The sequence below is a fragment of the Solihabitans fulvus genome, from assembly GCF_008386585.1.
Taxonomy (GTDB): Bacteria; Actinomycetota; Actinomycetes; order Mycobacteriales; family Pseudonocardiaceae; genus Solihabitans; species Solihabitans fulvus.
Genome location: NZ_VUOB01000064.1, coordinates 136,891 through 182,617, shown reverse-complemented (window position 1 = coordinate 182,617; position 45,727 = coordinate 136,891). Strand labels below are relative to the sequence as shown.

Here is a 45,727-nt window from a genome sequence, read left to right as displayed (position 1 = left end):
AGTTGTTGGCGTTGGCTGGCAACCCGCACCTGGTGCGGGTGGTGGGGGACCTGCGCAAGCGGTCCCGGTTGTACGCGTTGCCGGCACTGGCCGACCGGGGGGAGCTGGAGGCCTCGGCCGCCGAGCACGTCGAGCTGCTCGACCTGTTGCTGGCCGGCGACGCGGAGGGTGCCGAGCGGCTGATGCGGCAGCACCTCGGTCACGTCCGGTCCTTGTGGGCCGCCTCGTCCCGCTAGGTCAGCGCGCGGAGGCGAGGATGGCCCTGGCGATCTCCTTGGCGCGCAGGGCGGCGTCGGGCGTGCCCTCGCGCAGCGCGGTGACGATCGCGCCGTCCACCAGCAGCGCGAGCTGGCGCGCGGTCGCCTCGTGGTCGGCGTGGCCCGCCGCCGCCAGGATGGTGTCCAGGTAGTCGATCACCTTCTGCTTGTGCTGCGCGGCGACGCCGTGCGCCGCGCTGGTCCGGTCGGCCAGTTCGACCATCGTGTTGATGAAGGCGCAGCCGCGGAAGTCGTCCCTGGAGAACCGTTCGGCGAGCGCGTCGAAGACGGCGAGCGGACGCTGTCCGGGTGGTAGGTGCCAGCCATCGATGGTGCCGGACAGCCAGGCGCGCCACTGTCGGTCGCGGATCTGGAGCACTTCGACAAGGAGGTCGTCCTTGCTGGTGAAGTGGCGGTAGAACGACGCCCTGCCCACGCCGGAGACGTCCAGGATGCGCTCGACGCCGACGGCGCGCACGCCCTCCGCGTAGAACAGCTCCTCTGCCGCGTCCAACAGGCGCTCGCGTGCTCGGGTGGCCATACGGACAGATGGTACCACTCTGTCTCGTTTATTCGTAAACATGGTGCGGGACTTGACGTTGACACGGACGGTACCGATCAGTACCGTCTGAACGGTACCGACCGGTACCAAAGTTCTTTGGTGCCACACTTCGAGGAGGCTTCCGATGTCCCGCATGCCCCAGCTCACCGCGGAAACCGCGAACGATGAGCAGCGTGCCCTGTTGGAGGACACCAACCGGCAGCTCGGCAGGGTGCCGAATCTCTACGCCGCGATGGCAAACGGTCCGGCAGCGCTGAAGGGGTACCTGGCGATGCGCGACGCGCTGGTGGCCGGCAGCTTCCGGGCCCGCGTCCGCGAGCAGCTCGCGCTGCTGATCGCGCAGGAGAACGAGTGCGGCTACTGCGTTGCCGCGCACACCATGCGGGGCGGCAAGGTCGGCCTCAGCGAGGAGCAGCTGCTGGCCACCCGCCGCGCCGAGAGCGACGACCCGCACACCACGGCCGTCCTCCAGGTCGCCAGGGAGGCCATGCGCTCGGGCGGCCGGCTCACCGACGACGTCGTCGAGCAGGCGCGCGCGGCCGGCGTCACCGACGCCGAGCTGGCCGAGATCATCGGCCACATCGCGCTGAACGTGTTCTCCAACTACTTCAACCACCTCGCGCAGCCCGACCTCGACTTCCCGGCCGTGGACGTCGCGGTGACGGCTTCTCATTAGTTGGTTTGCCGGCAAAGCCGGACGCGCCACCGCTGCGGACCACGATGATCGGTGGTGGCCCGCGGCGGCGGACGTGGTGTGGCGGGAAGGTTCTCGCCGGGGTGGCACTCCCGGCGGGATGAGTCAACTGGCGATGGGGGGCACACGGTGGACTTTGGCCTGCACCAACTCAGGACGTTCCGGGAGGTTGCCCGGACGGGCTCCTTCACCAAGGCAGCCAGGAGCCTCGGCTACTCGCAGTCCAGCGTGACCTGCCACGTGCGGGCGCTGGAGTCGAAGTTCGGCACGCCGTTCTTCGAGCGGCTGCCCAACGGCGTCCGGCTCACCCAGGCCGGCGAGACCTTCCACACCTACGTCATGCAGATGTTCTCGGTGGTCGACGACATGGTCGCCGCCGTCAGCCCGGAGGGCGACGCGGCCGGCCGCGTGACGGTCGGGGTGTCCCCGGCCCTGGTTGACCACCACCTCGGTCACCTCGTGCGGCAGAACCGCCGCATCCGGCCGGGACTTCGCGTCGCGCCGAGGACGCTGAGCTCCGCCGACGTGATCGCCGCGGTGCGCGCCGAGGAGATCGACCTCGGGTTCGTGCTGACCTCGGCGCACCGCGACGACCGCGGCGGCGGCACCCCGGACCTGGCCGCCAGTGTGTTGTGCGAGCTGGACTTCGTGCCCGTCGTCGGGGCGAGGTCCGACGACGGCCGCCCGTTCGGCCAACCCAGGGTCGGCCTCGAAACCGGTTGGGCGCAACAGGTTCTGGTGTTCGACCCGACCTGCGTCTCGCAGCGCGGCCTGCCCGAGCTGCTGCGCGCCCGTTTCGAGGCGCCGCCGGACGTCGTGGAGGCAGGCTCCGTCGAGGGTGTCCGCGAGTCGGTCAGCCTCGGGTTCGGCGTCGGCATGCTGCCGGCGCACGTGGTCGCCGCCCGACCGGATCCGAACCTGGTCGTGGTGTCCAGCCTGCCGAAGGCCCGCTGGTCGGTGACCATGCTGTGGTCCAAGAAGACCCGCATGACGCCCGCCGTCGAGGCGCTGCTGGACGTCGCCCAGTTCGCCTTCGTCCCGGAGGTCGACATTCCCGCTCCGCCCGGTCCGTCGTTACCTGCTCTCCTGTGACTGCGCGCACCACGTGAGGGGTTGGGCAGGTTCCCATTGAGCAGAACAGGAACCAGCGCATGAACGTGAACCAGTCGTCAGGTGGCCCGAGATCGCGCCCCGCCAGACTCGCCGATTGGTGCTGTTCGCACAGCGTGACGTTGTTGCGGCTGAGTCTGGGGATCGTGTTCGTGTGGTTCGGCCTGTTGAAGTTCTTCGAGGGTATGAGCCCCGCGGCCGAGCTCGCCACCCGCACCATGTCGATCATCACCTTCGACCTGGTCCCACCCGCCGTGTCCCGTCCGCTCCTCGCGCTGATGGAGACCCTGATCGGAGTCGGGTTCCTCACCGGCCGCTGGCCGCGCACCACGCTGGCGGTGTTCTTCGTCCAGATGGCCGGCGCGATGTCCCCGCTGGTGCTGCTGCCCGGCGTGATCTGGGCGCACCCCATGGGACCGACGCTGACCGGCCAGTACGTCATCAAGGACGTCGTGCTCGTCGTCGCGGGCCTGGTCGTGGCGTCCGCCCTCCGCGCCGCGCCCGCGCAGCGCGCCCAGCCCCGGCTGCGCCAGGTGCTGCCACTGCGCAAGGCGGCCCCAGCCGATCAGCCCAAGGCGGTCAGCGAGGTCGGCTGACCCCGGACGGTCCAACGGGTTGCGCCGTTCGCGGGACCCCGCCGAGGCATGTTTCGCCCGGCCCGCAACGATTCGTGCCCTCCGCGTCAGCCGCAGGGGTGGTCGGCGGCCCTCCGGAGTGAGGTGTCCTCCGCGCGACCGATGACCGGATGATCCGGTTGTAGTGTCGAGTGGGCGAACCGAATCGGTGCGTGCGGACCAGCTCCGCTGAACCGGGTGGGCGAGTCGATGACGGAGATCGTGATCTGGTGTCTCGTCGTCGCGGCAGCGGCGGCCGTGCTGATCCTCTCGGTCGCCATGGCGCTGAAGGGCGCGACCGTCGGTGAGCGCCGGGAGCGATGGCAGGATCAGACCACGGCTCCGGTCGGCGCGATGCTGAACGCCATGTTCCTAGCCGCGTTCGGGTTGTCGCTGGTGATCGCGTGGCAGTCCTACGACCGGGCCAGGACCCATCTCCGGGACGAGAGCGCCGCCCTGACCCGGCTCTACGACGTGGTCGGCGCGCTGCCGGCGCACGACGACCTGCGCGGCGGAATCCGCGACTACACCAGGCGGTTGGTCGACCGCGAATGGCCGGAGCTGCAACTACAGCGGTCCGACGAGGCGGCCGACGCGCTGGCCGGCCGCCTCACCACCCAGGTCCTCGCGCTCCAGGCGACGACTCCGGCCGAGCAGTCGGCGCGTGCCCTCGCGGTGGGTCAGTGGAACACCGCGGCCGACGCGCGGCAGAGCCGGATCGGCGACACCCTCACCGGACTGCCGTGGGGACTGCTGCTCGCCGTGGTGGTGACCGCGTTCACGGCGATCGGCCACGCCATGATCGTCGGGCTGCCGCACACCTCGTCCTCGCTCATCTCGCTGCTCGCCGAGGGCGTCGTGATCGCCGTCGCCGTGTATGTGCTGTTCCTGATCAGGAGCCCGTACCACGGCGCGCTCGACCTGCCGCCTGACCAGCTTCGCCTTGTCCTGGCCCGGTTCGGGTCGGCGCACTGACACCCTCAGCGCTGACGGTGCCGGCCGGACCGACTGGTGAAGGCCGCGGCCAGTACGGCCGCCAGCACGACGAACACGACCTTCGGATCGTCCGACACGGTGCTCGCGTCCACGGCGGGCCGGTACGGCGCGTACGCCTCGGTGAGCGGCGGCAGATCGGTCGGGCCGGTCGTGGCCGGCGGGCTCGCCGCCGCGGTCGGGCTCGGCGTGCCGGTGACCGGAGCCGGCGCGCCCGGCGTGGCCTGGCCGGTCGGCTGCGGCCCGCGCGGCTGCCCCGCGGACGGTTGCTCTGCGGGCGGTTGCGGCAGCTGGGGAAACGGCGGCAGGACGATCGTCGGCGCGGGCGGGATCGGCGGGATGGTGATCACCGGCGCCGGCGGGATGGGCGGGATCTCCACCGTCGGCAGCGGCGGGATGATCACCGGCGGGATCGGCGGGATGATCGGCGGCGGCGGGGGAGCCGGCTGGGCGGCGAAGGGCAGCGCGGCCAACAGCGTCACCGCCACCGCGGTCGAGCGTGTCAGGGCTGCCCACATGTCCGTGCCGTTCGACGCACCAGGTCCTGCCGTCGAGCGTACGGAGAACCCACGCCACGATCGGGTTGTTGTGCCGCGAAGAAGGTGAGCACGCCGTGCGGCCCCCTGGCCGAGGACCGCACGGCGCGCTCGGACGGTGGAACGCGGGACGTCAGGTGGTGACGAACTTGCCGGGGTCGGCGACCGGGGACTCGACGAAGAGGCTTCGGTACTCGTCCTGGATGCCGCTGTTGTGCACCTGGATGGCGAGCGGCCCGACCCGGCCTGCCGTGGCGTCCTTGAAGTCGAGCACTTCGACGGCCTTGCAGGTGGTCGCGCCGGTCGGCAGCGGACAGCAGGCCATCCGCGCGACACCGGTCGCCTGGTTGCCGAGGATCTCGCACTGGCTCCACTGGTGGATGTCCCACTTGGTGTGCGGGAACGAGGTGGACTCCTTGCCGCCGCCGTTGTTGTGCCCCGGCCGGTAGTCCCAGTGGCCGCCGTTGGGCGGCTGGAACTGGATGGCGCTCAGCGCGTCCCGGATCGGTGTGATGGTGCCCCAGATGAGGACGGTGGGGGCGTGGTTGCCGGACACCTGCCGGACGTTGAAGATCCAGCGGAAGTTGCCGACCTGGGTGTTGTAGCGGAGCCAGCCTCGGCCCGCCGTGCCGGTGCCGTGGATGACGCCGTTGGCGACGGTCCAGCCGCCGGGTTTCGCCGAGGTCCAGTTGTTGAGGGTCTTGCCGTCGAACATCGACACGAGGTTCGGGTCGCCCCAGGGATTGGGGTCGCCTGCGGTCGACGCGACGGCGGCGGGACCGGCCGTCGCGGCCGCGGCGAACAACGCGGCCCCGACGGCAAGTATCCGCAGATGACGCATAATCATCCGATTTCTCCGTCCTGAAAACCTTTTCAGACGGCGGTGTTGTTCAGGTTAGGAGGGAGTCATCCGATGAGTCAAGCGCCCGTCCGGCGACCAGGTCGGCGCGGTCGGCCCGCAGCACGCCCACGGCCGGGTGTATGCCGGGAGTGGCGGGTGGGCGCCGGTAGGAACAGCCGTGTCGGATGCGGTAGCGGACTCACCAGGGAGCACACTCGATGCGGATGCGCGTGATCGGACTGGCGACGGCACTGGCGATCGGGCTGTTGACCACCGCCCAGACGGGCGCGGTCGCCGCCAGCGGCGACCCGGAGCCGGTCGGCCAGGAGACCAAGCCGCCGCCAGCCCACACCCCGGACAGGATCCTGGACACGACGCGGCCGACCACCATGACCTACCAGACGCCCACCGACGGCTATCTCCTGTCGAAGCTCACCGCGCCCAACCCCGTCCGGCCGGCCACCCTCACCTTCGCCATGCACACTTCGGGTGCGGTCGCGACGCTGAAGTCCGCCGGCAGCGGCGAGATGCTGGCGATGCCGGTGCACAAGGGAGAGACCGTGAAGATCACCGTGGAGGGCAAGGGAGAGCTGACCGCGGTCGTGATGTGGTCGCAGGTAGCGAGGTAGCGCCACGAGCGTCGTCTTGGCATGACGGGATGACTGGAGTCTGAGCGGCCTTGCGATAGGCGATCCGGCACGCCTCACCGGAGTTCCGCGCGTCGGATCTTCCCGGACGTGGTGCGCGGCAACCGATCCGCGAACTCGACCGACCGGGGCCGCAGGTCCGGCGCGAGGTGCAGCGCCGCGTGCGCGAGCAGCGCCTCGCCGAGCGCGGGCCCAGGGGCGTGCCCGCGCCCGGCGACCACGACGGCGTGCGGCACCGCGCCGCCGATCGGGTGGGCGCGCGGCACCACGGCGACCTCCGAGACGGCCGGGTGCCGACCGAGCACGGCCTCCAGCTCGTACGGGGAAATGCGGTGGTCAAAGGACTTGAACACGTCGTCCCGCCGGCCGAGCACCCGGATCCAGCCGGTCGCGTCGCGCTCGCCGAGGTCGCCGGTGTGGTAGACGCCGTCGGCGAGCGCCCGGCCGGTCGCCTCGGCGTCGTCCAGGTAGCCGACCAACACACCCACCGGCCCGTCGGTCAGGTCGACGCAGATCTCTCCGGTGTCGCCGAACCGCCCGGTGGCCGGATCGCGCAGCACGATCCGGTAGCCCGGCAACGGCAGGCCGGCCCAGCCCGCGCGCGGCGTGAGCCCCGGCGTGGTGCCGATCAGCCCGGTCGTCTCGGTCTGCCCGTAGCCGTCCCGCACGGCCACACCCCAGGACCGCCCGATCTCGGCGGACAGATCGCCGGCGAGCGGCTCGCCCGCGCTCATCGCCTCGCGCAGCGGCGGCCGGGCCGAGCGGAGGTGCGGGCGCATCGCCTGCCAGGTGCTCGGCGGGGCACAGAACGTGGTCGCCGCCGCGTCCATCAGCAGCCTTGGCAACAACTCTGGCCGCGCGGGGCCGTCCGGCGGCACCAGGATCGTGGCCTCGGCGGACCACGGCACGAACAGGCTGCTCCACGAGTGCTTCGCCCAGCCCGGCGCGGACACGTTGAGGTGCCGGTCGCCCGGAGTGAGGCCGTTCCAGAACAGGCTGGACAGGTGCCCGACCGGGTAGCTCGCGTGGGTGTGCCCCACCAGCTTCGGCGCGGCGGTGGTGCCGGAGGTGAAGTAGCAGAACGCCAGCTCGTCCGAGCGCGTCGGGCCGGTCGGCAGGAACGGTCGGTCGTCCAGCGCCGCGGCCGAGTAGTCCGACCAGCCAGGCACGGAGCCCGGCACGGCGATCCGACCGCCGGGCACCGGTATGTCGTCGAACAGCGCGGTCAGGTCGGCCCGGCACACCACGTGCCGCACGCCGCCCCGGCGCACCCGGTCGGCCGCCTCGGTGCGGGTCAGGCTCGGATAGCTGGGGATCACCACCGCGCCGATCTTCAGGCACGCCAGCACGCATTCCCACAGCTCGTGCTGCGCTCCGAGCACGATCAGCACCCGGTCGCCCCGGCGGATCCCGAGGCCGGTCAACCAGTTCGCCACCGAGTCCGACCCGGCGGACAGGTCGGCGAACGACACGCGCCGCGCGGTCCCGTCGTTGGCGAGCAGCTCCAACGCCGACGCCGCGTTGTCCTCGGCGATGACGTCGAACCACTCCAGCGCCCAGTTGAACGTCGTCGACCGGGGCCAGCGGAACTCGGCGTAGGCGGCGCGATGGTCCGCGCGGTGCCTGAGCAACAGGTCCCGCGCGGCACGGAACCGTTGGTGTGCCTCGGTCCTGCGGCCCGCCCAGTACTGCGTGGGACGCGACGGGGTCACCGGCCCGGCCTCGCCGACGTCAGCGGCCGGTCCGCCGCGATGGGTGCGAGGACGCTGCCGGCGATCGCATCGGCGTCGCGCATGAACGACCCCCACGCGCCGGGTCGGCTGCTGCCGACCTGGGTGAACCACCTGGTGTGCTCCGACGGGATGCCGAGCACGTGCAGCCCGGGATCCGGTCGGCCGTCCGCGCCGATCGGGTGGAACGGCGCGTCGGTCACCGCCACCCCGCCCGTGTCGAAGTCCGTGTCCCCGCCCGTGTTCCGGAAGCTGGTGAGCACGCCGGAGTCGCGCAGCCCGCGAATCAGCGGTGCCGGGTCGCGGCGCACATCCGGCGTCGGGATGCGGGCGTCGATGAGCACGTCCAGGCGCACCAACGATCCCTCGACGTTCGGCGAGCATGCGGTGAACCGGTCTCGGTCGGCGTCCATGCCGAACGACGCGTCGGGGCCGACCACGCGCAGCACGCCGCTGTTGAGCAGCGCGAGGAACTGCCGCATCCGGTGCAGCGGCGGACCCGTGGACACGAACCCGGCCAGCGGCACGAACCAGTCGAGGAAGTCGCGGCGGTGCGACTCCGGGGTCAGCCCGCCGAAGTCGACGGCCGTGCGGATCACCTGGCGCACATCGCGAAGCGCGTCAAGGGCGGCCTTGACCGGTCCGTCCACGTTGCCGAGCGCGGCCTGGACCAGGTCCTCGCGCACCAGCTCGGCGAGCGACTTCTCGAAGTCCCCCGGATCGGCGAACCTTGACCCGGCGAAGGGCCTGCCCCGCCGCAACAGCCCGAGCGGCGGCTGGTCGGCGAGCCCGAACTCGGCGGCCAATCCAGCCAACCCGCCCGACTCTGGCGTCCCTGAGGGCCCGACCAGCTCGGCCGTCGCCGTCAGGCCGGCCGGGTCGGCCAGCCCGGGGGAGTGCTCGGCCAGCGCGACGGCGCGAGCCGTGAACGCGGTCGCCGCGCCGGCGCCGAACCGTTGGCGCAGCGCGGTTTCGTAGTAGACGAGGTCCACCTCGGCGGTGATCCACGGCAGCACGTCGGCGCGGAAGTCCAGCTTCCGTTCCGCGCGCGCCGCGCGCACCCGCTGAGTGGTGAACAGCCTCGGCCGGTAGGAGTGGTCGGCCGCCTTCTGGTTGCGGCCCCTGGCGGGCAGCGGCGCGCCGCCGCGCGAGCCCGCCACGATGCGCGGCTCCCACCCGCTGGCCACGTACTCCAGCTCGCCGGTGTCGTTCTCGGCGAAGTGCCCGCTGCGGCCGGCCGTCAGCGCCGCCATCACGTCGAAGAACGACAGGCCCATGCCGATGATGCCCACGGTCGCGCCGGACGGAATCTCGTCGAGCGGCATGTCCGCTGGCGAATCGCCCCGCAAGTACCGCAGCCTCGGCCGGGCCTCGGCGAACGCGGCCAGCGCGCGCTGGCCTGGAGTCAGCTCGGTCCTCGGATGGCCGGTGGCCAGCACGACCCGGTCCGCCTCGATGACCCGGCCGTCGAACAACATCAGCTGGTAGTGCCCTTGCGGCGTGCGGTCGAGCGCGTGCACCATGGCCCGCACCCGCTCCAGAGTGACGGTCTCCGGCAGGCTCGCCTCGATGGTGTCGAGCACGAACCGCAGGTACCGCCCGTAGAGGCCGCGTTCGGCGTACCCGTTGGGCTCCGCGGTGTCCGGCATGACCCGCTGCCACCACTGCGCGAGGCTCGGCCCCGCACTCGGCCTGGCCGGGCCGTCGTCCGGGGGCCCGGAGAACATGGTGACCTCGCAGGCCGGCGTGTTCATCAGGAACCACGGGGCCTGGTCGGTGCGCCAGATCCGGCCGGCGCCGATCTCCACGGCGTCGATCGCGTACAGCTCGACCCTGCGGCCACTGGTGTCCTCGGCGAGTCGGGCGGCCAGCCGCTCCAGCACGGCGAGCCCGCGCGAACCGGTGCCGAGCACGGCGATCCGGTGCGGCGCGGCAGACCAGTCGGTGGCGGCCTGCGGCGGCGATGCCGGGATCGTTGTTGTCGCGGTCACCGAGGCCTCCATGGTGGTCGCCGAAGATCTGCTTGCAGGATCGAGAATGGGTGCCGAAGATCTGCTTGCAGGATCGAGAATGGGTGCCGAAGAGCTGGTTGCAGGGGTGAGAGCAGGATCGAGAGTGGGTGCCGAAGATCTGGTGAGGGCGGCCTGTTCGTAGCGGGCCGGCACGGCGCGCAGCATGCCGAGCAGCTGGGCGGAGGTCAGCCGCCGGCCGCTGCTGCGCGGGCCGCCGGGCAGCGGGAGGTTGCCCGATTCCGCCCAGTACAGGCGGCCGTTGTCGTCGATGGCGCCCTGGGTGCGGCCGAGGTTGTCCGGGTGCACGCAGAACGGCACGTCCAGCAGTCCAGTGGCGAACGCGCGCAGCAGGGCGGTGCCGACGTCGTCGGAGAGCGCCAGCACCGCCTCGACGAGGCCGGTCGCCTCGCGCAGCACGTCCGTCGGGTCGACCAGCTCGGCCGTCGGCAGCGCGGCGGCCCGCCGCGCGGTGCTGTCGGCGTCCACGAGCGCGGCGACGTTCTCGGCGATCGTGGGGATGCGGAACGCCTCCGCGGTGGTCTTGACGATCAGGCGTTCCGCGCCGCCGCGCACCGCGAGCTCGGCGCTGTCCCGCAGCAGCAGTCGCGCGCCGTCCCTGGTCCTCGGGTACACGCCCATGTAGGTGTAGAGCACGAGGTGCCAGTCGACCGAGGCCGGCAGCAGCGCGCCGGCGAGCCGCCGCATCGCCGCCAGCGCCTCGATGTCCTGGGTGGCGTCGGTCTGTTGCGCGTAGCTCAGCGACAGGCTGGTCACCCCGTGCTGCGCGAAGAACAGCGACTCGAGCACGCTCGTCGCGACCAGCAGCGACGGCGGGCACAGCTGCCCGAGCAGGCAGCCGCCGAAGGTCTCCAGGTGCGCCCTGGATCCGTTGTCCCGGCAGGACTCCACGAGTTCGGCGGTGGCGTCGCGCCAGGACGCCACGGACTCGGCGAGCGGGACGCGGCCGTAGGGCAGGCAGTAGGACACCGGGCCGCCCTCGCTGGCCGACAGGCCGGCCTCGGTCATCACCCGGAACAGCGTCGATGGGGTGGCCGAGCCGTGCCGCACCTGCACCGGGATGGCGGGGCCGGCCGTGGCGGCGACCCGCGCGGTCACCTCGGGTCCGTGCACGACGATGGGAAAGCCGTTGAGGTCGCGGCCGTCCCGCAGCGCGGCCCGCGCGCCGTCGTGGTCGGCGACCCTGGTGTAGCTGTCCAGCGTGATGGTGCCGGCGGTGCGGGCCGGGGCGGCCGCGACGGCGCGCAGGCCCTCGGCCATCAGGTCAGGGTCGGCCATGCCCATGCGGGGCTGCACGACCAGTTCGCCTCGTTCGGCCGCGGCGCGGACGTAGTCGCCGAGGTCGGCGCCCGGCCCGCGCCCGGTCGCGCCGGGTCTCACCGTGCCCCCGTCACCTGTAAGCGGTCCCGGGCGGGCAGCATCGCCAGGTAGCCGGTGAGCGCGTCGAGCTCGCCGGCGTCGATGAACACCCGGTCGAACCCGGCGGCGATCAGCTCGGCGGCCATCGCGCCGTCGTCGGCGCCGGCGACGCCGAGCTTGCCGCCGATCACGGCCGGCACGTCCCTGGTGTCGGGATGCGCGCGCAGCGCGCGGGCCAGCCGAACGCCGTCCAGGTGCCCGTGCCCGTTGACGGAGCTGATCACCACCGCGTGCGGCCGGTGTTCGCGGACCGCCGCGACCACCAGGTCGTCCGGCACGCACGGCCCGAGGTTCACCACCTCGTGGCCCAGTTCCTGCAACAGCAGTTGGAGAAAAACGAGGTTCCAGGTGTGCGAGTCCGACGACACCGTGGACAGGACGACGCGTCTGCGTTGCGGCACAGGCGAATGCATGCGAGTAACCCCAGTCTGCGGGCCCGGCGAACGGGCGCGCGGCGCAACAGATGAAGGGCGCGCTGCGGGCACGCCGGAGCACCGCAGGGCGCCGGCCTGACCCGGCTGGCACCCTGCGATGCGGGGCTGAAAGGGTTGCGGTGACTACACTTCGACGGTGATCTCGCCGGGTTTCGGTTCGCGCGCAGCCGCCGGCCTTGTGCGGATGGCGAGCACCGTGCAGCCCTTGGCGCTGGACATCTGGTGCCGGGTGCCCGGCCCCTCGACCACGAGGTCACCCTGCTCGAAGACCGTGCCGTCGCTGTGGTCGAGCGAGCCTTCGAGCACCAGCATAAGCTCGAAGCCCAGGTGCTCGTGGAAGTCGCCGTGCGCGCCGGGGGGAAAACGCAGCAGCAGGCCGATCGACTCCTCGCCGGTCTCCGGGTTCGGCGTCCACAGCGGGTAGTGGTCCACGCCGGCCCTGCCCGGCTCGACCCACGGCACCCAGGACAGCTCGTCGAGCTCGAACCCGCTGCGCAGCACGTTGGTGATCACTTCTACCTTGGACATCCGTCCCCCAGGGGTTGTCGGTGCGGTGTCGGAACGATCAGGCCTCGTTGCCCTTCGCGATGGGCGCCGCGACGAGCGCGCCGTACTCGACCCAGGCGCCGTCGTAGTTGGCGATGCCGCGCCTGCCGAGCAGCTCGTGCAGCACGAACCAGGTGTGCGAGGAGCGCCACCCCATCCGGCAGTAGACGATCGTCTCCCGGTCGAAGTCCACGTCGGCGTAGACCTTCGCCAGCTCGTCGTTTGGCAGGAACGTCTCGTCCTGGTTGGTGGCCTTCTCCCAGGGGATGTTGCGCGCGGACGGCACGTGACCCCGCTTCAGCGAGGGGTCCTGCGGCACGCCGGCCGGCGCGACGAGCTCGCCGGTGTACTCGGGCACGGACCGGACGTCCAGCAGGTTCCGCGTGCCGATGGCGGAGAGCACGTCGTCGCGCGTCGCCCTGGTCGTGAGGTCCCTCGGCGCGGCGACGTAGCTGGTCGCCTGCCGGACGGGCTCCTCCTCGACGAGCGGCCGGGAGTCGAGTTCCCACTTGGCCCGGCCGCCGTCGAGCAGGCGCACGTCGTTGTGCCCGTAGACCTTGAGGTACCAGTAGAGCGAGGCCGCCCACCAGTTGTGGTTGCCGCTGTAGAGCACCACGGTGTGGTCGTTGCCGATGCCCTTGGCGGACAACAGCTTCTCGAAGGCGGCCTGGTCGAGGAAGTCGCGGCACACCGGGTCCTGCAACTCGGTGGTCCACTCGATGCGGACCGCGCCGGCGATGCGGCCCCGGTCCCTCGCGCCGTTCTGGTCCATCACCTCGACCAGCACGACGTTGGGGTCGTCAGCGTGCGCCGTGACCCAGTCGGCGTCGACGAGTAAGTCGGTGCGGTCCATCGGATACCTCAGCTCTTTCCGGTGGTTCGAGGCCAGGGTTCGTGCGATGTCACCCGGCTGGGCGGGGCGGCGACGTCGGGGTCACCACCAGTAGGCGGGGTAGTTGGCGCCGACGCGGAGCCTGGCGGCGATCACGCCGAACAGGACCAGCAGCACGCTGGCCGCGACGACGAGGACCAGGGCGTGCACCGGCTCGGGGTGCTGGGCGACCACGAGGGCGGCCAGTGCCGCGGCAGGCGCGTGCACGACCCTGAGCACGATCATCACGCCGAGCGAGACGCCGCCGGCGATGGCCGCGGTCCAGATGGACGCGCCGAACAGCGCGTAGACGAGGAGGCCGAGGACGGCCGAGGCGAGCTGGCCGCCGATCACGCTGCGCGGTTGCGCCGGGGGCAACGCCGGGCTGCCGGCGATGATCACGGCGCTGGCAGCGAAGGGCGGCGTCAGCAGGATCTGGTGGGTCACGTCGCCGATCAGCGCGAGCAGCAGCAGCATCACCGTGCCGACGACCGTGGCCATGACGGCCTTGCTGAGCTTGGGGCTCGCGGGCGCCTTGCTCTTCCACCACACGGGCCTGGTCGCCGGCTCCGTCTGAGGCGCCACCGTGGGCGGGGGCGTGTCAGTCACTTCAGTCACCTTTCGGTGTGGGGTCGAGGTTTCGGGGCGCGGACGGCTCTTCAGGCCCGATTGGTCGGGATTGTGCAGGTCACGAGTGGTCCGCGCGGCTCCCACCATTCCAGGGCGACTGCCCCGGAATGGTGGGAGCGCGGTTTTCCGCGGACCGTTATTCGAATCTTGGATGGGTCACCGTTACGCCGGGATCACGCGCAGCCGTGGAAGTACTGCTGCGCGCGGTTCCAGACGTCGTGACCGACCTGGCGACCGAGGGTGATGCCGGGCTGGTTGTCGAAGTCCCAGTGCATCCCGCCGTACAGGCGCGAGATGCCCGCCTGCTCGGCGGCCGAGCTGAAGGTCGGCCAGCTGAGCGTCACGTCGCTTGCTGGCGTGATGCCCGGCTCGATCTTGGAGGTGCCGGCCTTGAACACGAACGAGTCACCGAACGTGTCGCTGCCGGTGAAGTCCTTGAGGACCTCGGAGGCCGCGCCGGAGAACGTGCTGTGCCCGGAGACGGTGGCAGGGAAGGCCGGGGTCGACACGTACGGCTTCCAGTTGCTGCCGTCCATGGTGACCGTGCCCTTGCCCGGACCGCCGTAGGCCTGGATCTGCTGGCCCGCCTTGTCGTAGCGGATCAGCGTGCTGGGCCTGGCGTAGTTGTACTCCAGCTTGACCTTCCACGACACGATGGCCGCGTCGTCCTCGGCCATGTTGAGCGCGAAGAACATCTTCACGTCCTGGTCGAGGCTGTGGTGGTCGCGCCGGGCGACGAAACGGGCCCACGCCTGCTGCCCGCCCGGCGGTGTGACGTCGGCGTTGAGCCAGTACTCGGCGATGACCTTGCGCTCGTCGGTCAGGTTCGCGCTGTAGTCCAGCACGTTGTTGATCGACGAGGTGATGGCCGCCGAGGGGTAGGCGGGCGGCGCTGGAACGCTGTAGCCGTCTGCCGACCCGATCGCGAAGGGCTTCGTTTGGCCCCACTGGGGGTTGAGGAAGTGCTGGGTCTTGCCGTTGACGATCAGCGGCGTCCACTTCGACGGGTCCACCACGGTGGACTTGTCGAAGGAGTCGACCGGCTGCGGCGGGTTGACCGGCTGGTAGCCGGTCACGGTGTCCGCGTAGGCCGGCGTGCCGAGCTGGTTGGACCCGTCCTGGTGACGGAAGTTCAGCTCCGCCGCGCAGGCCACGTTGCCGATGCCGGCGGCGGTGCCGGTGTCGGTGCTCGTGTTGTTCGGGTCATAGCCGAGGCTCTGCATGAACGCCGTGGTGGTGGCGGTCTGCGCGGGGAACAGGTCGAGCAGCGCGCGGTAGGCCGCGTAGCTGATCGCCGTCTCCTTGTTGCGCTGGGTCCGCTCCCACCACGGGCGACGGAGCTGGTCGCCCAGCTGCGTGCCCACCGCGCGGCCGTCGTAGGCGACCCACGCGTCGAACATGCAGGTGTGCGTGATGGCCAACGCCCGCGCGTCCACCGTCGGCGGGCCGAACGGTGAGTTGGCCGTCTCGTAGACGCTCAGAATGTTGTTCTCGGTCTGCTGGTTCCACTTCACCACGATCGAATCGCCGGAATACCGGGGCGAGGCCTCGGAGACCGCCGGGCTGACCGTCGCGAATGCGGCACCGACCAGCACCAGCGTCGCTCCGCTCGCAATTCGACGACGCAGGCGGGAAACGGGTCTGTGCCGCTGGGTTGTTGACAACGTCATACTTGACTTTTCCTTTGCGCGAGCAGGAAGTCCGGGTGCACCGGTCGAACGGTCTCCCCGGCGTCGACGGCAAGCACGCTAGTTAGCCGGCGTGACTGCGCCGTGACAGCGCCGTGGCAGCCTGCCCGAAGGTTCAGAATCGGTTGCGCGAACAGTTCGTGACCTTCGCTAAATGTCGTTGAATGGCAACGGAGTTGCTCCACTGGACTGTGAATTTTATGTCGGCCACAGAGCTTCTTGGGCTGGTCAACGGCCTGGCGTCGGCGCGGCGCGGAAGTCTGGTGTTTTCCCCAGTCGGCAGGTGCTTGCGGCGTTGCTGCCGATGGCCCAATCGAAATCCCGCGCCGCGCGCATCGATAACGCTGATGGGTGGTCGTGTGCCCAGGTGATGTGGGTAGCGTGTCGCCCCGTACCCGGGCTCTGGGGTGACTGGGGGATATCGCATGAAAACTCGTACGCGACAAACACAGGAGCACGATGCCGACGGCCTGATAGTGGGGCCCCGGAACGAGGACGGCGCGCTGCCGGCCGGCCGGTTGGCCGCCGCCGACGCCGGGGCCCTGCGCAGGATCGGCAACGGGGAACTGACCGACCTTCCGACGGCCGTCGGCGCGGAGAACCTGCGGCTGCGGCTGATCGGCACCTGCCAGCTCTCGCGCGGCCAACGTCAACTGTCGGTCGGGCCGAGCGGCCAACGGCTGCTGGCGCTGCTCGCCTTGCACGACAGGGTGATCGCGCGGGGCACGGCGGCGCAGCTGCTGTGGCCCGACGTCACCGAGAGCGGCGCCCGCTCCAACCTGCGCACCACGCTGTACCGGCTGGCCAGGAGCTGCCCGACCGCGATCGAGGCGACCAGCACCGGCGTGCGGCTCGACCCTTCGGTGCGGGTCGACGTCCGCGCCGCGCGGTCGATCATGACCCGCGTGCTGGACCTGTCCGTGCCGATGAGCGAACGGCAGCTCAGCGAGGCGCTGCGCTGCGACCTCCAGGACGACCTGCTGCCGGAATGGCAGGAGGAGCACTGGTTGCAGCCGCATCAGGCACGGTGGCGGCAGCTCCGCCTGCACTGCCTGGAAACCCTGTCCGACCGGCTGGCCTCGGCCGGCTGGTTCGGCGCGGCCGTCGACGCGGCGCTCGCGGCCGTGCAGGCGGAACGGTATCGGGAGAGCGCGCACGAGGCGTTGATCCGGGCGCACCTGGCTGCCGGCAACCGGACCGAGGCGATCAATCATCGGGCCGCCTACCACCGAATGCTGCACGCGGAGCTGGGTCTCGCGCCGGTGGCGTCCTCGATCGGCCGTTGAATCCCTTTGTCCTGAATCTGTTCGGTCGCTCGGCGCCGCCGCCGTCATTCGATTTCTGTGGTGAGGGTAGGCAATAGACCGATAGTCGCGCCATCGCCGCCGGGTCGGTAGCAGGCTGTCCGGCGTGCGGCGCCGCGTCGCCGCCATTCCTCGATTCGTGCCGGCGTCCGTCGATGCCGCAGTCACCGATTCGCTTGCGGTAGGAGGATTCACTCGATGTCTTCATCAGTTGTCAATCACCCGGCCCCGGTGAATGCCGGCCGAGATTCCGGTCGGGAGCCGCAGTACGACGCGCTGCCGACGTTGGTCAGCGCGGGCCTGCGGGTGCCGCTGGTGTCCGGTGAGTCGGTGCCCTACGCCAACTTCGACTACGCGGCCAGCACGCCCTGTCTGGACACGGTCTGGCACGCGGTGCAGGAGCTGGTGCCCTGGTACGCGAGCGTGCACCGGGGCGCCGGGTTCGCCTCGCAGGTGTGCACCGAGCTGTACGAGCAGGCCCGCGAGGTGGTGCGGCGGTTCGTCGGCGCGCCGGCGGACGCGACGACGGTGTTCACCCGCAACACCACCGACGCGATGAACCTGCTCGCGCGCACGCTGCCGAAGGGCACCACCGTGTGGTGCTTCGACTCTGACCACCACGCGGCCGTGCTGCCCTGGCGGGACTCGCGGACCAGGCGGGTCGCCCTGCCGTCCTCGCCTGCCGAGGCCGTCGCCCTGCTCGACGAGGCACTCACCGGTCGCGAGGACGGGCCGGGACTGGTGGTGATCACGGCGGCCTCCAACGTGACCGGCGAGCTGTGGCCGGTCGCGGAGCTCGCGGAGGTGGCGCACCGGCACGGCGTGCGCTGCGTGCTCGACGCGGCGCAACTGGCGGCGCACGGCCAACTGCGCGCCGAGGAGTGGGGCGTCGACTGGATCGTCCTCAGTGGACACAAGCTGTACGCGCCGTTCGGGGCTGGCGCGCTGGTCGGCAGGCGCGACTGGCTCGAGGCGGCCGAGCCCTACCTCGTCGGCGGCGGCGCGACCCGGCTGGTCAGCGACGGCGGCGACCACCTTGACGTGGACTGGTCGGCGGGGCCGGGCCGGCACGAGGCCGGCTCGCCCAACGTGGTCGGCGTGCACGCGCTGTCCGTCGCCTGTCAGAGTCTGCCGCCCGCGACGCTGGCCAGGATCGCCGAGCACGAGCAGGCGATGGTGGCGAGGGTGCGGCACGGCCTCGGCGCGATCCCCGGGGTGCGGCTGCTGAGCATGTGGCACCCGGAGAATCCCAGGGTCGGCGTGGTGTCCTTCGCCGTTGACGGCGCGGATCTCGCGTTCGTCGCCACCGCGCTGTCGGCCGAGCACGGCATCGGGGTCAGGGACGGCATGTTCTGCGCGCACATCGGCACCGGCACCATCCTGCGGCGGTGCGGGTCCGAGCAGACCGGCCGCGCGCTGCGCGCGAGCATCGGGCTAGGCACGACCGGCGAGCACGTTGACCGGCTGCTGCACGCCGTGGACACGTTGGCGCGGCACAGCCCCCGGTGGAACTACCGCCTCGCCGACGGCAGGTGGGCGCCGGACCCTGACCCCCGACCGGTGCCGGCCGGACTGCGCCCGATGGCCCTGCTCGACTGAGTTCCCGTTGCCGCGCAGGGGTTTCGGTCAGCCCATCCGCGTGGTGATCAGCAGGATGCCGGCGTACTGGGCGGCGTACGCGGCGATGGTGCAGGCGTGGAAGACCTCGTGGTAGCCGAACCAGCGCGGCCACGGGTCGGGCCGGCGCAGGCCGTAGACCACGCCGCCGACGGTGTAGAGCAGACCGCCGCCCATGATCAGCGCGACGGGCCCGAGACCGGCAGCGTGGCCGGCCTCCGGCAGGAAGAACACCGCGACCCAGCCGAGCGCGAGGTAGAGCCCGGTGCAGAGCCAGCGCGGCGCGGACAGCCACCGCAGCCGGAACACCACCCCGGCCGCGGCGCCGCCCCACGCCAACAGCAGCGCCCACAGCTGCGTCGAGCCGTGCAGGGCGAGCAACGCCAGCGGGGTGTAGGTGCCCGCGATGATCAGGTAGATGTTCGCGTGATCCCAGCGGGCCAACAGATCCCGCATCCGCGACGGCCACCTGCCGAGGTGGTAGGTGGCCGAGACGGCGAACAGCAGCAGCGAGGTCGCCGAGTAGACCAGGGCCGCCAGCACGCCGGCCGGGGTTCGCGCGGCCGCGAGCAGCACGGTGGCGGCGACGAACGTCAGCGGCGTGGCCGCGGCGTGCAGCCAACCCCGCAGGCGCGGCCGCACCGGGTCGACGAGGTGGTCGCCGGTGTCGGCCCGCCGCTGCGTGCCCGCCGGCAGCGGAGGCGCGTCCTCGGAACGCGCGCCGGTGCTGATCGTCATGTGAACCCCCAGAAGTCGATGCCTCGACGCTAGGGATGGCGATCATGTGAAACGACCGGGTCAGCCGCCGTGTTGGTGGTGGGGCAGGCCCTACCCCGGGTGATCGGGGCCGAGGGCGCGAAGGTTTGGCGAATTCCCGGAGAACGGTCCGGAAAGGACGCGGCACGCCGGGAAGTGCCCGAGGCGACGCTGTTGGACCGGCGTCGTTCGTACGCGGGCGTGCGGGCGCGGGCCTCCCACCAGCGCGCCGAGCAGCGGGAAGCCGCGGTGGACCCGTCGGCTGGTCGGCTCTGATCGTGTACCCGAAGGGGCATCCGGGCGGCACCGCTGTCCGGGCGTCTGTTCGCGGCTGGACGGGAGGTATTTGCAACATTGCGATCTAAGCGACATTAATCGTCACCCGATGAGAGCAAGAAGAACGTGATCTTCAGCCAACAGGAGTAGTCGTCGGGCATGGTTGGTGGCGCAACGCACGGGTTACACGACTGTTTGTGATTGCAATCACAGTTGACCCTTCCTGTAACGCCGCTGTAACGTTCGGAAATTGAACGGAAGATCGACTTGTGACGGCCTGGGGGCTACGCGACGTAATCGTGAAGAATGTTCACAGAGTATGTGGCGTGCTGTGCAACGGTTCTGGGGGAGCTGTGATTACCGATCGCGCCTACGATATTGTCACCGACGACATATTTCTGCGATTATCGGATCTGGTCATCGATTCGGAGATATTCCTGAAGATCGAGGGGCTCAATCCAGCTGGATCGGTGAAACTGAAGACCGCTGTCGCGCTCATCGAGGACGCCGAACGCAGGGGCGTGCTCTCCGACGGCGGGCGCGTGGTCGAGTCCTCGTCAGGCAACCTCGGCATCGCGTTGAGCATGGTCTGCTCGATCAAGGGCTACTCGTTCACCTGCGTCACCGACCCCAACGCGTCCGCCCGCAGCGTGGCCACCATGCGGGCGCTGGGCGCGGAGGTGGTCGTGGTCGCCAACCGCGATTCCAACGGCGGCTTCCTCGGCAGCAGAATCGCCCATCTCAAGGCAATGCTCGCATTGGACCACGAGCTGGTCTGGCCCAACCAGTATGCGAACGCGGCAAATCCGAGGGCGCACTGGGAACGCACCGCGGCCTCTATTCTTCGGTCCATCGAGGCGATCGACTACCTGTTCGTTGGCGCGGGCACCACGGGCACGCTGATGGGCTGCGCGGCGTATTTCCGGCAGTTCTCGCCGAAAACCCGGATCATCGCGGTGGACACCAGGGGATCGGTCACGTTCGGTTACCCGGCCGGCCCCCGGCACATCCCCGGGCTCGGCACCAGCCGCACCCCGGAGCTGCTGCGCATGGACAACCTCGACGAGGTGCTGCTCGTCGACGAGGCCGAGGCGGTGTGGACCTGCCGGCTGCTCGCGCGGCGGCACGGGCTGCTCGTCGGCGGCTCGACCGGGTCCGTGCTGGCCGCCGTGCGCGGCTACGGCGGCCACCTCGCGCCCGGCTCCCGGGTCGTGGCCATCGCGCCCGACCTCGGCGAGCGCTACCTGGACACGATCTACAACGACGACTGGGTGACCGCCCGCTTCGGGCGGGACGTACTGACACGACGCGACATGGTGAGCGCACCGCTCGCCGCTGGGAGTTGATTTCAGGTGTTCACATTCGACGTGGTCGGCGGAACCGTCGTGCGCGAGATCATCACGGCGTCCAGGCCGGACATCGTTGACGTCGTGCGGCAGGCGTACCTGACTCACCACGCGGGCGACTCGGTCAACCCGAACAGCTACTTCCTGAGGTTCCCCGACAAGCCGAGCGCGCGGATCATCGCGCTGCCCGCCTACCTCGGCGGCGAACAGGACGTGGCCGGCATCAAGTGGATCGGCAGCTTCCCGGAGAACGTCAGCAGGAACGTGCCGAGGGCCTCCGCCGTGCTGCTGCTCAACGACTACGAGACCGGCTACCCGTTCGCCTGCCTCGAGGCGTCCCAGATCAGCGCGGCGCGCACCGCGGCCTCCGCCGTGCTCGGCGCCGAGCAGCTCGTCGGCGGCCGCGTCGCACAGAAGATCGCCGTGGTCGGGTCCGGCGTGATCGCCCGCAACATCACCGAGTTCTTCGCCGCGCAGCAGTGGCAGATCGGTGAGGTCGCGGTCTTCGACAAGGTCGCCGAGTACGCCGACCTGCTCGCCGACCACGTCCGGCAGAACCTCGGCGTGTCGGCAGGCTCGGTCGGCAGCCTGGACGAGGCGATCAAGGGCGCCGACGTGGTCGTGCTCGCCACCACGGCCGCCGAGCCCTACATCACCGAGCAGGACTCGTTCGCGCCAGGCCAGGTCGTGCTCAACGTCTCGCTCCGCGACATCGGCCCCGACATCATCACCGCCGCGCACAACGTCCTCGACGACATCGACCACTGCCTGACCGCCAACACCTCGCCGCACCTGGCCGAGCAGGCGACCGGCAACCGCGAGTTCATCGACGGCACCCTCGCCCAGCTCGTTCTCGGCGAGATCGCGCTGACCGAGGACAAGCCGAAGATCTTCTCGCCGTTCGGGCTCGGCGTGCTCGACCTCGCCGTCGGCGTGTTCGTGCACGAACGGGCCGCGGCGCAGCAGCGCACTGTGCCGATCGACGGATTCTTCGGGGAAACCGAGCGGTGGAGCTCGTGACGGCGCTCTACCCTGCCGCGATGACGGTTAGCAAGAAACACGCCCTGCTGCTGGGTTTCCTCGGAGTGCTCGCGTTCAGCATGACGCTGCCGGCCACCCGGCTCGCCGACCCGGCCTTCGGCGGCTGGACGGTCGCCTTCGGCCGCGCGGTCGTCGCCGCCGTGCTCGCCGGGCTCGTCCTGCTCGCCAAGCGGCAACCGCTGCTGCCGCCCAAGGCGGAACTGCGCCCGCTGCTGATCGTGGTGATCGGGGTGGTCGTCGGGTTCCCGCTGTTCACCTCGCTCGCGCTGGAGACCGTCGGCAGCTCGCACGGCGCCGTGGTCACCGGCCTGATTCCGGCCGCCACCGCCGGATTCGCCGTGCTGCTGGCCGGGGAACGGCCGCGCCGCAGCTACTGGGCGGCCCTCGCGATCGGCCTCGCCGGCGTGCTCAGCCTGCCGATCATCCAGGGGCACGGCCGATTCGAGCTCGGCGACGTGCTGCTGGTCGCGGCCGTCGTGGTCGCCGGCCTCGGCTACTCCCAGGGCGGCGTGCTGGCCAGGAAGTACGGCGGCTGGCGGGTGATCTGCTGGGCGCTGGTGCTCGCGCTGCCGGCGACCGTGCCGATCACCGTCATCACGGTGCTGGCCCGACCGCCGCACGACGTCACCGCGAAGTCCCTCGCCGGCCTCGGCTATCTCAGCGTCATCAGCATGTTCCTCGGGTTCTTCGCCTGGTACGAGGGCCTGGCGAGGGGCGGCGTGGCCAGGGTCGGCCGCCTCCAGCTGGTCCAGCCGATCCTGACGCTCGGCTGGTCGGTGCTGCTGCTCGGCGAGACCCTCGACCTGGTCACGATCATCGCCGCTGTGGTCGTGCTCGGCGCGGTCGCGGTCGGCCGCAACGCGCGGGTCGACCCGGCGGCTCCGGCCGCCACCGTCCCGGCGGGTGAGCGCACGTGACGCGCCAGCCCGTGCTGGTCACCCGCAGGCTCGCGCCCGGTGTGCTGGACCGCCTCGCCGCGAGCTGCGCGGTGACCGCGCACGACGACGACCTGCCCATGCCGCGGGCCGACCTGCTCGCGGCGGCGCGCGGCAGCGCGGCGGTGCTCGCCACGCTCGACGACGTCGTGGACGCGGAGTTCCTCGACGCCGCGGGCCCTGGGCTGCGCATCGTGGCCAACCACGCCGTTGGCACGCACAACATCGACGTGGCCGCGTGCGCGGCGCGCGGCGTGGTCGCCACCAACACACCCGGCGTGCTCACGGCGGCGACCGCCGACCACGCCTTCGCGCTGCTGCTGGCCGCCGCCCGGCGGCTCGGCGAGGGCGAGCGGTGGCTGCGCGCCGGCCGGCCCTGGACGTGGGCGCCGAACTTCCTGCTCGGCATGGAACTGTCCGGCGCGCGGCTCGGCGTCCTCGGTATGGGCCGCATCGGCCGAGCCGTGGCCCGCAGGGCCGCCGGGTTCGACATGTCGGTCAGCTACCACAACCGGCGACCGCTGCCCGACCAGCCCGACGCGCAGTGGCTGCCGTTGCCGGAGTTGCTGTCCACCGCGCAGGTGCTGGTGGTGAGCTGCCCGCTCACCGACGAGACCAGGGGCCTGCTCGACGCGGCCAGGCTCGCGCTGCTGCCGGCCGGCGCGGTGCTCGTCAGCATCACCGCCGGAGTCGTCGACGAGGTCGCCCTCGCGGCGGCCGTCGAGTCCGGCGCGCTGTTCGCCGCCGCCGTGGACAACCATGTGAGCGAGCCCGAGGTGACGCCGGAACTCCTTGCGCAGGAACGGATCGTGCTCAGCCCGCATCTCGGCAGCGCGACCGTCCACACGCGACAGGCCATGGGCAACCTCGCCGTCGACAACATCCTCTCCGTGCTCGGCGGGAACCCGCCGCTGACCGGAGTCTGACCGGCCTAGTTCCAGAGATCCAGTTCGAGAGATCCAGTTCGTGATGGGGGAGAGTGGTTTCAGGTGAGTGCTCCGACGAAGACAGCCTCGGAGAGCGCGATCAAACAGCAGGAGCCGTCCTCGCTGTCCGCCGGCAGCCTCAAGCCGCCGGCCGACGGGACCGCCAGGCTGTATGAGCGGTACTGGCCGCCGGTGCCGAAGTTCGAGGGATTCGACGCCGAACTCGTGGCGTTCATGTCCGCATCGGCCGAGGAACAGCAGGCGCTGCTCGCCCGGCTCCGCGGCGACACCGAGCGGCATGGGCGGTTCGTGCACCGCCACCTCGCCGAGGTCTACGCGCACTGGTTCGGCTACCGCGACGGCGCGTTCACCCGGCACACCGACGACGCGGCCGAGGAGGCCCTGTTCGCGACGAAGATCCGGCTGGAGCGGGAACTGTTCGACCACTGGTCGATCAGCGACGCCGAGCCGAAGTTCGCCGACCAGTTCGAGGCGGCCGACTACCTCGACGTGGTCGCCGCCACCAACCCCGGTGTCGGGCACCCGCTGTTCGCGTACCTGCGCGACGAGGCCACGCGCGAACAACTGGAGCGCTTCCTCCAGTGCGAGCTGATCCGCAACGAGGTCGTCGACGACGAGGTCGCGCTGCTTGTCGTTGGCCTGCAAGGCATGCAGAAGGCCGTCGCGGCGGCGAACCTGTGGGACGAGGTCGGCAGGGGCAAGCTGGAGAACTTCCACACCTACTGGCTGCGCAGGCTGCTGGAGGCCACCGACGGGTGGGACGCGCTCTACGAGTACCGCGAGAGCCACCCGTGGTTCGCGAAGTTCACCTCGAACATGAACGCCGCGCTGCTCACCAGGCCGTCGCGGAAGATGATGGCGTACGGGTGTTTCCTGGTGTTCGAGAGCTGGGTCGAGCCGCACTTCGTGAACATCCTCGACGGCCTCACCAGGGTCGGCATCCTCGACGACGAGGTGCGGATCTACTTCACCGCGCACGTCAAGATCGACCCGAGGCACAGCAGGGAACTGTCCGATGGACTCCGGCTCCAGCGGCCGCTGCTCAGCGACCAGGAGGTGCGCGACGTGGTGCACGGCGCCCACCTGGCGTCCGCCGCGGGCAGGCGGCAGTTCGACCACATGCTCACCTACCTGAAGTCCATGAACGGCGGGAAGCCCATGAACAGAGAAGGACAGTCGGCATGAGCGCATCCGTCCGTCTCGTCACCGCGGCACACCTGCCCGAGCTGGCCCCCGACGACCAGGAGCTGCTGCACGCGTTGCGGCGCAGGGGTGTCGAGACCGAGGTGGCCGTCTGGGACGACCCCTCGGTGAACTGGGCCGCCGCGCCGGTGACGGTCGTGCGGTCCGTGTTCGACTACCACCTGCGGCGGGACGAGTTCATCGAGTGGGTCGACCGGGTCGAGCCGCTCACCTCGCTCCAGAACCCGCCGGAGGTCATCCGGTGGAACTCGCACAAGTCCTACCTGCTGCGGCTCATGGAGGACGGCTTTCCCAGCATTCCCACGGAATGGGTCGACCGGGGCAGCACCGTTGACCTGCGTGCCGTGCTGGCGGCCAGGGGCTGGGCGGAGGCCGTGGTGAAGCCCGCGGTGTCGGCGTCGGCGCACGGGACCGTCAAGGTGTCCGAGGACAACCTGGACGAGGCGCAGGCCCACCTGGACGGCCTGGCGCACCAGGGTGACGCGCTGATCCAGCCGTACCTGTACGACTTCGAGACCACCGGCGAGACCTCGGTGATCTGGCTCGGCGGCGACCAGACCCACAGCGTCCGCCGCCCGTCGGGGATGCACACCTCGCTGGAGGTCGCCCACGTCGGCGCGCCGCTCGAGCCGACCGCGCAGGAACTGGAGTTCGCCAGGGCGGCCTACGACTGGATCACCCCGACGCCGCTGTACGCGCGGATCGACGTGCTCAACACCCGCGACCACGGCCTGCTGGTGCTGGAACTGGAACTCGTCGAGCCCGCCCTGTACCTGCGGCACTCCACGGCGGTCGCCGACCAGTTCGCCGCAGCCGTGCACAAGCTGGTCTGAGCCGGGTAGGTGGCGGCGCACCCAGCGCCGCCACCAACCTCATTGCCACGCCCGGTCGAACGCCGCTGTCTGCGGAGCTCTCACGCCCTCGGCGTGAGGACGGTGCGGTCGAAGGGCCCGCCGTGTGCGGCCGCGTGGGCGACCGCGTCGTTGACCCGGTCGAGGCCGAATCGGGTGACGCGTTCGGGGGCGAGGTCAAGGGCACCCGTCGCGATGAGCCGGATCATGCCGGCGTTCGCGGTGCGTGGGTACATCCATTGGCCGCGTACGGTCACCGAGTTGCGCATGATCCAGGGGTAGGGCAGGGCGAGGTCCGCGCCGCCGAGCATGCCGACGCCGCCCATCAGCACGACCCGCCCGTACTCGCGCACGGTCATGGCCGCCGCGCGTGCCGCCGAGGCGGGTGCCTGGGGCGGTAGGAGATCGAGCACGAGGTCAATCGGGCCGTCGGCGGCCGCGGCCATCGCCGCGCGGTCGGTGTCCTCGTCCCCGCTGAGTTCGACCGGGCTCACCCGTGGGCCGAACCGGTCGGCGAGCAGGTCGAGGACGGCCCGGTTGCGCCCGGGGGCCACCACGTGCCCGGCGCCCATGGCGAGCGCGACGGCCACCGCGCTGCTGCCGAGGTTGCCAGTCGCCCCACTGATCAGCACCGTCTCCCCGGCCGCGAGTCGGCCAGCCAGCAGCCCACCGTAGGGAATGGTGTGCACGCCCAGCGCGGACCAGCGTGCGGGATCGACCGCCGCCCCGGCGGGCAGGGAGTACACGTTCTCGGTGGGAACCCGCATGAGTTCGGCGAACGGTCCGTCGTGCAGGTGGCGGGCCAGTCGTGCGCCGCCCTCGCCTCGGGAGCTCCAGCCCTGCAACGTGATGTCCGGTGTCAGGGCGTCGTCGCGGGCGCGGACCGTCGAGTCGCACCACACCAGGTCTCCCACCTTCAGCCTTGTCGCGTCCGGTCCCACGCGTGCCACTCGGCCGATGCCGCCGACACCCGGCACGACCGGTGGTTCCAGCGGATAGCGCCGTTCACCGCCGAACACCTCGGCCGCGTACGGGGGCACACAGGTGGCCAGGACCTCGACCAGCACCTCACCACCGCCGGCCGCCGGGTCGGGTACGTCGTGCACCGTGAGCGGGGAGCCGAACGCGGTGAGTGTCGCTGCACGCATGGGAAAGCCCTTCTGTCTCGTTCCTCGCCACGCTAGGCAGCGCAGGGGCATGCGGGAAGCGAAGATCCGGCATCTCTGGTATGCGTAGTCAGCATGGACGTGTCGAGCGCGAGCCTCCGGGTGCTGTGCCAGATCGCCGAGTCGGGCAGCTTCACCGCGGCCGCCGCACAGCTGGGCTACACGCAGTCCGCCGTCTCGCGCCAGGCGGTCGCCCTCGAACGCGACGCCGGCGCCACCCTGTTCGAACGGCGGACCGACGGGGTGCGGCTCACCCAGCCCGGACTGACGCTGCTGCGCCATGCCAGAACGATCCTGGAGTCCGTCGACGCCGCCGAACGCGACCTGACCGGCGCGGCTCCCCGCACGGAGCTGGTGCGGCTCGGGTTGGTCCCCAGCGCCGGACCGGTGATCCTGCCCGCCGCGCTCGACCGACTCGCCAGGACAGCGCCACGGGTCCAGGTCACCACCCGCGAAGGCACCACGCCCAGCCTGGCTCGGGCGTTGCGCACCGGTTCGATCGACGTCGCCGTACTCACCTCTCGCCCACCGCACCGGCCACCAGACGGTGAGTCGCCGCGACTGCACATCACGACCGTGCGGGACACCGAACTTCTCGTGGCGGCGTCGGCCACCGGCAGCTTCGCGGGCCGCACCTCCGTGCACGTCGACGAACTGGTCGACGCACCCTGGATCGCCACCCCCTCATCGAGCGCGGAACCGCTGCTCGGTGTCTGGCCGGGCCTGCCGGGGCGGGCGCGCATCGTCCACAGCGCACGTGACTGGCTGACGAAACTGCGCCTGGTCGCCGGTGGTTTCGGCGTCACCACGATTCCGGAGGGCCTGTCGCCGGCTGTTCCGCCCGGCGTGATCTCCCTGCGGGTCCAGGGCGCACCACCCGAGATCCGCCGGATTTTCGTGGCCCGACTCCCCGGCACCGGCACGCCAACGATCACGGCGGTCACCCGGGCGATCACCTCAACCTGAGCTGCCTGCATCTCGGCTCGACGAGCTTCGAATACTGGTTGCGCCGCACCGGGTGGACGGGGCGCCTGGTCATGGCCTGCGGACGGATGCGTGATCGTCGGCGGATGCGGGGCCTGTCACCGTGACATCCGACGGGCTGTCGGCGGGACTCTCGTCGAGATTGTCGACAAGCCTGTTCAGCAGACCCAGCAGGAGATCGACTTCTGCCGTGCTGAAGCCGCGCAGCGCCTGATCGTTGGTCTCGAACAGCGCCGAGCGCACCTGCGTGAGCTTTGCCAGTCCGCTTTCGGTCAGTGAGATCAGGCTGACCCGTCGATCATGTTGGGCGGGGGTGCGCCGGATGAGGCCGTCACGCTCCATCCTGGCGAGTAGCTGGGCCATGGACGGCTGCTCGATCCTGGCCAGCACTGCCAGTTCCTTCTGGGGGAGCGCGCCGGTCTTGCTCAGCGCCACCAGCACGGGCATCTGCGCGAAGGTCAACCCCAGCGGTCGCAGCCGCCGGTCGTTGACCCGGGTCAACGCACGCGAGGCGAAGTTGATCAACGCGGCGGGCGCGGAGTCGAACCTGGGGTGCGTCACACCGCCAAGTGTATAGGGTCCTATTGACCTGTTGCATAGGCTCCTATACATTCGGATGCATAGGAGCCTATGCAATGTGGTCATCGGACAGGGAGACACACGTGATCATTCGCAACGTGACCGTCATCGACGGGCAGCGGGCCGCCCCGATCGCCGATGCGGAAGTGGTGGTGACCGACGGGCGGTTCAGCGCCATCCGGACGGCGGCCGATGCGCGGCCGGCGGCCAGTGGCGCCTTCGTGTTCGATGCGCGGGGTGGCTACCTGGTGCCGGGCCTGTGGGAGAGCCACACCCACCTGGGCGGACTCGCCTCCTTCAAGCCCGAGAACGAGCGCGCGAAGTACATCTCCGAACTGCTCACCGAGTTCCTCAGCGGTGGAGTGACCAGCGTCGTCGACCTCGGCGGACCATTGGAGACCGAGCTCGCCGCCCGCGACTACCGCAGCAGGGCCACCGACACCGCCGCCGGGTTGTTCTTCGCCGGGCCGGTGTTCACCGGAATCAACGGCTGGCCGGTCCTGGACGATCCGGAGCGCGCCTCCATCGCCTACCAGACCGACAATGCCGACACCGCCTATCGGCGGGCACTGGAGCTGGCCGATCAGGTCGACTTCATCAAGTGCATCTACGACGGCGAGCCCGGCGCTCCGGACAAGCTGCCCCTCGACGCCCTCAAGGCCATCGTCGCGGCCGCGCACGAGAAGGGCAGGAAGGTGCTCGTGCATGTCCACGAGCGCATCGATCTGGAGGAGGCGGTGGCCTCCGGCGCGGATGGCATCGAACACGCCTTCCGGCCGCAGGATCCCCGCAGCACTGCGGAGGCCCGCGACATCGCCGCACTGCTGACGGAGACGAACACCTACTACTGTCCCACCCTGGTCACCTGGGAACAGATCGCGCGCAACGGCGAGGCCGGCTACCTGCAGACGCTGGTCGATGACGGCTTCGCCACGCCCGAGGACATCCCGCAGATCACCAGCCGCCCGATCTACGGGCGCGAGTTCCCTCGGCATTCCGCGCAGGACGCCCGCGTCCGTTTCGACTATGCGATGCGCACGCTGGCACTGATGCACGATGCGGGAGTGAAGATCACCGCGGGGAGCGACGTGGCCATGTTGATGCCCTCGCGGCCCGCCGCCCTGCTGCGAGAACTGCAGTTGCTGGCAAAGGCGGGCCTGCCGCTGCCCGCGGTCCTGGCGGCCGGTACCCGGCATTCGGCCGAGAAGATCGGTCAGCAGACGACGACACCGGGGACGATCACCGTCGGATCCGTCGCCGACGCGCTGTTGCTCGATGCCGACCCCTACGCGGACATCGCGCACCTGGTCGACCGTTCCCACCATGTCGGCACGGTGCGGGCCGGGCGGCCGAGCTGGGACGAGAACCACCCCGCGTCCTGACCGGCCGATTCACTGCCGCGCGACGGCGCGCTCCCCGGGGCCGTGCGCTGTTCCTCGCCGGAGACGAGTACTCGACCGGCGCTGGCAGTGTGGTCGCGGATGAGCGCGCCGACCGCCGGGCGGCCGGGTGGGTCATGCTGACTCGGCCAACTCGCGCCATTGTTGCCAGGTGGCGAGCCGCTGCTGGTAGACCCTCTCGGCGACCGGGTACGGGTAGCTGCCGAGGAACAGCCGCAGCGGCGGTTCCGGCAGATCGACCAGGCTGAGGAGGACGTCCGCGGTCACCGACGGGTCGCGCGGTGCGCGGGCGGTGGCGCCGGCGCGGCGGGCCTGCCGGATCGGCTCGTAGGCCGCGATCGGGTCGGTGTGCGCCGCGGACACCCCGGCCCAGTCGGTGCCGTAGGGCCCTGGCTCGACGATCGTCACCTTGACACCGAACGGGCCGACCTCCTGGGACAGTGCCTCGCTCATCCCCTCGAGTGCCCACTTGGAGGCGTTGTAGACGCCCAGTGTCGGGAAGGCGGCGATGCCGCCGATACTGGACACCTGGACGAGGTGCCCCCGCCCCTGCGTCCGCATGATCGGCAGGGCGGCCTGAGTCACCCACAGCGGGCCGAACAGGTTGGTGTCGATCTGGGCCCTGGCCTGCTCCTCGGTCGTCTCCTCGATCATGCCGAACAGGCCGTAGCCAGCGTTGTTGACCACCACGTCCAGGCCGTCGAAGGCGTGCGCGGCGCGGTCCACCGCGGCGAAGACCGCGGCGCGGTCGGTCACGTCGAGCGCGATCGGCAGGAGGCGGTCGCCGTAGGTCTCGGTCAGTTCCTGGAGCGTTTCGGGCCGGCGTGCCGTCGCGGCGACCCGATCACCGCGTTTGAGCGCCGCCACTGTCCACGTGCGTCCGAAACCGCGCGACGCCCCGGTGATGAACCATGTCTTCATGGCCTCGACCATGCCGCTGCGGTGAACCGCCAGCGAGCCCCCTGACAGGGATACCCTCGACAGGCGATGACACACGACAACCCACTCGGCGAGTTCCTCCAGGCGCGCAGGGCCCGCGTGCGGCCCGGTGAGGTGGGGCTCGCGGCCTACGGTCGGCGCCGAGTGGCCGGACTGCGCCGCGACGAACTCGCGCGGCTGGCCGGCGTCTCCGTCCAGTACCTGACAAGGCTGGAGCAAGGCGTCGACCGGAACCCGTCCACACAGGTCGTGGCCGCGTTGGCGACAGCGTTGCGCCTCGACCCGGACGCCGCGGCCCACCTGCGCGCCGTCGCGGCCCCGCCGGCCGAGCCGCACGAGCCCGGTGAGGCCCGCGTCGAGGTGCGGCAGTTGCTCGATTCGTGGGGCGGCACTCCGGCGTACGTCCGCGACCGCTGTTTCGATGTGCTGATGGCCAACAAAGCGGCCATGGCGCTCGCCCCGATGTACCACCCCGGTCGCAACCTGGTCCGCGACATGTTCCTCGACCCCGCCACCCGCAGGCTGTTTCCGGACTGGCCGGACATCGCCGAACAGACGGTCGCGGCCCTGCGAGTGACAGCCGATCCGCGCGACCCACGGACTGCCGCACTCGTGGCCGACCTGCAGCCCCACGACGAGTTCAGCGCGTTGTGGGGCCGATACGACGTGCGGCCGTCCCGCGACGAGACCAAGCGGTTCGACCATCCCGACGTCGGCCCGCTGACCCTACGCCGCCAGACCCTCGCCATCGCCGGAGCCGGGGGCCAGGTGATCATCGTCTATCAGCCGGAGCCTGGCAGCGCCTCGGCCGACGCCCTGACCCGGCTCCTGTAGCCAGTGGCCTCAGCCAGGGCAGGCGGAACGCGTCGCGGCTCAGGCACCGTTCACGGCGGTGACGCCCGCCATGGTGCCGACGAACGCGCGTTGTCGAGCCAGCGTCGGCGAGGCGAAGTGCGGCGCCGTCCCGACGGCCACCTGCGCCAGCACCTGGCCACTCGCCGGGTCCAGGGCGTACAGGGTGCCGGCGTCGTAGTCCACAACCCAGACGGCCCCGCCGCCGACCGCGGGCGATCCCCGCGCGGCGACCGCCGCGTGCCAGCGGACGGTGGGGCTGCCGGCCGCGTCGACGGCGATGGCCCTGGTGCCGTCGGTGCACGGCAGGTACACGGTGCCGTCGTCGTCGACGGCGCTGCCGCCGAAGGACCGGCACATCGACGCCTGGGCCACCTCTCCTCCGACGCCGCCGAGGCTGTCGTGCCGCAGCACGTAACCCGTGCCGCGCTTGCCGGCGGTGAGGACGTAGGGGCCGACGAGAGTGGGGCTGGCCGAGCCGAGGTCGAGGTCGCGCGCGTTGTCGTCGGCCCAGGTCGACGGCGCGAAGAAGTCGACTCTGCCGAGTTCGGGGGACAGGGCCAGCACCGAGTCGCTGCCGTCGAAGGCGGTGCTTGACTCGCCGTTGCCGACCGCGAACAGCAGCCTGTCCTGGTCGACGACACCGCCGGCCGGCGCCCAGATGCCGCCCTCGCGAGTGGTCGGCACCGCGTAGCTCTGCACCGGACCCGAGCCGTCGGTCCGCACCGACACCACCGAGCCGATGTAGCTGCCGCAGTCGCCCAACAGGCCGCCGTAGGGCACGTAGACGCGGCCGCCGAGCAGTGTGAGCGCGCCGCGTTGTTGGTGTGCAAGGGGATCGCCCATCGGCGGCTCCACCGGCACCCGCACCTCGACCGCGCCGGTCGTCACGTTGACACCCACCAGGTCGTGGTTGCCGCCGTTGGTCTCCGCGACGACGAACACGCGGCCGGTGTCCGGGTCGTACACGGGTGTCCCGGTGATCCCGAGCGGGTCGATGTTGCCGCACGGGAGGCTCGACAACGGCACCGGACTGCCGAGGTTGGTCGACCACTGCACCGTGCCGCTGGCGACCGACAGCGCGTACACGGTGTCGTGCTCGGTCGCGGCGATCACCCGGCCGCCGATCACCAGCGGCTGCCCGTAGACCGCGCCGTCCAGGGGCGCACGCCAGGCCACCGACAGGGCGCCGACGCGGGGCAGTCCCGGGGCGGTGCCGTGCCGGGTGTTGTCCCGGTGGTAGGTCGGCCAGTCGACGGCGAACACCGGTGCGGGATGACCCGGGCCCGCGACAATTCGCGCGGCTCGCGGGTGGTGCGCGGCTGAGGCGGTCGCCGCGCCGTCGAGCGCGGCGACGGCGAGCGTCAGGACGGCCAGCGACATGAGCCACTTCGGCGCCATGCCGCCAAGTATGGGCACCCTCGGCACCTCGGTCGAGGGTCCGGTTTGCGGAGAATTCGCCGTGCGGCCGGGTTTGCCGCATCGAGTCCGTCCTGGCCCGCGCCCACTGCGACCCGGGAGTGTGGACCCGGCCGCGTGGTCCGGGGTCGGCACCCGTTCCGCGCTAGGGTGCTGTCATGGGTGACCGGCCGTACGTGCTGCTCAGCTGCGCGATGACCGCCGACGGCTACATCGACGACGCGACCGACAAGCGCCTGCTGCTGTCCGACGACGCCGACTTCGATCGCGTCGACAAGGTACGCGCGAGCTGCGACGCGATCCTCGTCGGCGGCGCGACCATCCGGCGCGACGACCCAAGGCTCCAGGTCCGTGACCCCCATCGCCGGGCGGCCCGCGTCGCGCGCGGCGAACCGGCGAACCCGACCAAGGTCACGCTGACCGCCAGCGGCGACCTCGACCCGGCGGCCAGGTTCTTCACCGAGGGGCCGGCAGAGCGGCTCGTCTACGCGCCGACCTCCGTCGCGGCGGCGCTGGCCACGCGCCTGCGCGACGCGGCCACGGTCGTCGACACCGGCGACCGGCCTGCCGTGCCCGGTGTCCTCGCCGATCTCGCCGCGCGCGGCGTGCGCAGGCTACTGGTCGAGGGCGGTACCGACATGCACACCCAGTTCCTCACCGCCGACGCGGTCGACGAGCTGCACCTGGTCGTGGCGCCGTTCTTCGTCGGCGACGGCCGCGCCCCGAGGTTCGTCGGCGACGGCGCCTTCCCGTGGACGGCGGACCGGCGGATGACGCTCGCCGAGGCGCGGCCGATCGGGGATGTCGTGCTGCTGCGGTATCTGCTGACCGCTGCGGATCTGGATCCGGGACGCGATGCCCGACCTGAGGAGCGCAGGCGATGACGGAGACCCAGGCGGCACGGGATCGGCGCTGGCTCCAGCGGGCCGTCGACCTGGCCGCGCACTGCCCGCCGTCCGCCACGGCCTTCGCGGTCGGCGCGGTGATCGTCGACGCGGCCGGTGTCGAGCTGGCCACCGGCTACTCGCGGGAGACCGACGAGCACGTGCACGCGGAGGAATCGGCGTTGGTCAAACTCGATCCGGCCGACGACCGGCTGCCCGGCGCGACCGTCTACAGCTCGCTGGAACCGTGCAGTGTGCGGAAGTCCCGCCCGCGCTCCTGCACCCAGCTGATCCTCGCGGCCGGTGTCGGCCGGGTGGTGTTCGCGCTGCGGGAACCGCTGGTGTTCGTGGACTGCGACGGCGCGGAACAGTTGGCGGCGGCGGGTGTCGAGGTGGTGCGGCTCGACGAGTTCGCCGACCAGGTCCGCGCCGCGAATCCGCACGTGTTCGGGCAGCCGGTCGACGGGCAGCTGGTCGACGGGCCGGCCGCGTCGTTGGCGGCGGCCGTCGAGTCCGGCGACCCCGAGCTGCTCGGCCCGCTGCTGCACGAGAACGTGCGCTGGGGCGGCGAGGAGGACACCGCCGACACCTGCCACAGCCGGGGCGACGTCCTGCGCTGGTACGGAACCGCGCGGGCCAACGGGCTGCGGGTGTGGGTCGACGAGACCGAGACCAGGTCGGGCGCGGTCGTGTGCAAGGTGCGGATCGTGGCCGGTGGTCAGGAAGCGTTGCGGTACCAGGTGTTCCGGGTCGTGGACGGGCTCGTCGTCGAGATCCGCGGATACCCGGAGCTGGCGGACGCCCTGGCCTGGGCCGACCGGGGCTGATCGGCCGGGCGTGGCCGGGAGTGGCCGGGAGCGCGGCGGTCGATGCCGGCGCGCCGTGCCCGCTGGTTGGGTCGTTCGGCGGACACCGTACTAGGTTCGAGGCATGGTTGAGCTGATCTATCCGGACAAGCCGCGGCCCGGTGACCGGGTCGCGGTGCTGTCGCCGTCCTCCGGGCTGCCCGGCCTGCTCCCGCTGCCCTTCGAGCTGGGGCTGCGCCGCCTCACCGAGGACTTCGGCCTGGTCCCGGTGGAGTACCCGACCACGCGGAAGATGGGTGTCTCGGCGGCCGCGCGAGCGGCCGACCTGCACGCCGCGTTCGCCGATCCGACCATCACCGCCGTGCTGTCCAGCATCGGCGGCGACGACCAACTCACCGTGCTGCCGCACCTGGACGCGGAGTTGTTGCGCGCCAACCCAAAGCCGTTCTTCGGCTTCAGCGACAACACGAATCTGTTGGCGTACCTGTGGAATCTCGGCATCGTCGGCTTCCACGGCGGCGCGGTCATGGTGCAGTTCGGCCGAGCGGGCGCGATGCACCCGGTGACGGCCGAGTCGGTGCACGCCGCGCTGTTCACCCCTGGCGAGTTCGCGCTGACCGAGGTGACGTCCTACGGCGACACCGACCGCGACTGGTCGGACCCGGCCACCTTCGCGGTGGAACCGGTCATGGACGCGTGCGAGGGCTGGAGCTGGCGCAACGCCGACCGCGTCGTCGAGGGGCGGAGCTGGGGCGGGAACCTGGAGGTGCTCAGCTGGATGCTGATGGCCGACCGAGCCATCCAGCCCTCGGACACCTACGCGGGCGGGGTGCTGCTGCTGGAGACCTCCGAGGAGCTGCCGAGCGCGGACGAGGTCTACCGGATCCTGCGCAGCATGGGGGAGCGCGGGCTGCTTGGCCAGTTCCCCGCCGCGCTCGTCGGCCGCGCGAAGACGTCCTCGATCGATGTCAGGAACAGCCCCGGGCAGCGAGCCGCCTACCGCGAGGACCAGCGGGACGCCGTGCTCCGCGCGTTCGAGGAGTACGCGCCCGACACGATGATCACCTTCGACGTCGACTTCGGGCACACCGATCCGCAGGTCGTCATGCCCTACGGCGGGTTCGTCCGCGTCGACGGTCCGGCCCGCGCGATCACCGTCACCTACTGAGCCTTGGCGCGCTAGGCGAAGGTGATGTCCGCACTGTCCAACACGGACACTCCGGCTGCGCGAAGCTCGTCCTCGACCCGGCCCGAGATCGCCTCCGCCGGCTCACCGTCGGCGTAGGTCGCGTGCCCGTCGCGGACGAGCGTCACCCGGTGGCCCCGGCCAAGGGCTGCCAGCGAGGTGGCGCGGATGCAGTACTCGCTCTGCATGCCGGCCACCACGACGTCGGCGGAGGCTGGCACCAGCTCGGCCAGCGGTGTGCCGGCGAAGGCGTCCTGCTTGTGCTTGTCCACCAGGTGCTCGCCGTCGCGCACCTCGTGCACGAGCTGCCAGCCCGGCGTGCCGGGGGCGTCCGGGTCGACCTCGGAGCCGTTGTTGCGGACGTGCACGATCACCGCGCCGGCCTCGCGCGCCCGGCCGAGCAGGTCGGCCAGCACCGGGGCGACGGTCGCGGCGGCCGGCACCGGTTCGGGCGGCAGCAGCATGTTTCGTTGCGCATCGACGAGCAGGAACACCGAGGTCATGATCGAAAGGTAGCACACCTGTTCGAACGCATGTCAGGTCAACCTGCCCGCGCCGACAGGGCGGGTCGGTCGGTGCGGAACGTGCGGCGGTAGGCCATCGGGGAGACGCCGACGGCCGCGTGCAGGTGCTGCCGCAGCGAGGTCGCAGTGCCGAGCCCGGCCTGCCTGGCGACCGCGTCCACGGGCAGGTCGGTGGTCTCCAGCAGGCGACGCGCAAGCTCGACGCGCTGCTGGGTCAGCCAGCTGCCCGGACTGACGCCGACCTCCTCGCGGAAGCGGCGGGTGAACGTGCGCACGCTCGTGCTGGCGTGCGCGGCCAGTTCCGCCAGCGACAGCGGCTCGCCCAGCCGTTCGAGGGCCCACGCCCTGGTCGGGCTGGTCGTCGCGATCGATGGCTCCGGCACCGGTTGCTCGATGAACTGGGCCTGACCGCCGTCCCGCCACGGCGGCACCACGCAGTGGCGCGCCACCTGGTTGGCGATCTCGCTGCCGTGGTCGCGGCGCACGATGTGCAGGCACAGGTCCACCCCGGCCGCCGCGCCCGCCGAGGTGAGCACGTCGCCGTCGTCGACGAACAGCACGTCGGGGTCGACCCGCACGCGCGGGAACGTGCGCTGGAAGTGCGCCGCTTCGAGCCAGTGGGTGGTCGCGGCCCGGCCGTCGAGCAGACCGGCCGCGGCGAGGATGTAGGCGGCGGTGCAGATCGACACCATCCTGGTGCCCGGCCGGACGAGCGTGAGCGCGTCGGCGAGGCCGTCGGGCAGTCGGCCTGCGCCGAAGTCGTCGAGGCCGGCGGTGTGCGCGGCGGGAATGACCACGGTGTCCGCCGTGGCCAGGGCCTCGGCGCCGCGCTCGACGGTGATGCTGAAGTCCTCAGTGGTGCGGACGGGTCGTCCGTCCAGACTGCACGTGATCACCTCGTACAGGGAGCGGCCGGACCGGTCGGCCGCCGACCGGAAGATCCGCGACGGGATGCCCAGTTCGAACGGGATGACGCCCTCGAGGGCGAGTACGACCACGCGATGCATGGCCCGATTCTTTCACATGTTGGCCATCGGGCCACTGTCGATCTGTCGGTAGATCCCGCAGGCTGGTGACCGTGACAGAGCAGATGCGGGCGATCAGGCAGCAAACCCTTGGCGGACCGGAGGTCCTGACCGAGGTGACGGTGGACCGCCCCGAGCCGGGGATCGGCGAGATCCTGGTGCGGGTGCACGCCGCCGGCGTGAACCCGACCGACTGGAAGGCCCGCGCCCACGGCAGGGCGGGGCAGGTGCCGCCGGCCCTCGGCTTCGACGTGTCCGGCGTCGTGGCGCAGGTCGGCTTCGGCGTGACGCTGTACCGGCCCGGCGACGAGGTGTTCGGCATGCCGCGCTTCCCAACCTGGGTCGGCGCCTATTCCGAGTTCGTGACCGCGCCGCCGAGGCACTTCGCGCGCAAGCCGGCCGGCATCGACCACGTGCACGCCGCGGCGCTGCCGCTGGCCGCGCTCACCGCGTGGCAGGCGTTGACCGAGACCGCGCACGTCGAGCCGGGCCAGCGGGTGCTGGTGCACGCCGCCGCCGGAGGCGTCGGGCACCTTGCCGTGCAGATCGCGAAAAGCCTTGGTGCGCATGTGATCGGCACCGCGCGGGAGGCCAAGCACGGGTTCCTGCGCGAGCTCGGCGTCGACGAGGCGATCGACTACACCAAGGTCGACTTTGCCGAGGCGGTGCGGGACGTGGACGTCGTGCTCGACCCCATTGCCGGCGACTACGGGCCGAGGTCGCTGCGGACCCTGCGCCCCGGCGGCACGCTCGTGTCGATCCTCGACCTCGCCGACGAGGTGCCGGCGCTGGCGGAAGAACTCGGGGTGCGCGCGTTCGCGATGCTGGTCGAACCCGACTACGCGGGCATGCGCCGGATCGCCGAACTGGTCGAGTCGGGGCAGCTGAGGGTGGAGCTCGACACCGTGCTGCCGCTGGCGGAGGCGGCGAAGGCACACGAACTCGGCGAAACGGGCCGCACCACGGGAAAGCTCGTGCTGCGCGTGGTCGACTGACCTGTCCCACCCCCGTCCGGCAGTGGGCCGCCTCGCCCGCGACCAGGCCTTCCGGCCCCGCGAACCCGGCGGAGTTCGCGGCGGCCCGGCGCGCTCAGGCGGTGAGGTTGGCGGCGAGGAACGCGATGGTCCTGCGCCACGCGTCCGCCCTCGCCTCGGCGTTCGCGCGGGGTGTGCCGCCGAAGGCGAGCGACCTGCCGGGGCCGGCGGAGGCCAGCCCGGTCGCGGGCACGTGCGGCGCGCCGGCGATGGCGTGCCCGGCCTCGGGGTAGCTCACGTGGTGGTACGGAAAGGGATGGTCGGCGTCCTCCAGCCGGCGCAGCGCGACGTCGCTGAGCGCGGCGGACGGCCAGACCCGGTCGTCGCCGGAGGAGATCAGCAGCACCGCGCCGTTGACGCGCTCGACCGGGATGGCGCTCGCCGCGAGCGCGGCCTCGTCCCGCATCCCGGCGAGGAACGCAGTCCGCATCTCCACCGGGCCGCCGCCCGCGAGCTGCTCCGCCACCTCCGGCGTGCGGACGCTGGGCAGGAACGGCAGCGGCCGCCCGCCCAGCGTCCACGTCGGCACCCGCGCTGCCTCGGTGTCCAGGGGAAACCCTGCGGTCATCACGCCGGAACCGACCGTGCTGACCACCGCGCCGATCTCGGTGTGTGTCGCCGCGATCAGCAGCGCGGCCTCGCCGCCGCGCGAGCGGCCGACGATGCCGAGCGGACCGGCCTCGACCCGGTCCTGCTCGCGCAGGAAGTCGATCGCCGTGCCGAAGTACTCCAGCGGGATCTCGGCGAGGCGCGTCGGCAACCCCGGCATCCCGAGGTATGCCAGGGCGAACACGGCGAACCCGTGCGCCGCGAGCAGCGCGGTGTCGGCCTCGTGCGAGCCGCCCTCCGAGCCGCCGAGCAGGATGACGCCGGGACAGCTCGGACAGCTGGTCGGCGTGAACAGCGTGCCGACCAGGTCGCGCTCGCGGATCACCGTGCGCCGCACGCCATCGGGCAACCGCAGCCGGTTCACCCTGGCGGCCGCGACGGGCCGGCCGGCGATCTCGGCGGTGAGGGTCAGCGGCAGGGGAGTGAGCACGCTCGGCTCGCCGCGCGGCGCGGTGTCGTCCAGGGTCATCGACCAGACCAGGCCCATGGCCGCCGCGCCGGTGTAGTCGCCGGAGACCGGGGCCTGGCGGGTGAGGTCGACGCGGCCCTCGCCGTCGGCGCGGAAGGTCGCGGCGGACCGCCACGTGCGGCCGACGCCCTCAGGAGTGTTGGCGCACACCGTGACCAGGCCGTCGGGCGGGCAGTGCAGCAGGCGGACGGTCAGCGACGTGTCCAGGGAGGGACAGTCAGGGGACACCTGGATCAGTGGCGCGGAAGCGGCAGGGGATTCGCTCATTTTCGCACCGTAGAGTCGGATGACCGATAGTTGAACCTTTGTCGTCAGGAGGTCGCCAGAATGATGGCCTCCGGAGTTGACACTGAGCCGTTTGCCCTGCACTCCAACAGGGTCGCGGCAGCGGCGAGGGGGCGGATCGCGCGAACGCGACCCGCCCCCTCGGTCATCCGCAGGGTGTGGCGATCAGTTCGGTGTCAGCTCAGGGTGACCGCCGTGTCGTCGATCACGAAGGACGTCTGGAGCGACGAGTCCTCCGTGCCGGTGAACAGGATCGTGACGGTCTGACCCGCCATCGACGAGACGTCGAACGTCTTCTGCGCGTAGCCCGTGTTCTTGTCGAGGTTGCTGTAGCTGGACAACGTCGTCGAGCCAGCCTTGACGGTCAGCTTGTCGTAGGCCGTCGAGGTGGTGGTCTCCGAGGTGTCGATGTGCAGCCAGAACGACAGCGTCGCGTGGCAGTTGGCGGGGATGGTCACCGACTGGGAGAGCGTGTCGGTGTGAGACGAGCCGTAACCGTCCAGCCAGGCGTTCCAGGTGCCCGTGCGCGCGGGCTCGGACGGCCCGTTCTGGCCGATCACACCCGAGGTCGACGACCACGTGGTGTTGCCGGACTCGAAGCCGGAGTTGCCGAACAGCTGACCCGTGCAGCCGCCGCCACCGCTGATGGTCCAGCTGAAGGTGGTGCTGCCGCTGCCGGCCGGGCTGGCGCTGTCCTTCGCGGTCGCGGTGACCGAGTAGGTCCCCGCGGTGGTCGGCGTGCCGGAGATCTTGCCGGTGGAGGCGTTGATGGACAGGCCGGCCGGCAGGCCGGTGGCGGTCCAGGTGTACGGCGAGGTGCCGCCGGTGGCGCTGAGCTGGAGGCTGGCGGCCGTGCCGACGGAGCCGGTCTGGCTGCCCGGGTTGGCGACCGAGACGGGCGAGGGGCCGCCGCCGCTGATCGTCCAGCTGAACGTCGCGCTGCCAGTGCCGGCAGGGGTGGCACTGTCCTTCGCGGTCGCGGTGACCGAGTAGGTCCCCGCGGTGGTCGGCGTCCCGGAGATCAGGCCGCCGGAGCTGATGGACAGGCCGGCCGGCAGGCCGGTGGCGGTCCAGGTGTACGGCGAGGTGCCGCCGGTGGCGCTGAGCTGAAGGCTGGCGGCCGTGCCGACGGAGCCGGCCTGGCTGCCCGGGTTGGTCACCGAGACGGGCGAGGGGCCGCCGCCCGCGGTGAACGCGGCGGTGCCGTTGGGCGTGCCGAGACCGGTCGGGCCGTCCCAGCCGGGGCCCGCGGTGCACATCGGCGCGCCGCAGCTGCCGTTGTTGCCCGAGGTGACGTCGTAGAGGTTGGTGGTGTGGCTGTAGGGGTAGGCCGCGGGACGGTCCGAGGCGCCGGGGGTGCCGGCAAGGGCGTAGACGGAGGCGATGATCGGCGCGGAGGCACTGGTGCCGCCGTAGACCGCCCAGCCGCTGCCGCCGTAGGTCTGGTAGACCGCGACGCCGGTCGCCGGGTCGGCCACCGCCGACACGTCGCCCTCGCCTCGGTTGGCGCAGCTGGTGTTCACGCCGTTCTGGAACGACGGCTTGGGCACGGAGCCCGAGCAGCCGCTGCCGGCGCCGCTCCACACGGTCTCCGACCAGCCGCGCGTGCCGCCACCACGGTTCAGCGTGGTGCCGCCGACCGCCGTGACGTACTGCGAGGACGCGGGGTAGCTGACGCCGAAGCCGCTGTCACCGGTGCTCGCGGTGATCGCGACACCGGCGTGGTTGAAGTAGCTGGAGTCCGAGCTGTTCTCGGTGCCGTCCTCCGAGCCGCCGTAGCTGTTGGACACGTACTTCGCGCCCATCGACACGGCCGTGTTCACCGCGGTGCCCAGGTCCGCCATCTGCGGCTGGTTCGCCTCGACCAACAGGATGTGGCACGCCGGGCAGATGGCCGACACCATGTCGACGTCCAGCGAGATCTCGCCGGCCCAGCCGGTGTCACCGGCGGGCAGCGGGCTGGTCTGCCCGTTCTCGTTGACCTTCTTGAAGCAGCCGTTGGCCGTGGTGCAGGCGGGCAGGCCGTAGGTCGATCGGTAGGTGGCCAGGTCCGACTCGGCGTTCGGGTCGTCGTTGGAGTCGACGATCGCGACCGTCGCGGTGCCACTGCCGCTGGCCGTGAGGTTGTAGGCCGACCGGAGGTCGGTCGGCCCGTAACCGCCTGGCAGGTTCGGCGTGATGTGGTCGGTCCGCTTCAACGCGAAACAGGTCGCGAAACCGGGCTTCACGGCCTGGTCGCAGACGTGGGTGGTGGACTGGGCGGCCGCAGGGACGGCCTGGGGTGATGCCGGGCTGGCGATCGCTGTTACTGACGGGGCGGTCAGTAACAGCGCGGCCAGTCCGCCAATGGCGACAAGCCCTCGCTTGACACTGCGCACGTTCCCTCCAAGGGAGTGTGACCGAATGGGTTGTTTCACCCAGCGGTGTCAGTTGTGTACAACGGGAACGAGCGCTGTGGTGGCGCTCACGTGCCACTGGCTCAAATGTGACGGCTCACAACCCTGCGGGAGCTGCTCATGGTGCCCGACACAATCGACCATCTGATGACACTTGGCCTGAAAAAGGATGAAGCGGAGGTCTACCTGGAACTACTGGCAGAGGGCACTTCCACGGTCGGCGCACTCGCCGAGAACACCGGACGCCACCCTGACAGCGTCCACTCGTGCTTCGAGGCGCTGGCCGACGCCGGACTGGTCAGCGTCGTCAACGCGGACCGGACCTCGGTCACTCCCATCCCGCCGGGACCCGGCCTCGACCTGTTGACCCGGCGCCGCGATCTGGAGCTGACCCAGGCGCGGATCACGGCCATGAACGCGTTCGACGTGTTCCGCCGGTCGATCAGCGGCGACCCGGCCGAGCACCTGATCGAGGTGATCAACGGGCCCGCCGTGGTGGACCGCATCTACCAGCTGGAGCGGTCCGCGCACACCGAGGTCCGGGGCCTCGACTCGCCGCCCTACTACGCCGACGCCGACGCCAACCAGGTCGAGCTGGACAACCTGGCCGGGGGCGTGCGGTACCGCGTGGTCTACGCGAAGGTCGCGCTCGAACGGACGGAGTACCTGGCCGGCAACGTGGTACCGGCCGCCAAGTCCGGCGAGGAGGCCAGGATCCTGCCCGACGTGCCGGTCAAGTTGATGATCATCGACGACGACTGCGCCGTGGTGTCGCTGTCGGCGGGCGACGCCGACGCCAACCAGTCCGCCCTGCTGATCCGGCCGTGCAGCCTGCTGTCGGCGCTGGTGGGACTGTTCGAGATGTGCTGGCGGGCGGCGCTGCCGCTCAGTCTCGGCGCCGGCACCGAGGGGCCCTACCTGCAACCGAGCGAACGGCGGCTGCTCGGCCTGCTCGCGGCCGGCATCGGCGACGACCAGGCGGCCCGCAGCCTCGGCGTCAGCAGGCGGACACTGTTCCGCCATCTGGAAAGCCTGATGTCGCGGACGGGCGCGGCCAACCGCTTCCAGTTGGCCCTGCACGCCATGCGCAACGGATGGATCTAGCAACGCCAAACGGTCAAGTCCGTCCAGAGGATGGAATGGAGGAGCAACGACCCGCCGCGCCTGGTTGGCTACGCCGAACAGGCGATCTTGGTGACGGGAGCGACCGGACGATGCGCGCGATCGGCTTCGCTGGATCGACGCGGCGCGACCGGGACGGCCCGGGCTCTCGGCGCGCCCCCGCCAGCAATGATAGGAAGACCCAGTGAGTGAGCCCAAGGATCTGAGCAACGACCCAGGACTGCGCGTGGCACAGGACGAGGTGGTGACGCTCGCCAGCGAGCTGATCCGCATCGACACCACCAACACCGGCGACCCCGCCACGGTGGTCGGCGAACGCGTCGCCGCCGAATGGGTCGCCGAGCAGCTCGCCGAGGTCGGGTTCGAGACGACCTACGTCGAGTCGGGCGCGAAGGGCCGGGGCAACGTCGTCGCGCGGCTGGCCGGCGCCGACCAGAGCCGGGGCGCGCTGCTCGTGCACGGCCACCTCGACGTCGTGCCGGCCGACGCGTCGGAATGGTCTGTGCACCCGTTCTCCGGGGCGGTCCAGGACGGCTACGTGTGGGGCCGCGGCGCGGTGGACATGAAGGACATGGTCGCGATGACCCTGGCCACCGCCCGCCGGCTCAAGCGCGACGGCATCACCCCGCCGCGCGACCTGATCTTCGCGTTCCTCGCGGACGAGGAGGCGGGCGGCACCTACGGCGCGCGCTGGCTCGTGCGGAACCGGCCCGAGCTGTTCGAGGGCGCGACCGAGGCGATCAGCGAGGTCGGCGGGTTCTCCATCACCCTCAAGGACGACGTCCGCGCCTACCTGGTCGAGACCGCCGAGAAGGGCATCGCCTGGCTGACGCTGCGGGTGCGCGGCACGGCGGGCCACGGGTCGATGCTGCACCGCGACAACGCGGTCACCAAGCTGGCCGCCGCGGTCAGCAGGCTCGGCCAGCACCGGTTCCCGATCGTGCTGACCGACTCGGTGCGGGAGTTCCTCGCCGGCGTCACCGAGATCACCGGCATCGACTTCCCCGAGGACGACCTCGAGGGCGCGGTCGGCAAGCTCGGCGCGGTGTCGCGGATGATCGGCGCGACGCTGCGCGACACGGCCAACCCGACGATGCTGTCCGCCGGCTACAAGGCCAACGTGATCCCCACGGTCGCCGAGGCCACGGTGGACTGCCGGATCCTGCCCGGCCGCCAGGAGGCGTTCGACCGCGAGCTTGCCGAGATCCTCGGCCCGGACGTGGAACGCGAGTGGCTGAGCCTGCCGCCGGTGGAGACCACCTTCGACGGCGCGCTGGTCGACGCGATGACGGCGTCGATCACCGCGGAGGACCCCGGCGCGCACGTGCTGCCGTACATGCTCTCCGGCGGCACGGACGCCAAGTCGTTCCAGGAGCTCGGTATCCGGTGCTTCGGCTTCGCCCCGCTGAAGCTGCCGCCGGACCTGGACTTCTCCGGCCTGTTCCACGGCGTCGACGAGCGGGTGCCGGTGGATGCGCTTAAGTTCGGCACGAGGGTTCTGGATCGGTTCCTGCGCAACTCCTAGGAGCGCCATGGCAACCACGGCTGAACTCAGCGGCAAAGGCGCGCTGGTCACCGGCGGCGCGTCCGGCATCGGCGCGGCGGCCGCGCGCCGGCTGGCCGGGCTGGGCGCGCGCGTCGCCGTGGTCGACGTGGACGAGGTCGGCGCGCGGCGGGTCGCCGAGCAGGTCGGCGGCTTGGCGGTGGTCGGGGACGTCAGCGATCCGGCCACGATGCCCTCGGCCGTCGGGCGCGCGGAGGCCGAGTTCGGCCGGCTGGACCTGGTGCTGCTCAACGCGGGGGTCGGCGGTGGCCAGCGCGCCGTCGACGACGCGCTCGACGTGGCCAGGTACCGCAGTGTCGTCGGGGTCAACGTCGACCACGTCGTGTTCGGCACCTGCGCCGCCGTGCCCGCCCTGCGCAGGTCGGGCGGCGGCAGCATCGTCGTGATGGCCTCGCTGGCCGGGCTGACCGCCATGCCGGCCGACCCGCTGTACACGATGACCAAACACGCGGTGGTCGGCTACGTCCGGGCGGCCGGCGCGGCGCTCGCGGCCGACGGGATCACGCTGTGCGCGCTGTGCCCAGGGTTCGTGGACACCCTGCTGCTCGGCGCGGCCAGGGAGGAGTTCGACCAGCTGGACTTCCCGCTGCTCACCCCGGACAACGT

The 45,727-nt window shown here is 71.2% G+C and carries 43 protein-coding genes (1 of these 43 cut by a window edge); 24 read left to right on the top strand and 19 right to left on the bottom strand.

Features of this window, described 5'->3' with window-relative positions; genetic code table 11:
- The coding region (locus tag F0L68_RS32335) for an FCD domain-containing protein (protein WP_149853644.1) at positions 1–236 on the top strand (236 nt) is incomplete at its 5' end.
- Position 237: 1 nt separating this feature from the next.
- Here the strand turns inward: F0L68_RS32335 and F0L68_RS32330 are convergent.
- The gene (locus F0L68_RS32330; RefSeq protein ID WP_149853643.1) at positions 238–798 is read right to left on the bottom strand and encodes a TetR/AcrR family transcriptional regulator; all 561 of its coding nucleotides are present in this window, start codon (positions 796–798) and stop codon (positions 238–240) included.
- A gap of 145 nt (positions 799–943) precedes the next feature.
- On the opposite strand from F0L68_RS32330, the gene F0L68_RS32325 reads away from it, so the two are divergent.
- The 4 genes from F0L68_RS32325 (at position 944) to F0L68_RS32310 (ending at position 4,212) form a co-directional block, all read left to right on the top strand.
- Positions 944–1,495, top strand: coding sequence for a carboxymuconolactone decarboxylase family protein (locus F0L68_RS32325; protein WP_149853642.1), 552 nt, complete (start codon positions 944–946; stop codon positions 1,493–1,495).
- A gap of 147 nt (positions 1,496–1,642) precedes the next feature.
- Positions 1,643–2,605, top strand: a complete 963-nt coding sequence (locus tag F0L68_RS32320) for a LysR family transcriptional regulator (protein WP_188316945.1) — start codon at positions 1,643–1,645, stop codon at positions 2,603–2,605.
- Between the two features lie 143 nt (positions 2,606–2,748).
- Positions 2,749–3,219, top strand: a complete 471-nt coding sequence (locus F0L68_RS32315; protein ID WP_188316944.1) for a DoxX family protein — start codon at positions 2,749–2,751, stop codon at positions 3,217–3,219.
- Between the two features lie 228 nt (positions 3,220–3,447).
- On the top strand, positions 3,448–4,212 hold the full coding sequence (locus tag F0L68_RS32310; protein WP_149853639.1) for a bestrophin-like domain: 765 nt from the start codon (positions 3,448–3,450) through the stop codon (positions 4,210–4,212).
- 5 nt (positions 4,213–4,217) lie between these two features.
- Here the strand turns inward: F0L68_RS32310 and F0L68_RS32305 are convergent, their stop codons facing one another.
- Both F0L68_RS32305 and F0L68_RS32300 read right to left on the bottom strand, forming a co-directional pair.
- Positions 4,218–4,718, bottom strand: a complete 501-nt coding sequence (locus F0L68_RS32305) for a hypothetical protein (protein WP_149853638.1) — start codon at positions 4,716–4,718, stop codon at positions 4,218–4,220.
- A gap of 181 nt (positions 4,719–4,899) precedes the next feature.
- The gene (locus F0L68_RS32300) at positions 4,900–5,613 is read right to left on the bottom strand and encodes a 3-keto-alpha-glucoside-1,2-lyase-like domain-containing protein (RefSeq protein ID WP_223199320.1); all 714 of its coding nucleotides are present in this window, start codon (positions 5,611–5,613) and stop codon (positions 4,900–4,902) included.
- Positions 5,614–5,825: 212 nt separating this feature from the next.
- Between F0L68_RS32300 and F0L68_RS32295 the strand changes: the two genes are divergently transcribed.
- The gene (locus tag F0L68_RS32295; RefSeq protein ID WP_149853637.1) at positions 5,826–6,236 is read left to right on the top strand and encodes a hypothetical protein; all 411 of its coding nucleotides are present in this window, start codon (positions 5,826–5,828) and stop codon (positions 6,234–6,236) included.
- A 74-nt stretch (positions 6,237–6,310) separates the two neighbouring features.
- Here F0L68_RS32295 and F0L68_RS32290 read toward each other — a convergent pair whose 3' ends face one another.
- From F0L68_RS32290 to F0L68_RS32260, 7 genes are all read right to left on the bottom strand, one after another.
- The gene (locus F0L68_RS32290) at positions 6,311–7,966 is read right to left on the bottom strand and encodes an AMP-binding protein (protein ID WP_188316947.1); all 1,656 of its coding nucleotides are present in this window, start codon (positions 7,964–7,966) and stop codon (positions 6,311–6,313) included.
- Positions 7,963–11,394, bottom strand: a complete 3,432-nt coding sequence (locus F0L68_RS42775; RefSeq protein WP_188316943.1) for an FAD/NAD(P)-binding protein — start codon at positions 11,392–11,394, stop codon at positions 7,963–7,965. The genes F0L68_RS32290 and F0L68_RS42775 overlap by 4 nt, the downstream gene beginning before the upstream one ends.
- Complete coding sequence (locus F0L68_RS32280; protein ID WP_149853635.1) at positions 11,391–11,846, bottom strand: cobalamin B12-binding domain-containing protein; 456 nt, start codon at positions 11,844–11,846, stop codon at positions 11,391–11,393. The genes F0L68_RS42775 and F0L68_RS32280 overlap by 4 nt, the downstream gene beginning before the upstream one ends.
- Before the next feature lie 144 nt (positions 11,847–11,990).
- Positions 11,991–12,395, bottom strand: a complete 405-nt coding sequence (locus tag F0L68_RS32275) for a cupin domain-containing protein (protein WP_149853634.1) — start codon at positions 12,393–12,395, stop codon at positions 11,991–11,993.
- Positions 12,396–12,432: 37 nt separating this feature from the next.
- Complete coding sequence (locus F0L68_RS32270; protein ID WP_149853633.1) at positions 12,433–13,266, bottom strand: sulfurtransferase; 834 nt, start codon at positions 13,264–13,266, stop codon at positions 12,433–12,435.
- An 81-nt stretch (positions 13,267–13,347) separates the two neighbouring features.
- Complete coding sequence (locus F0L68_RS32265) at positions 13,348–13,893, bottom strand: HPP family protein (RefSeq protein WP_223199319.1); 546 nt, start codon at positions 13,891–13,893, stop codon at positions 13,348–13,350.
- 194 nt (positions 13,894–14,087) lie between these two features.
- Positions 14,088–15,509, bottom strand: a complete 1,422-nt coding sequence (locus F0L68_RS32260) for a vanadium-dependent haloperoxidase (RefSeq protein ID WP_188316942.1) — start codon at positions 15,507–15,509, stop codon at positions 14,088–14,090.
- A gap of 569 nt (positions 15,510–16,078) precedes the next feature.
- Here F0L68_RS32260 and F0L68_RS32255 point away from each other — a divergent pair.
- The gene (locus F0L68_RS32255) at positions 16,079–16,888 is read left to right on the top strand and encodes an AfsR/SARP family transcriptional regulator (RefSeq protein WP_188316941.1); all 810 of its coding nucleotides are present in this window, start codon (positions 16,079–16,081) and stop codon (positions 16,886–16,888) included.
- Positions 16,889–17,104: 216 nt separating this feature from the next.
- Complete coding sequence (locus F0L68_RS32250) at positions 17,105–18,505, top strand: aminotransferase class V-fold PLP-dependent enzyme (protein WP_149853629.1); 1,401 nt, start codon at positions 17,105–17,107, stop codon at positions 18,503–18,505.
- A 27-nt stretch (positions 18,506–18,532) separates the two neighbouring features.
- Here the strand turns inward: F0L68_RS32250 and trhA are convergent, their stop codons facing one another.
- Positions 18,533–19,261 (bottom strand): PAQR family membrane homeostasis protein TrhA, encoded by a 729-nt coding sequence (gene trhA, locus F0L68_RS32245; protein ID WP_149853628.1) that lies wholly within the window; start codon positions 19,259–19,261, stop codon positions 18,533–18,535.
- Positions 19,262–19,881: 620 nt separating this feature from the next.
- Here trhA and sbnA point away from each other — a divergent pair.
- From sbnA to F0L68_RS32215, 6 genes are all read left to right on the top strand, one after another.
- Positions 19,882–20,901, top strand: a complete 1,020-nt coding sequence (gene sbnA / locus F0L68_RS43820; protein WP_438672333.1) for a 2,3-diaminopropionate biosynthesis protein SbnA — start codon at positions 19,882–19,884, stop codon at positions 20,899–20,901.
- 6 nt (positions 20,902–20,907) lie between these two features.
- A complete protein-coding gene (gene sbnB / locus F0L68_RS43815) occupies positions 20,908–21,921 on the top strand; it encodes a 2,3-diaminopropionate biosynthesis protein SbnB (protein WP_149853627.1) in 1,014 nt (337 codons plus the stop codon).
- Positions 21,922–21,941: 20 nt separating this feature from the next.
- Entirely contained in the window at positions 21,942–22,859 is a 918-nt protein-coding gene (locus F0L68_RS32230; protein WP_149853626.1) for a DMT family transporter, read from the top strand.
- The gene (locus F0L68_RS32225; protein WP_223199318.1) at positions 22,856–23,803 is read left to right on the top strand and encodes a 2-hydroxyacid dehydrogenase; all 948 of its coding nucleotides are present in this window, start codon (positions 22,856–22,858) and stop codon (positions 23,801–23,803) included. The genes F0L68_RS32230 and F0L68_RS32225 overlap by 4 nt, the downstream gene beginning before the upstream one ends.
- 63 nt (positions 23,804–23,866) lie before the next feature.
- Complete coding sequence (locus F0L68_RS32220; protein WP_149853625.1) at positions 23,867–25,009, top strand: iron-containing redox enzyme family protein; 1,143 nt, start codon at positions 23,867–23,869, stop codon at positions 25,007–25,009.
- On the top strand, positions 25,006–25,860 hold the full coding sequence (locus tag F0L68_RS32215) for an ATP-grasp domain-containing protein (protein ID WP_149853624.1): 855 nt from the start codon (positions 25,006–25,008) through the stop codon (positions 25,858–25,860). Before F0L68_RS32220 ends, F0L68_RS32215 begins: the two co-directional genes overlap by 4 nt.
- 80 nt (positions 25,861–25,940) lie before the next feature.
- Here F0L68_RS32215 and F0L68_RS32210 read toward each other — a convergent pair whose 3' ends face one another.
- Positions 25,941–27,026 (bottom strand): alcohol dehydrogenase catalytic domain-containing protein, encoded by a 1,086-nt coding sequence (locus F0L68_RS32210; protein WP_149853623.1) that lies wholly within the window; start codon positions 27,024–27,026, stop codon positions 25,941–25,943.
- A gap of 93 nt (positions 27,027–27,119) precedes the next feature.
- On the opposite strand from F0L68_RS32210, the gene F0L68_RS32205 reads away from it, so the two are divergent.
- Complete coding sequence (locus tag F0L68_RS32205) at positions 27,120–28,010, top strand: LysR family transcriptional regulator (RefSeq protein ID WP_188316940.1); 891 nt, start codon at positions 27,120–27,122, stop codon at positions 28,008–28,010.
- A gap of 69 nt (positions 28,011–28,079) precedes the next feature.
- Here F0L68_RS32205 and F0L68_RS32200 read toward each other — a convergent pair whose 3' ends face one another.
- Complete coding sequence (locus F0L68_RS32200) at positions 28,080–28,589, bottom strand: MarR family winged helix-turn-helix transcriptional regulator (RefSeq protein ID WP_223199317.1); 510 nt, start codon at positions 28,587–28,589, stop codon at positions 28,080–28,082.
- A gap of 101 nt (positions 28,590–28,690) precedes the next feature.
- Between F0L68_RS32200 and F0L68_RS32195 the strand changes: the two genes are divergently transcribed.
- Positions 28,691–29,989 carry an amidohydrolase family protein gene (locus F0L68_RS32195; RefSeq protein WP_188316939.1) on the top strand — a complete coding sequence of 433 codons (1,299 nt, stop codon included), beginning with the start codon at positions 28,691–28,693 and terminating at the stop codon, positions 29,987–29,989.
- Positions 29,990–30,121: 132 nt separating this feature from the next.
- On the opposite strand, the gene F0L68_RS32190 is transcribed toward F0L68_RS32195, so the two are convergent.
- Complete coding sequence (locus tag F0L68_RS32190) at positions 30,122–30,928, bottom strand: SDR family oxidoreductase (protein ID WP_149853620.1); 807 nt, start codon at positions 30,926–30,928, stop codon at positions 30,122–30,124.
- A gap of 66 nt (positions 30,929–30,994) precedes the next feature.
- On the opposite strand from F0L68_RS32190, the gene F0L68_RS32185 reads away from it, so the two are divergent.
- On the top strand, positions 30,995–31,780 hold the full coding sequence (locus F0L68_RS32185) for a helix-turn-helix domain-containing protein (RefSeq protein WP_149853619.1): 786 nt from the start codon (positions 30,995–30,997) through the stop codon (positions 31,778–31,780).
- A 39-nt stretch (positions 31,781–31,819) separates the two neighbouring features.
- Here the strand turns inward: F0L68_RS32185 and F0L68_RS32180 are convergent, their stop codons facing one another.
- On the bottom strand, positions 31,820–33,217 hold the full coding sequence (locus F0L68_RS32180) for an outer membrane protein assembly factor BamB family protein (protein WP_223199316.1): 1,398 nt from the start codon (positions 33,215–33,217) through the stop codon (positions 31,820–31,822).
- 158 nt (positions 33,218–33,375) lie between these two features.
- On the opposite strand from F0L68_RS32180, the gene F0L68_RS32175 reads away from it, so the two are divergent.
- The 3 genes from F0L68_RS32175 to F0L68_RS32165 all read left to right on the top strand — a co-directional run bounded on the left by F0L68_RS32175 (position 33,376) and on the right by F0L68_RS32165 (position 36,075).
- Positions 33,376–34,101 carry a RibD family protein gene (locus F0L68_RS32175; protein WP_149853618.1) on the top strand — a complete coding sequence of 242 codons (726 nt, stop codon included), beginning with the start codon at positions 33,376–33,378 and terminating at the stop codon, positions 34,099–34,101.
- Complete coding sequence (locus tag F0L68_RS32170) at positions 34,098–34,928, top strand: hypothetical protein (RefSeq protein WP_149853617.1); 831 nt, start codon at positions 34,098–34,100, stop codon at positions 34,926–34,928. The genes F0L68_RS32175 and F0L68_RS32170 overlap by 4 nt, the downstream gene beginning before the upstream one ends.
- A 103-nt stretch (positions 34,929–35,031) precedes the next feature.
- Positions 35,032–36,075 (top strand): S66 family peptidase, encoded by a 1,044-nt coding sequence (locus F0L68_RS32165; RefSeq protein ID WP_149853616.1) that lies wholly within the window; start codon positions 35,032–35,034, stop codon positions 36,073–36,075.
- 11 nt (positions 36,076–36,086) lie between these two features.
- Here F0L68_RS32165 and F0L68_RS32160 read toward each other — a convergent pair whose 3' ends face one another.
- Together F0L68_RS32160 and F0L68_RS32155 are read right to left on the bottom strand one after the other, a co-directional pair.
- Positions 36,087–36,596, bottom strand: coding sequence for an isochorismatase family protein (locus tag F0L68_RS32160; protein ID WP_149853615.1), 510 nt, complete (start codon positions 36,594–36,596; stop codon positions 36,087–36,089).
- A 38-nt stretch (positions 36,597–36,634) separates the two neighbouring features.
- Entirely contained in the window at positions 36,635–37,624 is a 990-nt protein-coding gene (locus F0L68_RS32155; protein ID WP_149853614.1) for a GlxA family transcriptional regulator, read from the bottom strand.
- Positions 37,625–37,707: 83 nt separating this feature from the next.
- Here F0L68_RS32155 and F0L68_RS32150 point away from each other — a divergent pair, with 83 nt between their 5' ends.
- Positions 37,708–38,637 (top strand): NADP-dependent oxidoreductase, encoded by a 930-nt coding sequence (locus tag F0L68_RS32150; RefSeq protein WP_149853669.1) that lies wholly within the window; start codon positions 37,708–37,710, stop codon positions 38,635–38,637.
- A gap of 94 nt (positions 38,638–38,731) precedes the next feature.
- Here F0L68_RS32150 and F0L68_RS32145 read toward each other — a convergent pair whose 3' ends face one another.
- On the bottom strand, positions 38,732–40,021 hold the full coding sequence (locus F0L68_RS32145) for an acyl-CoA thioesterase/bile acid-CoA:amino acid N-acyltransferase family protein (protein WP_149853613.1): 1,290 nt from the start codon (positions 40,019–40,021) through the stop codon (positions 38,732–38,734).
- Positions 40,022–40,215: 194 nt separating this feature from the next.
- On the bottom strand, positions 40,216–42,417 hold the full coding sequence (locus F0L68_RS32140; protein ID WP_223199315.1) for a putative Ig domain-containing protein: 2,202 nt from the start codon (positions 42,415–42,417) through the stop codon (positions 40,216–40,218).
- A 138-nt stretch (positions 42,418–42,555) separates the two neighbouring features.
- Here F0L68_RS32140 and F0L68_RS32135 point away from each other — a divergent pair, with 138 nt between their 5' ends.
- The 3 genes from F0L68_RS32135 to F0L68_RS32125 all read left to right on the top strand — a co-directional run.
- Complete coding sequence (locus F0L68_RS32135; protein WP_149853612.1) at positions 42,556–43,539, top strand: helix-turn-helix transcriptional regulator; 984 nt, start codon at positions 42,556–42,558, stop codon at positions 43,537–43,539.
- Positions 43,540–43,741: 202 nt separating this feature from the next.
- Positions 43,742–45,082: a M20/M25/M40 family metallo-hydrolase gene (locus F0L68_RS32130; RefSeq protein WP_223199314.1), complete on the top strand. Its 1,341-nt coding sequence runs from the start codon at positions 43,742–43,744 to the stop codon at positions 45,080–45,082.
- 7 nt (positions 45,083–45,089) lie between these two features.
- Positions 45,090–45,727, top strand: the 5' portion of a protein-coding gene (locus F0L68_RS32125; protein ID WP_149853611.1) for an SDR family oxidoreductase. 148 nt of this gene lie beyond the right edge of the window; only the first 638 of its 786 coding nucleotides appear in the window; the start codon lies at positions 45,090–45,092; its stop codon lies beyond the right edge, outside the window.

What these genes read in the sequence shown, in the direction of transcription:
- F0L68_RS32330 (WP_149853643.1), bottom strand. Translation starts at nt 798, where the DNA reads ATGGCCACCCGAGCACGCGAGCGCCTGTTGGACGCGGCAGAGGAGCTG.
- F0L68_RS32325 (WP_149853642.1), top strand. Translation starts at nt 944, where the DNA reads ATGTCCCGCATGCCCCAGCTCACCGCGGAAACCGCGAACGATGAGCAG.
- F0L68_RS32310 (WP_149853639.1), top strand. Translation starts at nt 3,448, where the DNA reads ATGACGGAGATCGTGATCTGGTGTCTCGTCGTCGCGGCAGCGGCGGCC.
- F0L68_RS32300 (WP_223199320.1), bottom strand. Translation starts at nt 5,613, where the DNA reads ATGATTATGCGTCATCTGCGGATACTTGCCGTCGGGGCCGCGTTGTTC.
- F0L68_RS32295 (WP_149853637.1), top strand. Translation starts at nt 5,826, where the DNA reads ATGCGGATGCGCGTGATCGGACTGGCGACGGCACTGGCGATCGGGCTG.
- F0L68_RS32280 (WP_149853635.1), bottom strand. Translation starts at nt 11,846, where the DNA reads ATGCATTCGCCTGTGCCGCAACGCAGACGCGTCGTCCTGTCCACGGTG.
- F0L68_RS32275 (WP_149853634.1), bottom strand. Translation starts at nt 12,395, where the DNA reads ATGTCCAAGGTAGAAGTGATCACCAACGTGCTGCGCAGCGGGTTCGAG.
- F0L68_RS32270 (WP_149853633.1), bottom strand. Translation starts at nt 13,266, where the DNA reads ATGGACCGCACCGACTTACTCGTCGACGCCGACTGGGTCACGGCGCAC.
- F0L68_RS32250 (WP_149853629.1), top strand. Translation starts at nt 17,105, where the DNA reads ATGTCTTCATCAGTTGTCAATCACCCGGCCCCGGTGAATGCCGGCCGA.
- trhA (WP_149853628.1), bottom strand. Translation starts at nt 19,261, where the DNA reads ATGACGATCAGCACCGGCGCGCGTTCCGAGGACGCGCCTCCGCTGCCG.
- F0L68_RS32230 (WP_149853626.1), top strand. Translation starts at nt 21,942, where the DNA reads ATGACGGTTAGCAAGAAACACGCCCTGCTGCTGGGTTTCCTCGGAGTG.
- F0L68_RS32215 (WP_149853624.1), top strand. Translation starts at nt 25,006, where the DNA reads ATGAGCGCATCCGTCCGTCTCGTCACCGCGGCACACCTGCCCGAGCTG.
- F0L68_RS32210 (WP_149853623.1), bottom strand. Translation starts at nt 27,026, where the DNA reads ATGCGTGCAGCGACACTCACCGCGTTCGGCTCCCCGCTCACGGTGCAC.
- F0L68_RS32205 (WP_188316940.1), top strand. Translation starts at nt 27,120, where the DNA reads ATGGACGTGTCGAGCGCGAGCCTCCGGGTGCTGTGCCAGATCGCCGAG.
- F0L68_RS32190 (WP_149853620.1), bottom strand. Translation starts at nt 30,928, where the DNA reads ATGAAGACATGGTTCATCACCGGGGCGTCGCGCGGTTTCGGACGCACG.
- F0L68_RS32185 (WP_149853619.1), top strand. Translation starts at nt 30,995, where the DNA reads ATGACACACGACAACCCACTCGGCGAGTTCCTCCAGGCGCGCAGGGCC.
- F0L68_RS32175 (WP_149853618.1), top strand. Translation starts at nt 33,376, where the DNA reads ATGGGTGACCGGCCGTACGTGCTGCTCAGCTGCGCGATGACCGCCGAC.
- F0L68_RS32170 (WP_149853617.1), top strand. Translation starts at nt 34,098, where the DNA reads ATGACGGAGACCCAGGCGGCACGGGATCGGCGCTGGCTCCAGCGGGCC.
- F0L68_RS32165 (WP_149853616.1), top strand. Translation starts at nt 35,032, where the DNA reads ATGGTTGAGCTGATCTATCCGGACAAGCCGCGGCCCGGTGACCGGGTC.
- F0L68_RS32160 (WP_149853615.1), bottom strand. Translation starts at nt 36,596, where the DNA reads ATGACCTCGGTGTTCCTGCTCGTCGATGCGCAACGAAACATGCTGCTG.
- F0L68_RS32155 (WP_149853614.1), bottom strand. Translation starts at nt 37,624, where the DNA reads ATGCATCGCGTGGTCGTACTCGCCCTCGAGGGCGTCATCCCGTTCGAA.
- F0L68_RS32150 (WP_149853669.1), top strand. Translation starts at nt 37,708, where the DNA reads ATGCGGGCGATCAGGCAGCAAACCCTTGGCGGACCGGAGGTCCTGACC.
- F0L68_RS32145 (WP_149853613.1), bottom strand. Translation starts at nt 40,021, where the DNA reads ATGAGCGAATCCCCTGCCGCTTCCGCGCCACTGATCCAGGTGTCCCCT.
- F0L68_RS32135 (WP_149853612.1), top strand. Translation starts at nt 42,556, where the DNA reads ATGGTGCCCGACACAATCGACCATCTGATGACACTTGGCCTGAAAAAG.